55 protein-coding genes (2 of these 55 cut by a window edge) are annotated in these 55786 nt (G+C 72.1%); 31 read left to right on the forward strand and 24 right to left on the reverse strand.

All coding sequences use genetic code 11. From position 1 onward, the window contains the following. The 5 genes from ACWCSU_RS21405 to ACWCSU_RS21425 form a co-directional block, all read left to right on the forward strand. On the forward strand, positions 1 to 681 hold the end of the coding sequence (locus tag ACWCSU_RS21405) for an XRE family transcriptional regulator (RefSeq protein ID WP_364092276.1). It extends 870 nt beyond the left edge of the window; only the last 681 of its 1551 coding nucleotides appear in the window; its start codon lies off the left edge, out of view; it ends in the stop codon at positions 679 to 681. Next, the gene (locus ACWCSU_RS21410; RefSeq protein ID WP_357705141.1) at positions 678 to 1166 is read left to right on the forward strand and encodes a GNAT family N-acetyltransferase; all 489 of its coding nucleotides are present in this window, start codon (positions 678 to 680) and stop codon (positions 1164 to 1166) included. Before ACWCSU_RS21405 ends, ACWCSU_RS21410 begins: the two co-directional genes overlap by 4 nt. Positions 1167 to 1610: 444 nt before the next feature. Continuing rightward, positions 1611 to 2831, forward strand: a complete 1221-nt coding sequence (locus ACWCSU_RS21415) for a DMT family transporter (RefSeq protein WP_449936945.1) — start codon at positions 1611 to 1613, stop codon at positions 2829 to 2831. 196 nt (positions 2832 to 3027) lie between these two features. Beyond that, positions 3028 to 4728 carry a tetratricopeptide repeat protein gene (locus ACWCSU_RS21420; protein ID WP_449936947.1) on the forward strand — a complete coding sequence of 567 codons (1701 nt, stop codon included), beginning with the start codon at positions 3028 to 3030 and terminating at the stop codon, positions 4726 to 4728. A 155-nt stretch (positions 4729 to 4883) separates the two neighbouring features. Next, positions 4884 to 5336: a hypothetical protein gene (locus ACWCSU_RS21425; protein ID WP_449936949.1), complete on the forward strand. Its 453-nt coding sequence runs from the start codon at positions 4884 to 4886 to the stop codon at positions 5334 to 5336. Between the two features lie 13 nt (positions 5337 to 5349). Here the strand turns inward: ACWCSU_RS21425 and ACWCSU_RS21430 are convergent, their stop codons facing one another. Genes ACWCSU_RS21430 through ACWCSU_RS21445 form a run of 4 tightly spaced genes read right to left on the reverse strand, consistent with a single transcriptional unit; the run spans position 5350 to position 9171 of the window. Beyond that, entirely contained in the window at positions 5350 to 6369 is a 1020-nt protein-coding gene (locus ACWCSU_RS21430) for an ABC transporter ATP-binding protein (RefSeq protein WP_449936951.1), read from the reverse strand. After that, positions 6366 to 7190 (reverse strand): ABC transporter permease, encoded by an 825-nt coding sequence (locus tag ACWCSU_RS21435; protein WP_357705151.1) that lies wholly within the window; start codon positions 7188 to 7190, stop codon positions 6366 to 6368. Before ACWCSU_RS21435 ends, ACWCSU_RS21430 begins: the two co-directional genes overlap by 4 nt. After that, positions 7187 to 8089, reverse strand: coding sequence for an ABC transporter permease (locus tag ACWCSU_RS21440; RefSeq protein WP_449936953.1), 903 nt, complete (start codon positions 8087 to 8089; stop codon positions 7187 to 7189). The genes ACWCSU_RS21435 and ACWCSU_RS21440 overlap by 4 nt, the downstream gene beginning before the upstream one ends. Next, positions 8086 to 9171 (reverse strand): extracellular solute-binding protein, encoded by a 1086-nt coding sequence (locus ACWCSU_RS21445; RefSeq protein WP_449936956.1) that lies wholly within the window; start codon positions 9169 to 9171, stop codon positions 8086 to 8088. Before ACWCSU_RS21445 ends, ACWCSU_RS21440 begins: the two co-directional genes overlap by 4 nt. Positions 9172 to 9400: 229 nt before the next feature. Here ACWCSU_RS21445 and ACWCSU_RS21450 point away from each other — a divergent pair, with 229 nt between their 5' ends. The 5 genes from ACWCSU_RS21450 to ACWCSU_RS21470 all read left to right on the forward strand — a co-directional run bounded on the left by ACWCSU_RS21450 (position 9401) and on the right by ACWCSU_RS21470 (position 14629). Further along, positions 9401 to 10858 (forward strand): aldehyde dehydrogenase family protein, encoded by a 1458-nt coding sequence (locus ACWCSU_RS21450; RefSeq protein WP_449936958.1) that lies wholly within the window; start codon positions 9401 to 9403, stop codon positions 10856 to 10858. Next, entirely contained in the window at positions 10843 to 11739 is an 897-nt protein-coding gene (locus tag ACWCSU_RS21455; RefSeq protein ID WP_449936961.1) for a CoA transferase subunit A, read from the forward strand. The genes ACWCSU_RS21450 and ACWCSU_RS21455 overlap by 16 nt, the downstream gene beginning before the upstream one ends. Beyond that, positions 11736 to 12521 (forward strand): CoA-transferase subunit beta, encoded by a 786-nt coding sequence (locus ACWCSU_RS21460; protein ID WP_364092299.1) that lies wholly within the window; start codon positions 11736 to 11738, stop codon positions 12519 to 12521. Before ACWCSU_RS21455 ends, ACWCSU_RS21460 begins: the two co-directional genes overlap by 4 nt. Next, positions 12518 to 13336: a citrate/2-methylcitrate synthase gene (locus tag ACWCSU_RS21465; RefSeq protein WP_449936963.1), complete on the forward strand. Its 819-nt coding sequence runs from the start codon at positions 12518 to 12520 to the stop codon at positions 13334 to 13336. Before ACWCSU_RS21460 ends, ACWCSU_RS21465 begins: the two co-directional genes overlap by 4 nt. A gap of 141 nt (positions 13337 to 13477) precedes the next feature. Beyond that, positions 13478 to 14629, forward strand: a complete 1152-nt coding sequence (locus ACWCSU_RS21470) for a pyridoxal phosphate-dependent aminotransferase (RefSeq protein ID WP_449936966.1) — start codon at positions 13478 to 13480, stop codon at positions 14627 to 14629. A 16-nt stretch (positions 14630 to 14645) separates the two neighbouring features. Here ACWCSU_RS21470 and ACWCSU_RS21475 read toward each other — a convergent pair whose 3' ends face one another. Further along, positions 14646 to 16391, reverse strand: a complete 1746-nt coding sequence (locus tag ACWCSU_RS21475; RefSeq protein ID WP_449936968.1) for an NmrA family NAD(P)-binding protein — start codon at positions 16389 to 16391, stop codon at positions 14646 to 14648. An 82-nt stretch (positions 16392 to 16473) separates the two neighbouring features. On the opposite strand from ACWCSU_RS21475, the gene ACWCSU_RS21480 reads away from it, so the two are divergent. Genes ACWCSU_RS21480 through ACWCSU_RS21490 form a run of 3 tightly spaced genes read left to right on the forward strand, consistent with a single transcriptional unit; the run spans position 16474 to position 18647 of the window. Continuing rightward, a complete protein-coding gene (locus ACWCSU_RS21480) occupies positions 16474 to 17100 on the forward strand; it encodes a TetR/AcrR family transcriptional regulator (protein ID WP_364092305.1) in 627 nt (208 codons plus the stop codon). A gap of 15 nt (positions 17101 to 17115) precedes the next feature. Then, positions 17116 to 17895, forward strand: coding sequence for a hypothetical protein (locus ACWCSU_RS21485; protein ID WP_449936971.1), 780 nt, complete (start codon positions 17116 to 17118; stop codon positions 17893 to 17895). A gap of 11 nt (positions 17896 to 17906) precedes the next feature. Next, on the forward strand, positions 17907 to 18647 hold the full coding sequence (locus ACWCSU_RS21490; protein ID WP_357705174.1) for an MBL fold metallo-hydrolase: 741 nt from the start codon (positions 17907 to 17909) through the stop codon (positions 18645 to 18647). A gap of 10 nt (positions 18648 to 18657) precedes the next feature. On the opposite strand, the gene ACWCSU_RS21495 is transcribed toward ACWCSU_RS21490, so the two are convergent. Next, on the reverse strand, positions 18658 to 19101 hold the full coding sequence (locus tag ACWCSU_RS21495) for an NUDIX hydrolase (protein WP_449936974.1): 444 nt from the start codon (positions 19099 to 19101) through the stop codon (positions 18658 to 18660). A gap of 113 nt (positions 19102 to 19214) precedes the next feature. On the opposite strand from ACWCSU_RS21495, the gene ACWCSU_RS21500 reads away from it, so the two are divergent. After that, positions 19215 to 20780: an alkaline phosphatase family protein gene (locus tag ACWCSU_RS21500; protein WP_449936975.1), complete on the forward strand. Its 1566-nt coding sequence runs from the start codon at positions 19215 to 19217 to the stop codon at positions 20778 to 20780. A gap of 60 nt (positions 20781 to 20840) precedes the next feature. Here ACWCSU_RS21500 and ACWCSU_RS21505 read toward each other — a convergent pair whose 3' ends face one another. Then, on the reverse strand, positions 20841 to 21311 hold the full coding sequence (locus tag ACWCSU_RS21505; protein WP_357705180.1) for a TspO/MBR family protein: 471 nt from the start codon (positions 21309 to 21311) through the stop codon (positions 20841 to 20843). A 35-nt stretch (positions 21312 to 21346) separates the two neighbouring features. Then, entirely contained in the window at positions 21347 to 21703 is a 357-nt protein-coding gene (locus ACWCSU_RS21510) for an ArsR/SmtB family transcription factor (protein ID WP_397041103.1), read from the reverse strand. Between the two features lie 32 nt (positions 21704 to 21735). On the opposite strand from ACWCSU_RS21510, the gene ACWCSU_RS21515 reads away from it, so the two are divergent. Together ACWCSU_RS21515 and ACWCSU_RS21520 are read left to right on the forward strand one after the other, a co-directional pair. After that, a complete protein-coding gene (locus ACWCSU_RS21515; protein WP_449936977.1) occupies positions 21736 to 22617 on the forward strand; it encodes a TIGR03620 family F420-dependent LLM class oxidoreductase in 882 nt (293 codons plus the stop codon). A gap of 65 nt (positions 22618 to 22682) precedes the next feature. Next, complete coding sequence (locus ACWCSU_RS21520; RefSeq protein WP_449936980.1) at positions 22683 to 23642, forward strand: SDR family NAD(P)-dependent oxidoreductase; 960 nt, start codon at positions 22683 to 22685, stop codon at positions 23640 to 23642. Positions 23643 to 23694: 52 nt separating this feature from the next. Here ACWCSU_RS21520 and ACWCSU_RS21525 read toward each other — a convergent pair whose 3' ends face one another. Beyond that, the gene (locus ACWCSU_RS21525; protein WP_357705188.1) at positions 23695 to 24327 is read right to left on the reverse strand and encodes a DUF47 domain-containing protein; all 633 of its coding nucleotides are present in this window, start codon (positions 24325 to 24327) and stop codon (positions 23695 to 23697) included. Continuing rightward, a complete protein-coding gene (locus ACWCSU_RS21530) occupies positions 24324 to 25268 on the reverse strand; it encodes an inorganic phosphate transporter (RefSeq protein WP_449936982.1) in 945 nt (314 codons plus the stop codon). The genes ACWCSU_RS21525 and ACWCSU_RS21530 overlap by 4 nt, the downstream gene beginning before the upstream one ends. 149 nt (positions 25269 to 25417) lie before the next feature. On the opposite strand from ACWCSU_RS21530, the gene ACWCSU_RS21535 reads away from it, so the two are divergent. From ACWCSU_RS21535 to purU, 4 genes are read left to right on the forward strand one after another with little or no spacing between them, the layout of a single operon-like run. Continuing rightward, complete coding sequence (locus ACWCSU_RS21535) at positions 25418 to 26515, forward strand: pyridoxal-phosphate-dependent aminotransferase family protein (RefSeq protein WP_357705192.1); 1098 nt, start codon at positions 25418 to 25420, stop codon at positions 26513 to 26515. Positions 26516 to 26522: 7 nt separating this feature from the next. After that, complete coding sequence (locus tag ACWCSU_RS21540; protein ID WP_449936983.1) at positions 26523 to 27446, forward strand: LysR family transcriptional regulator; 924 nt, start codon at positions 26523 to 26525, stop codon at positions 27444 to 27446. Then, positions 27443 to 29827: a GcvT family protein gene (locus ACWCSU_RS21545; protein ID WP_449936984.1), complete on the forward strand. Its 2385-nt coding sequence runs from the start codon at positions 27443 to 27445 to the stop codon at positions 29825 to 29827. The genes ACWCSU_RS21540 and ACWCSU_RS21545 overlap by 4 nt, the downstream gene beginning before the upstream one ends. Beyond that, positions 29824 to 30678 (forward strand): formyltetrahydrofolate deformylase, encoded by an 855-nt coding sequence (gene purU, locus ACWCSU_RS21550; protein WP_357705197.1) that lies wholly within the window; start codon positions 29824 to 29826, stop codon positions 30676 to 30678. The genes ACWCSU_RS21545 and purU overlap by 4 nt, the downstream gene beginning before the upstream one ends. A 14-nt stretch (positions 30679 to 30692) precedes the next feature. Here purU and ACWCSU_RS21555 read toward each other — a convergent pair whose 3' ends face one another. The 3 genes from ACWCSU_RS21555 to ACWCSU_RS21565 are packed head-to-tail and all read right to left on the reverse strand — an operon-like array spanning position 30693 to position 33908. After that, positions 30693 to 31043 (reverse strand): VOC family protein, encoded by a 351-nt coding sequence (locus tag ACWCSU_RS21555; RefSeq protein WP_357705199.1) that lies wholly within the window; start codon positions 31041 to 31043, stop codon positions 30693 to 30695. Next, positions 31040 to 31840 (reverse strand): helix-turn-helix domain-containing protein, encoded by an 801-nt coding sequence (locus ACWCSU_RS21560; RefSeq protein ID WP_364092326.1) that lies wholly within the window; start codon positions 31838 to 31840, stop codon positions 31040 to 31042. The genes ACWCSU_RS21555 and ACWCSU_RS21560 overlap by 4 nt, the downstream gene beginning before the upstream one ends. 10 nt (positions 31841 to 31850) lie before the next feature. Continuing rightward, positions 31851 to 33908, reverse strand: coding sequence for a prolyl oligopeptidase family serine peptidase (locus tag ACWCSU_RS21565; protein WP_357705203.1), 2058 nt, complete (start codon positions 33906 to 33908; stop codon positions 31851 to 31853). Positions 33909 to 34188: 280 nt separating this feature from the next. Between ACWCSU_RS21565 and ACWCSU_RS21570 the strand changes: the two genes are divergently transcribed. The 3 genes from ACWCSU_RS21570 to ACWCSU_RS21580 are packed head-to-tail and all read left to right on the forward strand — an operon-like array spanning position 34189 to position 35803. Next, positions 34189 to 34698 (forward strand): HNH endonuclease, encoded by a 510-nt coding sequence (locus ACWCSU_RS21570; RefSeq protein ID WP_352322827.1) that lies wholly within the window; start codon positions 34189 to 34191, stop codon positions 34696 to 34698. A 37-nt stretch (positions 34699 to 34735) separates the two neighbouring features. Next, the gene (locus ACWCSU_RS21575) at positions 34736 to 35584 is read left to right on the forward strand and encodes a GNAT family N-acetyltransferase (RefSeq protein WP_449936989.1); all 849 of its coding nucleotides are present in this window, start codon (positions 34736 to 34738) and stop codon (positions 35582 to 35584) included. Positions 35585 to 35593: 9 nt separating this feature from the next. Beyond that, positions 35594 to 35803, forward strand: coding sequence for a zinc ribbon domain-containing protein (locus ACWCSU_RS21580; protein ID WP_397041116.1), 210 nt, complete (start codon positions 35594 to 35596; stop codon positions 35801 to 35803). Between the two features lie 983 nt (positions 35804 to 36786). On the opposite strand, the gene ACWCSU_RS21585 is transcribed toward ACWCSU_RS21580, so the two are convergent. The 3 genes from ACWCSU_RS21585 to ACWCSU_RS21595 form a co-directional block, all read right to left on the reverse strand. Further along, entirely contained in the window at positions 36787 to 37284 is a 498-nt protein-coding gene (locus ACWCSU_RS21585; protein ID WP_357705209.1) for a helix-turn-helix transcriptional regulator, read from the reverse strand. 74 nt (positions 37285 to 37358) lie between these two features. Continuing rightward, positions 37359 to 39197 carry a dihydroxy-acid dehydratase gene (ilvD, locus tag ACWCSU_RS21590; protein WP_449936992.1) on the reverse strand — a complete coding sequence of 613 codons (1839 nt, stop codon included), beginning with the start codon at positions 39195 to 39197 and terminating at the stop codon, positions 37359 to 37361. 85 nt (positions 39198 to 39282) lie between these two features. Beyond that, positions 39283 to 40092 (reverse strand): thioesterase family protein, encoded by an 810-nt coding sequence (locus ACWCSU_RS21595; RefSeq protein ID WP_449936994.1) that lies wholly within the window; start codon positions 40090 to 40092, stop codon positions 39283 to 39285. Between the two features lie 69 nt (positions 40093 to 40161). Between ACWCSU_RS21595 and ACWCSU_RS21600 the strand changes: the two genes are divergently transcribed. Then, positions 40162 to 40890 (forward strand): TetR/AcrR family transcriptional regulator, encoded by a 729-nt coding sequence (locus ACWCSU_RS21600; protein WP_357705215.1) that lies wholly within the window; start codon positions 40162 to 40164, stop codon positions 40888 to 40890. 6 nt (positions 40891 to 40896) lie between these two features. On the opposite strand, the gene ACWCSU_RS21605 is transcribed toward ACWCSU_RS21600, so the two are convergent. Continuing rightward, the gene (locus ACWCSU_RS21605; RefSeq protein ID WP_449936996.1) at positions 40897 to 41724 is read right to left on the reverse strand and encodes a nuclease-related domain-containing protein; all 828 of its coding nucleotides are present in this window, start codon (positions 41722 to 41724) and stop codon (positions 40897 to 40899) included. A gap of 139 nt (positions 41725 to 41863) precedes the next feature. Between ACWCSU_RS21605 and ACWCSU_RS21610 the strand changes: the two genes are divergently transcribed. From ACWCSU_RS21610 to ACWCSU_RS21620, 3 genes are read left to right on the forward strand one after another with little or no spacing between them, the layout of a single operon-like run. Further along, positions 41864 to 43270, forward strand: coding sequence for an amidase (locus ACWCSU_RS21610; RefSeq protein ID WP_364092340.1), 1407 nt, complete (start codon positions 41864 to 41866; stop codon positions 43268 to 43270). Between the two features lie 53 nt (positions 43271 to 43323). Continuing rightward, positions 43324 to 43614: a hypothetical protein gene (locus ACWCSU_RS21615; protein ID WP_357705221.1), complete on the forward strand. Its 291-nt coding sequence runs from the start codon at positions 43324 to 43326 to the stop codon at positions 43612 to 43614. A 7-nt stretch (positions 43615 to 43621) separates the two neighbouring features. Next, complete coding sequence (locus ACWCSU_RS21620) at positions 43622 to 43984, forward strand: DUF5130 family protein (protein ID WP_449936998.1); 363 nt, start codon at positions 43622 to 43624, stop codon at positions 43982 to 43984. An 18-nt stretch (positions 43985 to 44002) separates the two neighbouring features. Here the strand turns inward: ACWCSU_RS21620 and ACWCSU_RS21625 are convergent, their stop codons facing one another. The 3 genes from ACWCSU_RS21625 to pepN all read right to left on the reverse strand — a co-directional run bounded on the left by ACWCSU_RS21625 (position 44003) and on the right by pepN (position 49073). Continuing rightward, positions 44003 to 44953: a hypothetical protein gene (locus ACWCSU_RS21625; RefSeq protein WP_357705225.1), complete on the reverse strand. Its 951-nt coding sequence runs from the start codon at positions 44951 to 44953 to the stop codon at positions 44003 to 44005. A 29-nt stretch (positions 44954 to 44982) separates the two neighbouring features. After that, a complete protein-coding gene (locus tag ACWCSU_RS21630; RefSeq protein WP_449937001.1) occupies positions 44983 to 46413 on the reverse strand; it encodes a protein kinase domain-containing protein in 1431 nt (476 codons plus the stop codon). 95 nt (positions 46414 to 46508) lie between these two features. Further along, on the reverse strand, positions 46509 to 49073 hold the full coding sequence (gene pepN, locus ACWCSU_RS21635; protein ID WP_449937002.1) for an aminopeptidase N: 2565 nt from the start codon (positions 49071 to 49073) through the stop codon (positions 46509 to 46511). Positions 49074 to 49163: 90 nt separating this feature from the next. On the opposite strand from pepN, the gene ACWCSU_RS21640 reads away from it, so the two are divergent. Both ACWCSU_RS21640 and ACWCSU_RS21645 read left to right on the forward strand, forming a co-directional pair. Beyond that, positions 49164 to 49784 (forward strand): DsbA family protein, encoded by a 621-nt coding sequence (locus ACWCSU_RS21640; RefSeq protein WP_357705230.1) that lies wholly within the window; start codon positions 49164 to 49166, stop codon positions 49782 to 49784. Between the two features lie 129 nt (positions 49785 to 49913). Further along, positions 49914 to 51317, forward strand: a complete 1404-nt coding sequence (locus ACWCSU_RS21645) for an aldehyde dehydrogenase family protein (protein WP_364092353.1) — start codon at positions 49914 to 49916, stop codon at positions 51315 to 51317. 8 nt (positions 51318 to 51325) lie between these two features. On the opposite strand, the gene def is transcribed toward ACWCSU_RS21645, so the two are convergent. Beyond that, positions 51326 to 51811, reverse strand: a complete 486-nt coding sequence (gene def, locus ACWCSU_RS21650) for a peptide deformylase (RefSeq protein WP_357705234.1) — start codon at positions 51809 to 51811, stop codon at positions 51326 to 51328. Between the two features lie 90 nt (positions 51812 to 51901). On the opposite strand from def, the gene ACWCSU_RS21655 reads away from it, so the two are divergent. Continuing rightward, positions 51902 to 52369: a ribose-5-phosphate isomerase gene (locus tag ACWCSU_RS21655; RefSeq protein ID WP_352360446.1), complete on the forward strand. Its 468-nt coding sequence runs from the start codon at positions 51902 to 51904 to the stop codon at positions 52367 to 52369. Here the strand turns inward: ACWCSU_RS21655 and ACWCSU_RS21660 are convergent. Further along, positions 52366 to 52521, reverse strand: a complete 156-nt coding sequence (locus ACWCSU_RS21660) for a hypothetical protein (protein ID WP_357705236.1) — start codon at positions 52519 to 52521, stop codon at positions 52366 to 52368. The two genes, ACWCSU_RS21655 and ACWCSU_RS21660, sit on opposite strands and share 4 nt — an antisense overlap. Before the next feature lie 71 nt (positions 52522 to 52592). After that, the gene (locus ACWCSU_RS21665) at positions 52593 to 53825 is read right to left on the reverse strand and encodes a GNAT family N-acetyltransferase (protein WP_357705238.1); all 1233 of its coding nucleotides are present in this window, start codon (positions 53823 to 53825) and stop codon (positions 52593 to 52595) included. 118 nt (positions 53826 to 53943) lie between these two features. Here ACWCSU_RS21665 and ACWCSU_RS21670 point away from each other — a divergent pair, with 118 nt between their 5' ends. Beyond that, on the forward strand, positions 53944 to 55059 hold the full coding sequence (locus ACWCSU_RS21670) for a PP2C family protein-serine/threonine phosphatase (RefSeq protein WP_357705240.1): 1116 nt from the start codon (positions 53944 to 53946) through the stop codon (positions 55057 to 55059). A gap of 141 nt (positions 55060 to 55200) precedes the next feature. Here the strand turns inward: ACWCSU_RS21670 and ACWCSU_RS21675 are convergent, their stop codons facing one another. Next, on the reverse strand, positions 55201 to 55786 hold the 3' portion of the coding sequence (locus ACWCSU_RS21675) for a response regulator transcription factor (protein WP_357705242.1). 11 nt of this gene lie beyond the right edge of the window; 586 of the gene's 597 nt are visible here — the last part of the coding sequence; its start codon lies off the right edge, out of view; it ends in the stop codon at positions 55201 to 55203.

Below are 55786 nucleotides of genomic sequence, written 5' to 3' on the forward strand. Positions count from 1 at the left end.
GGCCGCATCGCCGCCGACGAGACCGGCGACCGTGCGCTGCGGGCGTGGATCACGGCCAGGGAGTCGCTCGTACCCCTCTACTACGGCGACGCCCGCGAAGCCCTCAACCTCGCCAAGAAGAGCCGTGACCTGGCGGGCACCGTTCCGTGCGTGGCCCAGGCGATGGCGCCGGTCGTCGAGGCGCGGGCCCTGGCCATGCTCTCGGGCACCGACAGCAAGAAAGAGGTGGTCGACCAGGCCAAACGGGCGCTGGCCAGGGCCAGGAGCGCTTTCGCGCACATGAAGAGCGAGGAGCAGGAGGACATGGCCTTCGGCTACACCGAGAAACAGCTCTACTTCTACCAGGGCGACGTGCTCACCAAGCTCGGCCAGACCATCGAGGCCGAGGTGGTGCTCGACCAGGCGCTCGGCAAGTACGAGGACCACATCCTTGACCAGACCCTGATCAGGCTCGACCAGGCCCAGTGCCGCCTCCTGGAGGGCGACGTCGACGAAGCCCTTCAAATCGGTACGAAAGCCTTGCGTGCTTTGGGGGATGAATACCTTACGGACCTCATCATCCGCCCGGCGCTCGCTCTGGAGCAGGCGATCATGAAAAAGGTCGACAAACATCACATGCTGGCCGAATTCAGCGCCGAGTTGCGTCGAAGGTCGGCCCAGAAGGAAGGGAGCGGTGGATGACGTTGAAGATCCGGCGGTACCGCTGGTCCGATCTCGACACCATCCTCGCGCTACACCGGATCTGCCTCGCCGAGGTGGGCCTCCACCCCGGCGACGGCGTCTACTACGACGACGACTTCCCCCGCATCCAGGAGATCTACCTGGCCTGCGGAGGTGACTTCATCGTCGGCGAGACCGGCTCACGGGTGGTCGCCATGGGCGGCCTGAAACCCGTCGACCGGGAGACCGCCGAGGTGTGCAGGCTCAGGGTGCATCCCGAGTTCCAGCGGCGCGGCTACGGCGGCGCCATGCTCTCGGCCCTCGAAGACCGCGCCTTGGAGCTCGGCTTCAGCAGCCTGCGCGGCGACACCACGCTCAACCAGGGGGCGGCCCTCGCGCTCTACGCCCGTCAGGGCTGGCGTGAGCTCTCCCGCTGCCAGGTGGGCGACCTCGTCGTCATCTACGGCGAGAAACGGCTGGCGCGCGCGCCGGCCATGGAGCTCTAGCTCCCACACGTCGAGGGTCCGACGCTTCCGGACCCCGCGGCACGCCCCATCCCCTCCTGGGGCCCTGGCTTGCCCTGGCTCGTTCTCCCTTTCCGTCCCCGCAGGGCTCCTGCGAGCTTTTACGCTCAGGCGTGTCCATCCCGCCTCGCGGCGCTCGCGGAGAGTGACGGCCCCGGGGTGCGGCATCGGTTCGCCCGCACGGTCCGCGTACGCGCCGGCACATCGTGCGAATGGTGAGAACCTCGCCTTACTAGGCAGTAACCGCAGGAAAGAACAGTTTTCGCCGACGCCGGTATGGATGTTTCGGGCCTGCGAGTGAGGCTCTTAACTCCGAGTGGAACAGGAGCCTCACCGGCTTCGTCACGTGCCCTGGCGAATGCTCTTAGTAGTGGCATGCTCTGCTCCATGGCAGTCGTGCCCGCTCCCCGACCCCTCTTGGGAGCCGTGCTTCTGTTGTTCGTCAGCGCCGCTTGGGGGTCGGCGTTCCCGCTGATGAAGGACCTCATTCTCCGGTTACCTGTCGAGGACCTGCTGGCCGAGCGGTACCTCATCGCGGCGGTGACGCTGCTGCTCATCCGGCCTGGCTGCCTTCGGGGGCTGTCGCGCAGGACGTGGGTCAACGGGCTCGTGCTGGGGCTGCTGTTCGGTGTCGGACAGACCGCTCAGGCGCTCGCGCTGCACAGCCTGCCCTCCGCGGTGTCAGGGTTCGCCGTGGGGTGCAGCGTGGTGATCACGCCCGTCCTGGCCCTGGTGATGTTCAGGAGCCGGGCGCCGCGGCGGGTGTGGGCGGGCGTGGTGCTCGCCATGGCCGGGATGACCGTGTTCACGCTGCTGCGCGGGGTCGAGGACCACGAGGTCTCGCTGCTCGCGCTCGGCGTCACGCTCTCGGCCGCGGCGCTCTACTCGGCCCACACGCTCATGCTCGCCGAGCTGTCCAAGAAGGGCGAGCGCTTCCAGGCGTACGCGCTGACCACGATCCAGCTCTTCACCATCGGGCTGCTCACCGGGGGCTTCGCGTTGCGCGGCGGGATCACGCTGCCGTCCAGCCTGCCCGACTGGGCGGTCCTCGCCCATCTGGCCGTGGTGTCGTGCGCCCTGGGCTTCCTGGCCCGCTCGTACGGGCAGAAGCACGTGCCGGCGGTGCCCAGCGCGATCATGATGTCCTCGCAGCCCCTCTGGGTGGCCGCCATCGCGGTCATCTGGTTCCACGAGCAGGTGGGCTGGAGCATGGTGATGGGCGGCGGGCTCATGGCCGCGGCCATGCTGCTGGCCCTGCCCGAGAGGGCCGCCAAGGGAAAAGTGGACCAGCCGGGCAGGCGCGACCTGCTGGCGGTCTCCCGCCGTGCCGCACTGGTGCTGGCCGACCTGCGGGTCAAGCGTGAGGAACGGCTGCCTTTGGAGCCGGGGCCGGCGCCGTTCATCGCCAAGAGCGCGTGCGGGGACGTCGAGTCGTGCCCGTGGAACGCGCACGCGCTGAAGGGCGGCGGCGAGCCGAGCCTGGAGCGGCTGATCGAGCGGGCGACCGCGATCGTCCGCGCCAAGAAGTTGCCGGGGCCCGGCTGCTGCCAGTCCGTCACGCTGGTCGGGCGGTGCCTGTGCACGTTGATGGAGGAATCGGAACAGACGCGGGTCGCGGCGGTCGAACATTGGTTTCGGTCTCAATAGGCTGCGGGACGCGCACAAAAGCCAGGTGCTACTTATTCGTTAAACCACCACCTATTCCCTATAAATCTTGATATCCGGTTGAGTGTCCGAATAATGGGAAATCACACCCATCGGAGAGGCACGTCATGAAGCGCATCGTCGTCCGTAAGCCAGGCACCGCGAGGCTCGCAGGGACCGCAGGCGTCATCCACAAGGGGTGACCGGGGACAGGTCCCACCTCAGCGTCCAGGGCGGGCCACCTGCCCGATGGGGGGCCGTACGGCTGCTGATGCCGGTGATGGACGCGCATCGCCGGCCGCGCGGCCCCTACACCGTGGGCGCCGCCCTGCTGCGCCGTCTGGTGCCGGGCGCGCCGCCCGAGCTGGTCGCGGCGTACGACATCGAGATCCGGGCGGCCGCACCCGAGCTGGCCGCTCAGGTGCCCGCCCGGCGCATGACCATCGACGCGGGGCTGCCCGACGAGGAGCGCATCCTGGTGCCGGCGCCCCGCCGGACGCTGAGGCTGGCCAACGGGATCGCCGAGTTCGTCCGGGCCGCCGTGCCGCCGGGCTCGACGCTCGCGGTGTGCAACGGCGCGCACGCCGACCCGACCGACACCGAACTCCTGGACGTCCTGACCCGGCGCGTCCCGGCCGGCACGCTCACCGTCCTGGTGTACGCCGACGGGCCCGAGCCGCCCCCCGACGAGCGTGCCGCCGACGAGCTGTGGCCCCTGGTGGACCGTTGCATGCGCGAGGGCTTCCTGCACGCCGCGGCCGAGCTGGGCGAGCGGGGCCTGGATCGTACGGAGCCGGGGGAGGCCCGGTGGTGGCGCTTCGCCCAGCGCACCGCCACCGCGCTCGGCGGCCTCGGCCGCGTCCAGGAGGCGCGGGCGCTGTGGGACCACGTACGCGCGGCCAGCCAGGACCCGGTCGTGCACGCCGCCGCCGCGTACGGGACGGCCATGCTCGACGCCCGCCACCCCGACCCCGCGCGGCGCGACCTGGGCCGGGCCCGGCGCTGGATCAACGAGGCCATCGCCATCGCGGGGCTGCTGCCCGACCCCCTGGAACGGGCCTTCAAACTCGGCTTCGACCGCAACGGCCTGGCGCTGATCGAGCTGCGGAACGGACGGCCGCGAGCCGCGCTGTCGCTGGTGGAGTCGGCCATCGAGCTGGCCGCCGAGCTGGGCGACCGGCACCCCGTGCACCGGATGGTGCTGCTGGCCAACCGGGCCCAGCTCCTCGCCGCGCTCGGCCACCCCAAGGAGGCCCTGGAGGACTACACCGCCGCCATCGCCATCGACCCGGCCTTCCCCGACACCTATCTGGAGCGCGGGAACCTGCTGTTCGGGCTGGGGCTGACCGAGGAGGCGCTGGCCGACTACGAACGGGCCATGCGGGCCGGGCCGCCGCTGCCGGAGGCGTACTACAACCGGGCGGAGCTGCGTACCGTGCGGGGTGACGTGGCGGGGGCGCTGGCGGACCTGGGCACGGTGATCGAGCTGGACCCCGCCTACCTGGACGCCTACGTCAACCGCGCCGGGCTGCTGGCGGCGGCGGACCGGGACGAGGAGGCCAGGGCCGACGTCACGGCCGGGCTCGCCCGCGCGCCGGAGAACCCGCACCTGCTCACCGTGCTCGGCCAGTTGGAGACGGCGGCGGGCCGCTTCGAGGAGGCCGCGGCGGCCCTCGACCTGGCCCTGGAACGCGCTCCCGAGCTGGCCGCCGCCTGGGGGAACCGGGGCGTGCTGCGTTACGCCGCGGGCGACGCCGAGGGCGCGGTCGCGGATCTGAGCAGAGCCGTCGAGCTGGACCGGCAGCCCGACCTGTACGCCAACCGCGCCGTCGCCCTGCGCGCCCTGGGCAGAACCGCCGAGGCCGAAGCCGACGAGCTCCGCGCGACCCGCTCCTCCTGACCACGGCCGCTTCGCCTGGCAGCGGCGCGTTCCTCCTGACCACGGCCGCTCGCCTGGCAGTGACGCGTTCCTCCTGAGGGCGGCCGGTTCACCTGGCAAGCGGCCCGTTTCACCTGGCAGCGGTCTGTTCCTTCTGGCGGTGGGACGATTGATGGATGACGGGGCGTATTGGGCGAGCTGCGGGGGTGTGCGGGGCGCTGGGGGTGTTGTGGTGGGCCACCGCCCGGCTGACGTGGGCGGGCGTCGGCTGCGCTGACTGGGACTGCCTGGCCCCGGCCCTCGGCCTCCTCCTGGCGATCAGCCTGGTCATGCTGGCCGGGGCCGCGTACGTGCTGGACCGCGTGGACGTGCGGCCCGCGCCGCGGGCGGCCCTGGTGGCCGCCGGGGCGGCGGTGGCGTTCTGGGCCACCGGGAAGCTGCTGCCGTCGTGGCCGTCCACCGCCGCGCACGCCGTGGGCGCCGCGGTCGTCTTCGCCGGGGCGGGAGCCGTCGCGGCGTTCGTGACCGGGCCGGGGCTCGCGCCGCGCTGGCGGGTGCTGATCGCGCTGACCCTGGCCGCCCTGCCGTGCGGCGTGTTCGCCGTGCTCTGGTTCGGCCTCGGCGGCTGACGACTGGGAGCGGTCAGGCGGGGAACACCTGGACGTGGTCGGCGGCGACCCGCAGGCGCACCTCGTCGCCGGGGGACAGGCCGGCGGCGGCCCTGGACGGCAGGTCGGCGAAGATCACCGAAGGGCCCGCCTGGGCGTACACGCGGGTGGTCGCGCCCAGGAACACCGTCACGTCCACGACCGCCCGAGCCCCCGGGCCGTCCTTGGCCAGCTCGACGTCCTCGGGGCGGAACATGCACAGGACGCGGGGGGCGGGCGCCTCGACGTCGAACGCGCCGCCCGCGGTGACCCGGCCCTCCACCGCGTCGAGTTCGAGGGTGTTGCGGTTGCCGACGAAGCCAGCGGCGAAACGGGTGGAGGGGGCGGTGTAGATCTCGGCGGGCGGCCCGCACTGCTCGATGTCGCCGGCGTTCATCACCGCGACCCGGTCGGAGATCGCCAGCGCCTCGGCCTGGTCGTGGGTGACGAAGACGGTGGTGATGCCGACCTGGTGCTGGATGCGGCGGACCTCGTCGCGCAGGCGGTGGCGTACCTGGGCGTCCAGGGCGGACAGGGGCTCGTCCAGCAGCAGCACCTCGGGGCGGGGGGACAGCGCGCGGGCCAGGGCGACGCGCTGCTGCTGGCCGCCGGAGAGCTGGTTCGGCAGGCGGTCGCCGAGATGGTCGAGCCCGACGAGGTCGAGCATCTCGTCCACGCGGGCCCTGACCTCCTCCTTCGGCCGCTTCCTGACGGTCAGGGGGAAGGCGACGTTGCCGCGTACGGTGAGGTTGGGGAACAGCGCGTACGACTGGAAGACCATGCCGATGGGCCGCTTGCGCACCGGCACGCCCGCCATGTCGGCGCCGCCGATCGTCAGCCGCCCGCCGTCGAACCCGGTCAGGCCCGCGATGCAGCGCAGCAGCGTGGTCTTGCCGCAGCCGGACGGCCCGAGCAGGGCCAGCATCTCACCCTGCTCGACGCTGACGCTCACGCCGTTGAGCGCGGTGTGGCCGGCGTAGCGCTTGGTGATGCGGTCGAGTACGACGTGGCTCATGGAGTGGTGCCCTTCTGGACCGGAGCGGTGGCCATGGACGCGCTCACCCGGCCGCGGCCGAGCCAGACGACCAGCGCGGACAGCGCGAACAGCAGGCCGAAGGTGAAGATGGTGACGACGGCCAGCGCGTTGGGGTCGCCGAGCGTCCGGGAGACGAACTGCCTGGCCGACCAGAGCGGCAGCGTCTCGTAGCTGACGCCGGTGAGGATCTTGGCGAGCGCGAACTCGTTCATGGCGGTCGCGATGACCAGCAGCGCGCCGGAGACCACGCCACCGCGGATCGCCGGGAGGATCACCCTGATCAGGGTGGCGGCGGGCCCGGCGCCGCACGTGGCGGCTGCCTCGCTGAGCCGCACGGCCCCCGCCGCGAGCAGCGAGCTCTCCACCGCCCGGTACATGAACGGGAACGCGATCGCCGCGGTCGCGGCGGCCAGCAGCCAGAAGGTGCCGAACAGCTCGGGCGCGACCGACTTGGTGACGAGCTGGAGGCCCGCGCCGACGACCACCCACGGGATGGCGAACGGGATCACCGAGATCGTCTGGACGATCGACCCGATGCGCGGGTTGTGCACGACCGACCAGTACGCGGCCGGCACGACGAGCACGATCTCGATCACCACGACGACCGCCGAGAGCACGAGCGAGCGGCCGAGCGCGGCCATGACGTCCGGCTTGGCGAACACGCCGGTCCAGTGGGCCAGGGTGTAGCCGTCGGGCAGCGGCGTGTCGGTCCAGCGGGTGGCCACGGAGTACAGCAGGGCGGCCAGCAGCGGCAGCCCGAAGTAGACGGCGAGCAGGCCGAGGAAGACGCGGCGTCTCACAGCCACCTCGCAGCGCGCCTCAGCGAAAGCCGGTAGAGCAGGGTCGCCCCGATGGCCAGGATCATCAGCAGCACCGACAGCACGGCGGCGCGGCCGAGGCCGAACACCGAGGACTCCAGCGTGGTGCCGATCTGCAGGGTGATGAGCTTGGTCGCGCTGGGGGAGGAGCCGATGGCGTACGCGACGGCGTAGACGCCGATCGTCCAGGTGAAGACGAGCAGCCAGCCCGCGATCACGAACGGGGAGAGTACGGGCAGGCCGACGTACCGCCAGAACTGCCATCTGGTGGCGTGGCAGACCGCGGCGGCCTCCTGCCAGTCGTCCTTGAGCACGCTCAGCGCGGGCAGGGTGAGCAGCACGAACATCGGGATGTTGAAGTACAGGTAGACGACGTTCATGCCGTTGAAGGAGCCGAGCGAGGGGAACGGGTTGTCCTCGATCCCGAACAGGCCCTTGAGCACGAGCGTCAGCATGCCGGTCGAGCCGATCAGCGCGACGAAGCCGAAGGCCAGGCCGATGCCGGCGAAGTTCGAGGCGACGTTCATCAGCGACAGCCAGAAGGCCCGGCCGCCGAGGCGCATCCGGGTGATGAGCCAGGCGGCGGGCGCGCCGAGCGCGGTGGCCAGCGTGGCCTGGGTCAGGCCGAGCGCGAGCGAGCCGCCGATGGCCTGGCGGTCCACCGGGTTCCCGGCCACCTTGACGATGTGGTCGAAGCCGTAGCTCCCGTCGGGCAGGGCGAAGGTGTCGTGCAGCAGCCGCAGCGCCGGCAGGACCAGGGTGGCCAGGGTGAACAGCAGCAGCGGCAGGGCCGGGCCCCAGGCGGTGAACAGCTTGCCCGGGGTCCTGCGGCGCGCGGCGGCCGGTGGAGCCGCCACGGACTCCGTGATGTGGGACGTCACGCGAGGACCTTCGCCTCCCAGTCGGCGACGATCTGCTCCGGATTGACCTTCGTGATCTCGATCTCCTTGACCGGCGCGTACGACTCCTCGGGCAGCCAGTTGGCCTTGGCGTCGGCGGGGAGCTGGAGGTCGCCGTTGAGCGCGCGGATCGGCCGGGCGCCGAACTTGGCGAACAGCGTCTGGGCCTCGTCGGAGAGCACGTAGTCGAGCAGGCCCTTGAGGAAGTCGCCCTTGGCGGTGTTGTACTTGTTGATCATCATCCCGGACGGCGACCAGACCGAGCCGTCGGAGGGGATGACCACGTCCACGTTGACGTTCTTGGCCTTCAGGGCGGACTTCTGGGCCAGGCCGTTGAAGTCGTAGTTGATCTGGATGGGGGCCTCGCCCTTCTCCAGGGTCTCCTCGCTCATCTTGACGTCGCTGAGGTTGCCGGCGTCCTTGAGCTTCTTGAAGTAGGTGTAGGCGGGGGTCAGGTCGTCCACCGAGCCGCCGTTGGCGACCGCGGCGGCGACGACCATGGCCTGGCCGGTGCCCGACGAGGCCGGGTTCTTGATGGCGATCTGGCCCTTGTACTCGGGCTTGAGCAGGTCCTGCCAGCTCTTGGGCGGGTTGCTCACCTTGTCGGTGTTGACGACGAACGCGGGCGCGCCCACGAACGTGGCGACCCAGCCGCCCTTGCCCTTCTGCCAGTCCTTGAGCTTGCCCGCCGACGGCGGCAGGTACGCCGGCACCACGCCCTTGGCCTCGGCCACCGGCCCCCACATCAGGCCGATGTCGCTGGCCGTGCCGATCGGGTTGTCCTTCTCGGCGTCGAACTTGACGATCTCCTCCGAGGAGGACATGTCGGTGTCCTTGTGGGCGCAGGCGCCCTGGTACTTGGCGCAGAACGTCTTGACGACCTCGCCGTAGTTGGCCCAGTCGGGGGCCAGGCCGTAGGTCGGCAGGTCCTTGCCCTGGGCGGCGATCTTGCCGGTGTCCGGGGCGGCGGACCAGTCGTATTCACCGGCGCCGGCCGAACTGCCGCACGCGGTGAGGGCGAAAAGGGATGAGGCGGCAATTACCGCCCATGTGCGATGCTTCATATGGACCCTCGGTTAATTCCCGGTAAATTCGACAAGTGCCGTGAGCAGGTCTTTTCCCGGCATGTCTAGTGCAGCGGAACGGTCCGGCCAACGTGTGATTTGCCTATCGCCGCTATAGGCAGACTCATATAACGGCTGCCTATCGGGGGCATCGGTCTAATCCCCCTTGTCCGGAACATCCCTGGCCATGAGGCTTTGCCCTACTAGAAGTTGACCGGAAAGGAACCCGATGGCGACGATCCCGAGTCGCTACCTGCTCAACCACATCGGCGGCGAATGGCGTGCCCCCGAGAGCGGGCAGACCCGGCCGAACATCAACCCCGGCGACCTCTCCGACCACATCGGGGACTTCGCCGAGTCCGGTGGCGCGGACGTCGAGCTGGCCGTGGAGGCCGCCGCCGCGGCGATGCCGGAGTGGAAGGGGCTCGGGCCGATCAAGCGCGCCGAGTTCCTGCGCGCCGCCGAGCGCCTGATCGAGGAGCGGGCCGAGGACTTCGCCCAGGCGATCACCCGCGAGCAGGGCAAGCTCATCAAGGAGGCCCGCGGCGAGGTCAGGCGGGCCCTGGCCATCCTCGACTTCACCGCGGGCGAGGGGCGCAGGCTGAAGGGCGAGACGCTGCCCGCCGAGGAGCCGCGCACGTTCTCCTACACCTTCCGAGCGCCGATCGGCGTGGTCGGCCTGGTGACGCCGTGGAACTTCCCCCTCGCCATCCCCATGTGGAAGGTCGCGCCCGCGCTGCTGGCCGGGTGCGCGGCGGTGCTCAAGCCGTCGCCGTTCACGCCGCTGACCTCCGCGCTGCTGGTGGAGGCGTTCGTGGACGCGGGCGTGCCCGCTGGGGTGCTCAACCTCGTGCAGGGCGACATCGCGGCGGGCGAGGCGCTGGTGACGCACCCGCGCGTGGCCGGGATCAGCTTCACCGGCTCGCTGCCCGTGGGCCTGGCCATCCACCAGGCCGGAGCGCCCCGGCTGCTGCGCACCCAGCTCGAACTGGGCGGCAAGAACGCGGTCCTGGTGCTCGCGGACGCGGACCTGGACAAGGCGGTCAAGGCCACCGTGTTCGGCGCGTTCGGGCAGTCGGGACAGCGGTGCAGCGCCACGTCCAGGGTGATCGTCGACCGTTCCGTCAAGGAGGAGTTCCTGTCGCGGCTGGTCGCCGAGGTGGCCGGGCTCAAGGTGGGCCCCGGCCTGTCGGACGAGGCCACGATCGGCCCGGTCGTGAACGAGGCCCGCATGCGCGCCTGCCTGGACGCGGTCAAGGCCGCGCAGGAGTCCGGCGCCAAGGTCGCCATCGGCGGCGAGCGGCACACCGAGGGCGTGCCCGAGGGCTGCTACGTGCAGCCGACCGTGCTGCGCGACGTGCCCTGGGACAGCGAGATCGCCCAGGAGGAGATCTTCGGCCCGGTGTTGTCCGTGGTGGACTGCGACGGCTTCGACGACGCCATGTGCATCTCCAACTCGGTCCGGTACGGCATGAGCGGCACGATCTTCACCCAGGACCCGGCGACCATCTTCGAGGCCCTGGACCGCTTCGAGGCGGGCATGCTGCACGTCAACCGGCCGGGCGTCGGCGCGTACGCGCACCTGCCCCACATGGGCGCCAAGTTGTCGCAGTTCGGCCCGCCCGAGTGCTCGCCGCAGGTCTGGGACTTCTACACCGAGTGGCGGTCGGCGTGCATAAGTTACTGACGGCCGCCGAGGCCGTCGCCCGGCACGTCCCCGCCGGGGCCGTCGTCGGGATGGGCGGCCAGAACATCAACCGCTGCCCGATGGCGCTGGTGCACGAGGTGATCAGGCAGGGGATCGGCGGGCTGACCGTGGTCGGCTGCAACCTGTCGCTGCCGCTCGACATGCTGGTCGCGGCGGGCCTGGTGGTCCGCACCGAGCAGGGCACCGGCAACCTGGAGCGCTACGGCACGCTGTTCGCCTGGCGCCGGGCCGTCGAGCGCGGCGAGGTCGGCGTCGGCGACCATTCGCACCTGGCGATGGCCACCCGCTTCGCGGCGGGGGCCATCGGGGTGCCCTTCCTGCCGACGCGCAGCCTGCTCGGCACCGACCTGCTCGCCGACCTGGTGTCGGAGGGCGTGGCGGTGGAGTCGGCCGATCCGTGGACGGGGCAGCCGGTGGTGCTGCTGCGGGCGATGACGCCCGACGTGGCGATCATCCACGCGAACCGCGCCGACCTTTCTGGAAATGTCGTGATCGAGGGCGTTACATCCCATGAGGTGGACATGGTCCGGGCGGCCCGCGCCACGATCGTGTCGGCCGAGGAGGTGCTGCCCGCCGGGGCGTTCGCCGACCGGCCCGAGCGGGTCACGATCCCGGAGGCGTACGTGACCGCGGTCGTCCACCAGCCCTTCGGCGCCTTCCCGACCTCCGTCTACCGCGAGTACGACTTCGCCGAGCCGGAGATCAAGGAGTACCAGGTGCTGGGCCGGGCCGGGGACGCCGAGCTGCGCGAGTGGATCGGGGCCAACCTGGGCGCGTCCTTCGACGATCACCTCCAGGCCCGCGACCCGGCGGGCACGCTCCGGGACGGGCTGACCGAGCAGATGAGGAGGCTGGTGTGAGCGCGTCCGGGGAGTGGGCCGCCCTGCCGAGGGAACTGCTGGTCGTCGAGGGCGCCCGGCAGATCCGCGACGGCGACCTGGTGATCGTCGGCACCGGCCTGCCGCTGCTGGCCGCCACGCTCGCCCAGCGCACCCACGCGCCGGAGGCCAAGCTCGTCATCGAGTCGGGGGTGATGTTCCCGAAGGTCGTGCCGACGCCGGTGTCCGTGGTCGATCCGCGGCTGATGCACGGCGCCGCGCGGCACGGGTCGTTGTTCGAGGCGCTGGGCGGGCTGGTCCAGCGCGGGCTGGTCCGTACGGGCTTCCTCGGCGGGGCCCAGGTGGACGAGTACGCCAACATCAACTCCACCTGGGTCCCGAGACCGGACGGCTCACGGGTGCGCCTGCCCGGCAGCGGCGGGGCCAACGACATCGCCAGCCACTGCCGGCAGGTGGTGATCCTGACCGACCACGAGAGGCGGCGCTTCCCCGCCCGCTGCGACTACGTCACCAGCCCGGGGTTCCTGGGCGGGCCGGGGGAGCGGGCCAAGGCCGGGCTCGGGCCGTTGCGTGTCAAGGTCGTCACCGACCTGTGCGTGATGGAGGCCGAGGACTCGGCGCTGACCGTGACGGCCCTCATGCCGGGGGCGAGTGTTGCGGACGTACTAGAAAACACCGGCTTTACCCCGAAATTTCGGGATTCGTTGGAAATTGTGGTGCCGCCGGACCCCGAGGACCTCCGCCTGCTGCGCGAGGAGATCGACCCGGCGTGCGTGTACTTCCCTGAAAGGAAAGCCCGTTGACCGACAAGAAGCCGTTCGCCTGGGAGACGGCGATCGCCTGGAAGAACAAGGACCGGATCGTCGTGCGCGGGTACGACGTGAACGAGCTGACCGGCAACATCTCCTTCGCCGAGCACTTCCACCTGGTGCTGCGCGGCGAGCTGCCGACCCCCGAGGTGGGCCGGATGACCGAGGCGATCCTGGTGAACATGGCCGAGCACGCCATGTCGCCGTCCTCGGCCACCGTGCGCTTCGCCACCTCCGGCGGCGCCGAGCTGAACGCGGCCGTCGCGGCGGGCGTCGCCGGCATCGGCCGCCTGCACGGCACCGCCGACCGGCCCGCCGAGCTGTTCCTCGCGGTCGGGCAGCGGGCCGAGCGCGACGGGCTGAGCGACCAGGAGGCCGCCGCCAAGGTCGTGGCCGAGATGCGCGAACGCCGCGAGCGCATGCCCGGGTTCCACCACGCCCAGCACATCCGCGACCCGCGTACCGCCCGCCTGCTGGAGCTGTCGGACGAACTGGGCGTCACCGGCCGGTACGTCCGCATCGCCCGCGCGATGGAGGACGCCACCGAGGACGTCTTCGGCCGCCGGATCTGGATCAACGGCCCCGGCTCGATGGGCTGCGTCGGCCTCGACATGGGGTACGAGCCGTTGCAGCTCAAGGCCATGTTCATCGTGTGCAGGTCGTTGTCGTTGTGCGCGCACTCGATCGAGGAGATGACCAGGGAGAAGGGCTGGCGGGCCTCCACCAACTCCGACATGGTCCAGCCGCTGGACCTGTCGATGCAGGGCCCGGACCACTACGACGGCCCGGCCGACCGCGCCCTGACCTGACCCCGGGCCTGACCCCGGGCCTGACCACCGGCCGGATCGCTGGCCGGACCGCCGCCGGCACCTCCGCGCCGACCCTTGACACCCGCGTTCTCCAGGATCAGGGTGGTGTTCCGTATACGGAACAAGCGTGGAGGTGCAGTCATGCGGCCCAACTCCCGGTTCGCGCAGGTGCAGCCGTTCGACATCGACAAGGTGGCGTCCGCCGCCGGGGCCGACCCCGACGTCCTGCGCCTGGAGAACCTGGACACCGACGTCCCGCCGCCGCCGGTCGCGGTGGCCGCGACCAGGCGCTCCCTGGAGGAGGGGACGGGCAACAGCTGGCTGCCGTTCACCGGCCTGCCGGTGTTGTGCCAGGCGGTCGCCGCCGAGCTGCGGGCGCGTACCGGGGTCGACTACGACCCGTTGCGGCAGGTGTGCATCACCTCGGGCGGCACGTCGGCGGTGATGCCGGTGCTGCTGGCCACGACCGAGCCGGGCGAGCCCGTGGTGCTCACCGACCCCACCTATGCCGGGCTGCTCCAGCGGGTGCGGCTGTCGGGCGCGCGTCCGCACCTGGTGCCGCTGCGGGTGGACGGCGGCCGCTGGCGGCTGGACCGCGAGGCGCTCGGCCAGGTGCCCGCGGCGGCGGCGCTGCTGCTGATGAGCCCGTCGATGCCGTCGGGCGTGGTGTTCGACCGGGAGGACTGGGAGGCGGTCGCGCGGGTCTGCGAGCGTACGGGCGCGTACCTGATCTACGACGCCGCCATGGAGCGCATCGTCTTCGACGGCCACCCGCGCGTCAACCCGTGCCAGGTGGACGGCCTGGCCGAGCGCACGATCACCATCGGGTCCATGTCGAAGGAGTACCGGATGATCGGCTGGCGGATCGGCTGGGTCGCCGGCCCGGCCGACATCATGTCCCGGATCATGGTCGCGACCATCTACAACACCACCGTGGCCAGCGGCTACCACCAGTACGGCGCCGCCGCCGCGCTCACCGACCCGGCCGGCGCGGGGGTGGCGGAGGCGGCGGCCGAGTACCAGGCCCGCCACGACACCGTGGTCGCGCAGCTCGACGGGCTGCCGGTGGTCCGGGCGGGCGGCGGCTGGTCCGTCCTGGTGGACGCCGAGGCCATGGGGCTGACCGCCGCCGACCTGTCGGCCCGCCTGCTGGAACGCGGGCGCGTCGCGGCCACCCCCATGACGGCCTGGGGCGAGAGCGTCGCCCCCCGGTACGTCCGCCTCGTCTACAGCGCCGAGCCGGTCGGGCGCCTGTCGGACCTGCGGGCCCGCTTCGAGGCGGCGCTCGGCTGACGGGACTGACCGGGGCTCAGCGGGCCAGGCGGTCGCGCAGGAAGCCCTCGAACGTGCGCAGGCCGGGGTGGCGGGCGCGGAGGGCGGCGACGTCGGCCTCGTAGCCGCCTTCCAGGAACCACTCGTACATGCGCTCCCCGCCGGTCGGGGTCTGCTCGAACCGGGTGGGGGTGCCGGTGACGCGCTGGTAGATCTCGGCGAGCTCCGGGCCGGTGCGTTCGTCGCCCGCCAGCTCCAGCGCCCGGCCGGCGTGATCGTCGGGATGCTCGAACGCCTCCGCCGCGAAGTGGCCGATGTCCTCGGGCGCGACGAGCTGCATGCGCCGGAACGGCAGCGCGATGACCCGCTCCTCCCCGGCGGGCTCGGCGTAGTACAGGAGGTTCGTCATGAAGAACACCGGCCGCAGGACGGTGACCCGCAGGCCCAGCTCCGCGAGGTGCCGCTCGATCGCCCACTTGCTCGCGAAGTGCTCGATGCCGGTGTCGCGCTCGGCGCCGCCGACCGAGCTGTAGACCAGGTGGGCCAGGCCCAGCCCGGCGGCCAGGTCGGCGACGGCGACGCCCTGGCGCACCTCGCGGGCCAGCTCCTCCTCGGTCAGGGCGAGGGCCTGCACGCTGAACACGCCGTGCACGCCCGTCATGGCGGCCCGCAGGGAGGCGGGGTCGTCCAGGTCGCCCTTCGCCAGGGTGGCGCCGAGCGCGGACAGGGCGCGGGCGGCGGGCGAGGCCGGGTCCCTGACCAGGGCGCGGACCGTCCAGCCGCGGTCCAGGAGCGTCCGGGCCACCGCGCCGCCCTGGTTGCCGGTGGCGCCGGTGACCAGGATCGTCCTGGCGCGGGCGGGCAGCAGCAGCGACTTCCCGGTGACCTTGCGGGCCTCGACGGCGGCGTGCGCCTCGGCCGCCGACTCCAGGGGCAGCACGTTGCCGACCGTGGGACGCAGGCGGCCGGCGGCGGCCAGCTCCAGGGCCTCGCGGGCCAGCTCACGCGGGTCGGCCGAGGGCCAGGCCACTGCGGTCACGCGGGGGTCGGGGGTGGTCATCGGGCCGCCGGCCATGCCGTACGCGCTGAGCCGCCCGCCGTCCTTCAACAGCGCCTGCGCCTGGGCGCCGACCTCGCCGCCCACGCCGTCGAAGACGACGTCCAGGCCGCCGGTCGCGGCGCGTACCTCGTCGGCCCAGCCCGGGACGGTGTAGTCGACCGTCAGCTCGGCCCCGAGGCGCGCGGCCAGGTCGCGCTTGGCGGCACTGCTCGCCGCGCCCACCACGCGTGCCCCCGCGGCGCGCGCGAGCTGCACCAGCAGGCTGCCCACCCCGCCTCCGGCGGCCTCCACCAGCACCCATTCGCCGGGCCGCGGCGCGGCGGCGCGGGTCAGCCCCACGGCGGTGCGCCCGTCGGCCAGCAGCGCCACGGCGTCCAGCGCCGACAGGCCCGGGGGCAGCGGGATCAGGTCGTCGGCGGCGGCCACCGCCAGCTCGGCGTAGCCGCCCCGGCCGCCGAGCGTGGTGACCACCCGCGTTCCCACCAGCGCCGCGTCCACGCCTTCGCCCACCGCCAGGACGGTGCCCGCCACCCCGTTCCCCAGGATCGCGGGCAGCTCGGCCCGTCGCGGTCCCCGATCGGCGCGCACCTGCGTCTCCACGAACGTGATGCCCGCGACCGCCACCTCGACCAGCACCTGCCCCGGCCCCGCGACGGGATCGGGCACCTCCTCGACGACCAGCGACCCGGGACCACCGAACCGCCGCAGCACCACCGCACGCATGACAATCCTCCTTAGTCGGAGCGCTCCGCTCCGACTGAGTACGGTATATCGGAGCGCTCCGCTCCGCAATATCCTGTACGGCATGGCAGGACGCGGCAGACAGGCCGAGGCGGCGCGGAACGATCTGCGCCTGCTCCAGGCGGCCCACGAGGTGTTCACGACACAGGGGTTCGACGCGCCCGTGTCGGCCATCGCCAAGCAGGCGGGCGTGGGCATGGGCAGCCTCTACCGCCGCTACCGCACGAAGGAGGAGCTGCTCCAGCGGTTGTGCCTGATCGCCATGGAACGCGTGGTCGACGCCCTGGAGTCGGCCCTGGCCGAACCCGACCCGTGGACCGGGCTGGAGGCGTACGTGCGGGCCTGCGTGGAGGGCCGCTCCGGCGCGCTGGCCCCGGTGGCGGGCACGATCGAGGTCACCGACGAGATGTGGCGCACCTCCCGGCGGGCCACCGAGCTGGCCGACGAGCTCGTCACGAAGGCCCGCGAGGCCGGCGCGCTCAGACCCGACGTCACCACGCTCGACGTCTCGCTGCTCATCGAGCAGTTCAGCAGGCCGGCCCCCGGCCCGCCCAGCGAGGAGCACCAGCGGGTCAAACAGCGCCTGCTGGCCGTCACGCTCGACGGCCTGCGCGCCCCCGGCACGACCCCGCTGCCCGGTGATCCGCCGAGCACGGAGTGGTACGAAGGGCGCTGGCGGACCGCCCCGTAGGTCTACGGTGGGACGGTGGCCTTCAATGACCTGCTGAAAGACCTCGACCACAGCGCCGGAGCGCAGGCCGCGGGCATCAGACGCGGCTACGGCGGCCCGCCCGCCCGGACGATGAGCGTGCGCTCGGGCCCGGCCCGGCTGCGCTGCGCCTCGCTGCTCAAGCCCCTCTACGCCTGGGTGGCCGCCGACCACATCGACGACGCCGAGCGCTGGCGCCGCCACGCCGAGCCCGCCGTGGTCCTCTCCTCCAACGCCGACACGCTGAGCCTGTGGTTGTCCATCGGGCCGCGCGTCCTGCTGGAGGACCTCTACCGGCGCACCGGCGTGCGGTGGGCCCAGCCGGGCGGCGACCCGTCGCGCTTCGGCTCGGTGGAGGTGTCGGCCGACGAGGTCGCCGCCGCCTACACCGTGTTCGCGCAGGCCGCGGCGGCGGGCGACCCGGTGGCGGCCACCGTCCTGGAGTGGATGCGGCAGGTGGCGGGGGAGCAGACGTTCGGCGCCCGCGAGGCGCTCGGCTCGCCCGAAGCCGGGATCAAGTGCGGCTGGTACGGCGCCCCCGACGAGACCTGCCTGCGCACCCACGCCGTCGCCGTCCTGCCGCGCGGCGGCACCCGGGCGACCGTGGTCGTGGCGATGACCGCGCTGCCCTACACCGGTGAGCGCGACCGCGAGGCGTACCACGCCCGCATCGCCCAGGGGTTTCCGGTCGAGTCCGTGCACGAGGGCCTGGCCGGGTCGCTGCTGCGCGGTCTCATGTCCACCACGCTGGCCGAGCTGGGCCACCGGCCCCGCTAGAGTCGGGGATCATGCGGATCACGGTGCTCGGCGGATGCGGGGCCTGGCCGGCGGCGGGCCAGGCGTGCAGCGGCTACCTCGTCGAGCACGACGGGTTCCGCGTGCTCGTCGACCCCGGCTACGCCACGCTGCCGCGGCTGCTCGAAAGCACGCCGGCCGAGCGGGTCGACGCCGTCCTGGTCAGCCACGGCCATCCCGACCACTGCTCCGACCTCAACCCGCTGCTGCGCGCCCGCGCCCTGGGCGATGCGCCGCCGGCCGCGCTGCCCGTGCACGCGCCGCCCGGCGCGCTCGACGCCGTGCTCGCGCTCGACCGGCGCGGCATGCTGGCCGGCAGCTTCGAGCTGCACGACCTGGAGCCGGGCACGCCGCGCGAGATCGGCCCGTTCCGGCTCGACGCCTTCTCGCTGCCGCACCACGTGCCCAATGCCGGGCTGCGGCTGAGCGCGGGCGGCCGGGCGATCGCCTACACGGGCGACACCGGGCCGTCCGCGGACCTCGTCACGCTGGCCGCCGACGCCGACCTGCTGGTGGCCGAGGCCACCTACCCCGAGCGGGTGCCCGACGAGGACGCGCCCTACCTGTCCAGCGCCCTCGACGCGGGCCGCACCGCCGCCGCGGCCGGGGCCGCCCGGCTGCTGCTCACCCACCTGTGGCCGGGCACCCGGCCCGAGCCGGCGCTCGACGCGGCGGCCAGGTCCTACGCGGGCGACCTCGCGGTGGCCACGGCGGGCCTCACGATCGAGGTGTGACGCACCGGGCTCAGCGTGGCGGGGGCGTGCGCAGGGCGGTCACCACGGCGGCGAGCTTCGGTGGCTCGACGCCGTACGGCATCTCCTCGGCCCACGTGTGACCGCGGTAGACGCCGAGCTCCTCCTCGGTGAGCGCGGCGGGGGTCACCCGCGGGCGCGCCTCGTCGAAGGTGGCCAGGAAGAACGGCTCGGTCTTCACGTAGCGCACGCCCAGCCAGGTGAAGTCGCGCTCGACGTCCACCGAGTGATCGCGCACCGCCGACCCGGGCAGCCCGGTCTCCTCGGCCAGTTCGCGCCTGGCGGCCTCCAGCGGCGTCTCGCCCGGGTCGAGGCCGCCGCCCGGCGGCTCCCAGACGTCCCTGCCGCTGATCGGGTCGTACCAGTGCATGAGCAGGACGCGTCCGTCGCGGTCGAGGCAGACGACGCGGGCGGCAGGACGTTGGCTACTGCCCATTTGGGCCCCCTTTTTCCTCTATGGCGACCATCGGAAAGACGCTATTCACGCACCCGCCTGACGCTGGAGATCCTTCAGCCGGATCATCCCAGCACTCAGCGAGGAGTACGTCCATGCAACGATGGCGCATCCTGCCCGCTCTCGTGGCCGCGGCCGTGTCGGTCCCCGCCCCCGCCGCCCTGGCCGATCCCGCGCCTGCTCCAGAGGGCAAGGTCCTCAACGGCGCGACCACCCTGGCCGCGCCCGTGCCCGTCCCCGACGTCCCGAACGGCATCAGCGCCGACAAGGTCCTGGTCATCGGCCTGGACGGGTTACGCCACGACCGCATCGCCCCCGCCGACGCCCCGAACCTCGACGCCCTGATCAGCGGCGGCACGTTCGGCACCAGCCTGCTCTACACCAGCCCGATGGCCGCCACCTCCAGCGGCCCCGGCTGGTCCACGATCGCCACCGGCGTCTGGCCCGACCTGCACGGCGTGAAGGACAACACCTTCGCCGGCAAGCACTACGACCAGTACCCCGACTTCCTGACCAGGCTGGAGAACACGAACGCCGCCTACTCCACCTACGCCGCGCTCGACTGGAAGCCGCTCGCCGACCAGGGCACGTTCGGCCCCCGGATCGACGCCAGAGTGGCCCTGGACGGCGACGCCGACGGCTACCCGGCCGAGGACGAACGCGTCACCCAGGTCAGCGAGACTGTCCTGCGCACCAGGAATCCGGACGCCTCCTTCGTCTACCTGGGCGCGATCGACATCGCCGGGCACGGCAGCGGCGCCGGCTCGGCCGCCTACCTGACCGCGATCCACGACGCCGACGCCCGGATCGGCCGGCTGCTGGCCGCGGTCAGGGCCAGGCCGTCGTACGCGAGCGAGCGCTGGACCGTGGTCGTGGCCACCGACCACGGTCACACCGACGCGGGCGGGCACGGCGGGTCCTCGATCGAGGAGCGCCGCACGTTCGTCCTGGCCTCCGGGCCCGGCCTCGCCGCCGGGGCGCGGCCGGCCGACACGCGCCTGGTGGACGTGACGGCCGCGGTCTTCACCGGGCTGCGGCTGGCCGTGCCGGGCGGGATCGACGGCAGGCGCGTCGACACCAGGACCGGCGACCCGTTCGAGGGCGTGACGCTGTCCGGCAGGACCGACGAGACCGGCATCCCGGCCGGCGTGCTCGGCTACTCGCACACGCCGCCCTCGGGCTGGTCGGCGGACGCGTCCAGGATGCCGTCCGGGGGCGTCCAGGAGTGGCGCGGCTGGGCGTTCACCACGGACGAGTTCTGGTCGCGGGCGGCCCGTGACCAGCAGCGGGAGCTGAACGTCCGGTCCAGGGGCGTCTTCGCGGTGGCCGACTCCGACGAATGGGACGACAAGTCCCACGGGACCGGGACGTTCGACTCGACGCTCGTCTCGCCCGCCTACACCGTGACCGGCCGCGCGTCCGTCACCCTTGCCTACGCCACCCACTACCGGGTGGACGGCGCCCAGAAGGCGCAGGTGCTCGTCTCGTTCGACGGCGGCGCGGACACGCTGGTGAAGAACTACACGGCCGACGCGATCGCCAGGAACGAGTCGCTCAGGGTGGCCGTGCCGGCCGGGGTTACGTCGATGAGGGTCAAGTTCCACTACTTCGACGCGACCAACAACTGGTACTGGGCGGTGGACGACCTGCGCGTCTCCTGACCGTGCGGCCGGGTGCGGCCGGGTGCGGCCGGGAGCCTCGTCCTGGGACGGGGCTCCCGGTCAGGGGTTGCGGGCGGCGATGGAGGCGTTGAGCGCTGTCGCGAAGGCCGTCCAGCCGACGTAGGGCAGCAGGGCCAGCCCGGCGCGGCGGTCGGCGCGCAGGAAGCGGCGCAGGAGCACCAGGTTGGCCGCGTCGAGCGCCACGATGTCGGCCAGGGCCAGGCGGGGGGAGCGGGCGCCGAAGAACAGCGGCGTCCAGGCGGCGTTGAGCGCGAGGTTGGCGCCCAGCGCGCGGGTCAGGCCCGCCCGGTCGTCGCCCGAGGTCAGCGCGCGGGCGCCGGCGTAGGCGATCAGGCCGTAGATCGGGGTCCAGACCAGGCCGAACGCCCGCGTGGGCGGCTGCCAGCGCGGCTTGCGCAGCCGGCGGTACCAGGCCGAGCCGGAGGAGGTGGCCAGGCTGCCGAGCGTGGCCGTGACGGTGACCGCGGCCGTGGTGGCGAGGAGGTTACGGGCGAACGGGCGCATCTGCATGGGCCTGCCCCTACCCGCCAGTGCCGCCGCATGCCCTAGGCGCCCTCGGGTTCCTCGACCACGAGGGTGAGCAGGCCGGGGAAACGTTCGTCGAACTCCTCGCGGCGCAGCCGGTTGAGCCGGCGGGTGCCCTCGTCGCGCTGCTCCAGCAGGCCGACCTGGCGCAGCACCCCGAAGTGGTGGCTGAGCGTGGACTTGGCCACCCGCAGGTGGGCGAACGTGCCGCAGGCGCGGGCCCAGTCGGGCTCACCGGCCAGCTCGCGGACGATGCGGCGGCGGACCGGGTCGCCGAGCGCGTCGAGGGCGGCCTGCAACGACACCTCGGCGGGAGAGGCGTGGGTCAGGCCGCGCGTCCTGTTCGATGCCGGTCGAACATTGGTGTAGTGTTCCATCTCGATCGAACATCCTAGTCGAGGGAGCGGTCATGGAGACCGGGCACTTCGGAGTGTGGCACCCGCTGATCGGCAAGGCCCCCGCCGAGCAGGCGCGGCGGGCGGCGGCCGAGATCGAGCGGCTGGGCTACGGCTCCGTGTGGATCAACGAGGGCCGGCAGAGCAAGGAGCCGCTCACCACGGCGGCCGTCCTGCTGGCCGCCACCACCCGCGTCGCGGTCGCGACCGGCATCGCCAGCATCTGGGGCCGCGACGCGACGGGCATGACGGCGGGCACGAAGACGCTGGCCGACGCCTTCCCGGGCCGCTTCCTGCTGGGCATCGGGGTCAGCCACGGCCCGCTGGTCGGCAGCCGCGGCCACGCCTACGACAAGCCGCTGGGCGCGATGCGCGCCTACCTCGACGGCATGGACGCCGCCGAGGAGGGCCTGCCCGAGGCGCGCGCCCCCCGGCTGCTGGCGGCGCTGCGTCCCCGGATGCTGGAGCTGTCCCGAGACCGGGCCGACGGCGCCCACACCTACTTCGTGCCGCCCGAGCACACCGAGCAGGCCCGCCGCGTCCTCGGCGCCGACAGGCTGCTGGTGCCCGAGCAGGCCGTGGTGCTGGAGGCCGACTCGGTCAGGGCCCGCGAGATCGCCCGCGCCCACCTGGCCTACTACCTGACCCTGCCCAACTACCTGGGCAACCTGCGCGCCCTCGGCTTCACCGACGACGACTTCGCGGGCGGCGGCAGCGACCGGCTGGCCGACGCCATCGTGGCCTGGGGCGACGAGGAGCGGGTCGCCGCGCGGCTGCGGGCCCACCTCGACGCGGGGGCCGACCACGTGGCCGTCCAGCCGCTCTCGCCGGGCGCCCCCGACCTCGACGACGCCCTGAAGCAGCTCCAGCGCCTGGCGCCGGCCCTCGGCCTCTGATCGAGGGGCGGGCCCCGGCGGGTCGGTTTGACTTAGAGCGCACTTCAATTCGTAACGTCGGTCCCATGACAACGCCTCAGCACAAGATCGGTTCGGGTTTCGGCGCCAGAAGCACGGCGGACGAGGTGCTCCAGGGCATCGACCTCACCGGCAGGATCGCGCTGGTCACCGGCGGCTACTCCGGCCTGGGCCTGCAGACCACGCGCGCGCTCAGCAGGGCCGGGGCCCATGTCATCGTCCCGGCCCGGCGTCCCGGTGCGGCCGAGGAGGCCCTGGCCGGCATCGACCGCGTCGAGGTGGGCGAGCTCGACCTCGGCGACCTCGACAGCGTGCGCCGCTTCGCCGACGGGTTCCTGGCGACCGGCCGCGACCTGCACCTTGTGATCAACAACGCGGGCATCATGGCCTGCCCCGAGACGCGGGTCGGCCCCGGCTGGGAGGCCCAGTTCGCCACCAACCACCTCGGCCACTACGCCCTGGTCAACCGCCTGTGGCCGGCCGTCGAGCGCGGCGGCGGCCGGGTCGTGGCCGTCTCCTCCGCCGGCCACCGGCGCTCCGGCATGCGCTGGGACGACGTGATGTTCGAGCACGGCTACGACAAGTGGCAGGCGTACGGCCAGGCGAAGACGGCCAACGTGCTGTTCGCCGTGCACCTCGACGCCCTGGCCAAGGGGGCGGGGGTGCGCGCGTTCGCGGTGCATCCCGGCGGCATCCTCACCCCGCTCCAACGCCACCTGACCAGGCGGGAGATGGTCGAGGCCGGCTGGATCGACGAGCAGGGCAACCAGCTCAACACCAGCTTCAAGACGCCGGAGCAGGGCGCGGCCACCCAGGTGTGGGCGGCCACCTCGCCGCAGCTCGACGACATGGGCGGCGTCTACTGCGAAGACTGCGAGATCGCCGAGCAGGCCGGCGCCGCGGGGGGCGGCGTCCACTCCTACGCGACCGACCCCGAGCAGGCCGCGCGCCTGTGGCGGCTGTCGGCCGAGCTGACCGGCGTCGACGCCTTCGCCGCGCGGTCCTGAGGGGCGGCGGCGTCGCGCGGTACTGAGAGGCGGGGTCTCACCGGGCTGACGGTCAGCGTTTCATGGCGCCGTCGGCGATGGCGTCCGCGGCGTCGCCGATGGCCATGCCCACGATCTCCAGGCGGCGTACCAGTTCGCGCTGCTTGAGGGCGTCCGAGGTGACCTCGGCCGAGAAGATCCGGGAGATCTCGTACTGGTACATGCGCCGGATCGCGCCGCCGGCCTTCTTGGCCTCCAGGGCGTCCTGCACCACCGCCGAGGGCCGCGAGGCCAGGCCGCGTACGGCGCTCTCCAGGGCGTCGATGCCCACGATGACCTGGTCGAGCAGCGGCGTGAAACGGATCTGGTCGGGCACCCGGTACAGGTGCGACTCGCGCACGAAGTCCCGCAGCGAGTCCAGCACGTCGTCGATCGAGCGTGACAGGCGGAACAGGTCCTCGGGGTCGATGGGCGTGACCAGCGCCGTCTTGAGCTCCTCGACCAGGCGGGCGCGCTCCTCGTCGCCGAGGTGCTCGATGGCGCGCATCTGCTCGTGCGCGCCGGTCCTGCCGACCTCGCCGCCGATCATGGCCATCGCCAGCCAGGCGCCCTGCTTGGTGGCCTTGAGCTGGCCGAGCAGGGCCCCGCTGAGCGCGCCGTCCATGCGGCCGGTCATGAGGTCCCGGATCCGGCGCCATCGCTTCACCACGTCCCCCTCAGCCCCTTCAGGACGAACGCCGCGGTCGCGGCCAAGAGCCCGCTCAGCGGGAGCGTCAGCAGCCAGGCCACGACGATCTTGACGGCGGCGTACCAGCGGACCCGGCCGCCGCCCTGCGCGACCCCCGCGCCGACCAGCCCGCCGGCCACGGCCTGGGTCATGCTCACGGGCATACCCACGGCGGCGCAGGCGATCACCGCGGTGCCCGCGGCCAGTTCGGCGGCGACGCCGTGCGCGGGACGGGAGACGATGATCTCGCGGCTCAGCGTGCGGCCCGCCCTGGGCAGCCCGTACAGCGCGCCGAGCCCGAACAACATCGCCACCAGCGAGGTGCAGGCCAGGGGCGCGCCCTGGAAACCGAGTGCGATCATGAAGACGGCCAGCATCTTCTGCCCGTCGTTGGCCGCGTAGGCGAGCGTCTGGAGCAGGAACCCGGCCCAGTGCCAGCGGGCCAGGCCGGGCGCGCCGGTCACCCGTACGAGCAGCCGGATGAGCAGCCACGACAGCAGCGCCCCCGCGAACGGCGCGGCCAGCCCGAAGGCCAGCACGAGCGCCACCGAGCCGCCCGACACCGGCAGCCCCCACCCCAGCCCCGCCCCGGTGAGCCCGCCCACCACGGCCAGCGTGAGGCTGGTCGGCCGCCCCTTGGCGCTGAGCGTGAACACCACGGCCAGCGAGCAGAGCACGGCGACGGTCATCGCGGCCTGACCGCCGGGGGCGTGGAAGGCCGCCAGCCGGTTCACGAACGTCAGCGCCACCCGGTGCGTGATCAACGGGATCACCGTGACGAGCAGCACCAGCGTCAGGATGCCGACGGCCGGCCGGATCACCGGCAGCTTGAGCCCGGTCGCCAGCAGCGCCCCGCCGTCGTTGATCCCGGACACGACGGCGAACAGCCCCGCGACCCCGATCAGTACGACGGTCTCCAACGGCACGTGCTCCATCCCAGTCGGCGCTGTTCGGCACGGACAAGCCCGTTTCCCTTATGGCCCCCATAGGGGAAAGGCGGCTGTCCCATGCGGCGCCACCCCGGATAGCGTCCGTAATGCCCGATAACTACCCAAGATCGAGTGGATTGATGGACGAAGAACTCATTCTGTTGAATCCCGGGCCCGCATGTACGTCGAAGCGGGTCAAGGACGCCCTGCTTCGCGGCGACCTCTGCCACCGCGAGCCCGAGTTCACGGAGTTGCTGTTCAGGATCCGTGAGGCCCTGCCCCGGTGCCTGAACCTCGGCGGCACGCACGAGGCGCTGCTGGTCACCGGGTCGGGAACCGCGGCCATGGAGATGGCGGTCATCAGCTCCGTCCGCGCGGGACGTGGCGTGCTCGTCGTGAACAACGGCGTCTACGGCGACCGGATGATCAAGATCGCGAAGGCGCACGGCATCCCGTTCCACGAGGTCAGGAGCGACTGGACGGTCCCGGCCGACCCCGAGGCCGTCCGGGCGGCGCTGGCCGGGCGCGACGACGTGGACGCCGTGGTCTGCGTGCACCACGAGACCACGACCGGCCTGATCAACCCGATCAAGGAGATCGGCGAGGTCGTGGCCGAGCACGGCGCCCTGTTCGTGATCGACGCGATCAGCGGCACCGCGATCGAGGACCAGGACCTGGCCGAGGTCAAGGCCGACGTCGTCTGCGGCACCGCCAACAAGGGCCTGCACGGGCTGCCCGGCATGTCGTTCATCCTGTGCAGCGAGGCGGCGATCGAGCGGATCCAGGAGGCGCCCGCGCGCAGCCTGTACCTCAACGCCGCCAGCTACCTGGCCGGCCAGCGCAAGGGCGACGTGCCGTTCACCCCGGCCGTGCAGGTCTGCTACTCCCTCGACGAGGCGATCAAGGAGTACGAGGAGGCGGGCGGGTTCGCGGCGCGCACCCGGCTGTACCGCGAGCGGGCCGACCTGGTCCGCGGCCAGTTCACCCGTCTGGGCCTGAAAATCCTCGTTGATGAACAATTCAGGTCAAACACCGTAACAATGCTTCATCTCCCCGAAAACGTAACTTATGCGGCGCTTCATGATGAGCTCAAAAAGCGCGGTTACGTTATCTACGCCGGTCAGGGGCAACTTTCGGCGGACTTCTTCAGGATCTGCACGATGGGCGAGATCCCCTGGCACCGGCTGGAACAGCTCGAGGACGCGCTCCGAGAGTCGATCGAGGCAGCTAGGGGTTAACGACGACATGCAGCTCAACCTGCACCGGCTCTGGATCTTCATGACGGTCGTGGAGTGCGGCGGCTTCTCGGCCGCGGCGCAGAAGCTCTACCTCAGCCAACCGTCCGTGTCACACCAGGTCAGGCAGCTTGAGCAGTCGCTGCGCGCCACGCTGATCGACCGCAGCGGCGCCCGCATCAGGCTCACCCCCGAGGGCGAGGTGATGCTGGAGTACGCCAGGCGCGTGTTCCTGCTGGCCGACGAGGCCGTGGCCGCGATCCGGCAGGTCTCCGGGCTGCAGACCGGCAAGCTGGTCGCGGGAGGCACCACCACCGTCGGCACGTACCTCCTGCCGCCGTTGCTGGCGGCCTTCCGCGACCGTCACCCGGGCATCGAGATCGGCATCCAGGTCGGCAACGGCCAGCGGGTCGAACGCGGGCTCGTGGACGGCGAGATCGGCGTCGCGGTGCTGGCCGGCGAGCCCGGCGCGGCGCAGCTCGCCAGCGAGCCCATCCTGGAGGACCGGCTCGTCGTCATCACCCAGCCGGGCCACCGGCTGGCCAGCAGGGGCCGCGCCGAGCCCGCCGACCTGACCGGCGAGTTCTTCCTCATCCGCGAGCCCGGCTCCTCCACCCGCGAGCTGCAGGAACAGGCGCTGGAGACGTGGGGGCTCGAAGAGGCCGGCCGCAGCGAGATCTGGGGCCCCGAGACGATCAAACAGGCGGTCGCCGCCGGGCTCGGCGTCTCGCTGGTGTCCGAGCACTGCGTCGAGCAGGAGCTCGCCGACGGACGGCTGGCGGCCCTCGAAGTGCTGCCCGCGCCCAAGCCCCGCCCCATCGTGCTGGCCCACCGCCGCGACCGGCTGCTGGGGCCCGCCGAACAGGCGTTCATCGCCATGTTGCGCAACGTCCGCAGCTGGCCGGGGATCAACCGCTTGAGGAGCATCTCGTGACATCCCTGCCCTCCCGGGCACAGGTCGTGATCATCGGTGGCGGCATCGCCGGTTGCAGCGTGGCCTACCACCTGGCCGAGCTGGGCTGGACCGACGTCGTGCTGCTCGAACAGGGACAACTCTCCTGCGGCACCACCTGGCACGCCGCCGGGCTCGTCGGCCAGCTGCGCAGCACCGAGAGCATGACCAGGCTGATCAAGTACAGCACCGACCTGTACGCCCGCCTGGAGGCCGAGACCGGCTTCGGCACCGGCTGGAAGCAGTGCGGGAGCGTCAGCGTGGCCCGCACCCCCGAGCGCATGACCCAGCTCAGGCGCACCGCGTCCGCCGCCCGCAACTACGGCATCCAGGCCGAGGTCATCACCCCGCGCGAGGCCGGCGAGCTGTGGCCGGTCATGCGCACCGACGACCTGGTGGGCGGCGTCTGGCTGCCCGGCGACGGCAAGGCCAACCCCTCCGACCTCACCCAGGCGCTCGCCAGGGGCGCCCAGCGGCGCGGCGTGCTGGTGATGGAACGCGTCCGCGTCACCGGCGTCACCGTACGGGACGGCGTCGTGCGCGGCGTGGACACCACCGAGGGCCACATCGAGACCGAGGTGCTGGTCAACTGCGCCGGCCAGTGGGCCAAGGAACTCGGCCGGATGGCCGGCGCCACCGTCCCGCTGCACTCGGCCGAGCACTACTACGTGGTGACCGAGCCGATCCCCGGCGTACGCCCCGACCTGCCCGTGCTGCGCGACCCCGACGGGTACGCCTACCTCAAGGAGGAGGTCGGCGGCCTGGTCGTGGGCGGCTTCGAGCCGGACGCCAAACCGTGGGGCATGGACGGCATCCCCCACCCCTTCGAGTTCCAGCTCCTGGAGGAGGACTGGGACCAGTTCGCGATCATCATGGAGAACGCGATCCAGCGTGTCCCGGCGTTGGAGAGCACCGGGATCAGGATGTTCTACAACGGGCCGGAGAGCTTCACGCCCGACAACATGTTCCTGCTGGGCGAGACGCCCGAGGTGCGCGGCCTGTTCGTCGGCGCCGGGTTCAACTCGGCCGGCATCGCCTCGGCGGGCGGCGCCGGCCGCGCGCTGGCCGAGTGGATCGTGAACGGCGAGCCGACCGGCGACCTGTGGCCCGCCGACATCCGGCGCTTCGCCCGCTGGGCCGGCAACGACACCTGGCTGCGCGACCGGGTCACCGAGACGCTGGGGCTGCACTACGCGATGTCCTGGCCGGACAAGGAGCTGGAGACGGCCCGGCCGCTGCGCCGCTCGCCGGTCCACCACCTGCTGGCCGAGGCCGGGGCGCGCTTCGGGTCGAAGATGGGCTGGGAGCGGGTCAACTACTTCGGGCCCGCCACGCCGTCCACGTTCGGGCGGCCGGGATGGCAGCCGTACGTGGACGCCGAGGTGGCGGCGTGCCGGAACGCGGCGGCGCTGTTCGACCAGACGTCCTTCTCCAAGTTCGTCCTCAAGGGCGCCGAGGCCATGGAGGCGCTGCAGTGGCTCTGCACCGCCGACGTGGACGTCGAGCTCGGCCGGGTCGTCTACACCGGCCTGCTCAACGACCGGGGCGGCTACGAGTCGGACCTGACGGTGACCCGCGTGGCCCGCGACGAGTACCTGGTCGTGACCGGCTCGGCCCAGACCACGAGGGACTTCGACCACATCTCCAAGGGCCTCGGCGACCGGCGGGCGGTCCTGGTGGACGTCACCGGCGCGTACGCCGTCTTCGGCGTGATGGGCCCGTCGTCCAGGAGGATCCTGCAGTCGGTGTCGAAGTCGGACTTCTCGGCCTTCGACTTCGGCACGTCCCGGCTGGTCGACCTCGGTCACGCCACCGTGCGCGCCACCCGCGTCACGTACGTGGGCGAGCTGGGCTGGGAGCTGTACGTGCCCGCCGAGTTCGCCGTCACCGTCCACGAGACGCTCATGGGCACCGGCGAGCTGACCCAGGCCGGTTACTACGCCATCGAGGCCATGCGCATTGAGAAGGGCTACCGCGCCTGGGGCCGCGAGCTGGGCCCGGAGATCACCCCCGCCGCCGCCGGACTGCGTTTCACCTGCAAGAAGAGCGGCTACCGGGGAGCGCGGCACGCCCTGGGGTCGCCGTCGCGCAGGGTAGTCTCGATCGTGCTGGACGACCCCGCCGCACACCTGTGGGGCGGCGAGTCCCTGCTGTCCGACGGCGTCCCGGTGGGCTACGTCACCTCGGCGGCCCACAGCCCCACGCTCGGCAGGTCCGTGGCGCTGGGCTTCGTCACCGAGGTCTCGCCGGAAGGCGGCGTCACGCTGGAGAAGGTGGAGGTCGAGGTGGCCGGCGACCTGTACTCTGCCCAGATCAGCCTCAAGGCGCCCTACGATCCCACGTCCGCGAGAGTGAAGTCATGAGCAGCCACGCCGAGTACATCCTGACCCTGTCCTGCCCCGACCGCCCCGGCGTGGTGGCCGCCGTCTCCGGCCTCCTGGCCGGGCACGGGTGCAACATCATCGAGAGCCAGCAGTTCGGCGACCGGGTCGCCCAGCGCTTCTTCATGCGCGTGCAGTTCTCCGCCCCCCTCGGCGAGGACGAGCTGGGCGCTGCCTTCGCCGCCCTCGCCCCCGACTTCGCCATGGAGTTCAAGCTGCGCGACGTGGCCAGGAAGCCGCGCGTGCTGATCATGGTCAGCCGGTTCGACCACTGCCTCAACGACCTGCTCTACCGGGTCAGGTCGAAGACGCTGGACATCGAGATCGTCGCGGTCGCCTCCAACCACCCCGACCTGCGCCCGCTCACCCAGTCGTACGGCATCGACTACCACCACCTGCCGATCACCCCCGAGACCAAGCCCAGGCAGGAGGCCGAGGTGCTGGCGCTGGTCGAGCACTACCAGGTCGACCTGGTGGTGCTGGCCCGCTACATGCAGGTGCTGTCGGAGGACCTGTGCGAGAAGCTGGCCGGGCGGGCGATCAACATCCACCACTCGTTCCTGCCGTCGTTCAAGGGCGCCAAGCCCTACCACCAGGCCCACAACCGCGGCGTCAAGCTCATCGGCGCGACGGCCCACTACGTGACCTCCGACCTCGACGAGGGGCCGATCATCGAGCAGGAGGTCGCCCGGGTCAACCACAGCCACTCGCCCGAAGACCTCGTGCGCATCGGCCGCGACGTGGAGTGCGTGGCGCTGGCCCGCGCGGTCCGGTGGCACGCCGAGCAGCGCGTCCTGCTCGACGGCCACAAGACCGTCGTCTTCCCCCGCTGACCTCTTCCGATGGGTTACGGGCGGTAGGTCCCGAAGAACCAGGAGTTGCCCTCGGGGTCCTTGCAGGCGTACTCGCGCGAGCCGTACGGCTGGTCGACGAGTTCCATGGTGATCACGGCCCCCGCGGCCCTGGCGTGATCGTGGTGGGCGTCGACGTCGTCGACCGCGATGTAGACGCCGGGCCCGCCCGGCTTCCCCCGGCCGATCATGATCAGGTCGTCCTCGACGAACAGCTCGGCGTGCTCGACGGCTCCGGACGCGTCCTTCGACGACTCGTGCACCCGGAACCCGAACGCCCCGGTCAGGAAGTCGAGCGCCGCCTGCGGGTCCTCGTAGCGGGCCAGTGCGTAGACAGTGCGTTTCATGGCTCCAGTGTCCACGGCGGGCCGCCGGCGGGTCTTGGACGAATCTGACCGGGCGTGGTGCCGCCGAGCGCCCGGAACTCCCGGTTGAGATGGGCCTGGTCGTAGAAGCCGCACTCGGCCGCGACCGCGGCGATCGGCTCGCCGGAGCGCAGCAACCGCGCGGCCCGGCCGAACCTGATCACCCGGGCCGCCGCCTTCGGGGCCAGCCCGACCTGGTCGTGGAAGCGGGCCACCAGATGACGGTGACTCCAGCCCAGCGACGCCGCCAGCGACGACACCCCGAGCCGCCCGCCCGACTCCAGCAGCCGCGCCCACGCCCACGGCAGCTCGGGGCCCACCTCGGGCCCGGCGAGGATGCGTTCGGTCAGCAGCCGGTCGGTCAGGGCCAGCCGCTCCCGCCACGACGGCGTCGCGGCCAGCCGGTCGAGCAGCTCCCCGGCCCACCGCCCGAGCACGGCCTCCACCGGGACCACCCGATTGGTCAGGTGCCGCATCGGCAGCCCGTGCAGCCGCCGCGCCCCGAACGGCGTGAGCACCACCTGCACGCCCTCGCACGGCCCGGTGACCCGGGTGAGCGCGAACCGGTCGGCGAGCCCGCCCGCGAACGCCCTGACCCGCTCCCCGTACGCCTCCATCGGCGCGCCGACGCCCAGGATGAGCACCGCCCCCGGCATGGCGGCCTCGGCCCGCGTCAGCGGCGCGGGGTAGTGCTCGCTGTAGGCGCACAACCGGGTGACGTACGGCCGCAGCGCAGCGCCGGGGGCGGCCTCGACGATGGCCGGCCCCGGCGTGCTCATGCCGCCGACACTACAGACCGGTGTGCTCGGCGAGGAAGGTCAGCGTGTCGGCCGACAGATCGACCGTACGGCTCACCGAGCGGGCGCCGTGGCCCACCTCGGTCTCGTTGCGCAGCAGCACCGGCCGCCCGGCGGTCGAGGCGTGCTGCAACGCCGCGCACATCTTCCAGGCGTGCAGCGGGTGCACCCGCGTGTCGGACTGGAAGACGGTGAACAGCGTCGCCGGGTAGGCCACCGACTCCTCGACCCGGTGGTAGGGCGAATAGCCCCGCAACCAGCCGAACTGCTCGGGGTCGTCGGCGCTGCCGTACTCGACGTTCCAGGTCGCGCCGAGGCCGAACTTCTCGTACCTGATCATGTCGAGCAGCGGCGCCGAGCAGACGACGGCCGCGTACAGGTCGGGGCGCTGCGTCAGCGCGGCGCCGACCAGCAGGCCGCCGTTGGAGCCGCCGGAGATGCCGAGCTGCTCGCGGGTGGTGACGCCGGTCTCGATGAGGTGCTCGGCCGCCGCGTGGAAGTCGTCGAAGACGTTCTGCTTGTTGGCCAGCATGCCCGCGCGGTGCCAGTCCTCGCCCTCCTCGCCGCCGCCGCGCAGATTGGCGATGGCGTAGACGCCGCCCGCCTCGACCCAGGCCAGGATCGAGGCCGAGTAGCCGGGGGTCATGGACAGGCCGAAGCCGCCGTAGCCGTACAGGATCGTCGGGCGGGGGCCGGGACGCTCGTCGGCCGGGGAGATGATCAACATCCGGACCTCGGTGCCGTCCTTGGACCGGTACACCTCCTGCGACGTGCGCACCGGCGGCACCTCGACCGCGCCCGGCGAGGCGGCCCACAGCGTGGTCTCGCCCGTGCGGGCGTCGTAGCGCTGGATCGTCGGCGGCGTGGTGTTGTCGGTGTAGCCGAACCACGCCTCGAAGCCGCCCTCGGGACGCTCGGAGATGCCGCCGATCGTGCCCAGGCCCGGCGTCGGCACCGAGCCCACGCGCTCGCCGGTGGCCAGGTCGTGGACGGTGATCTCGCTGATCGCGTGGCGGGTCCAGCCCACCAGCATGACCGGGCGCTCCAGGTCGTCGAGGATGGCGAAGTCGGACAGCACCGCCTCGGGGTCCTCGGGGATCAGGTCGCGCCAGGTCTCGTAGCCCGGGTCGGCCGGGTCGGTCACGCACACCCGGCCGCGGGAGGCGTCCCGGTCGGTGTGCACGTAGAGCCTGCCGTCGCGGCCGAACACCAGGGCGGTCTGCGCGTCGACGCCCTCCTGCACGACCTTCAGGTCGGGGGAGTCGGCGGGCGAGGCGGTCAGGTCGGCCACCCACAGGTCGTTGCGCGGCGCGGTGCCCTCGTGCGCCGAGACCTGGAGCCAGTGGCCGTCACGCGAGACCGAGACGCCGTAGTAGTTGGTCATCTTCAGCCCCTGGCCGAAGATCAGCGCGTCGTCCTCGGTCGAGGTGCCGACGCGGTGGAGGTAGACGCGGCGGTGGAACTGCGCCTCGTTCTCCGGCACCTCGGTGCGCGGCAGCCTGCGCACGTAGTAGAACGCCTCGCCGCCCGGCAGCCAGGCGATGGGGGAGTAGCGGCAGCGGTCGATCGGGCCCTCGACGCGCATCCCGGTCGCGACGTCCATGATGTAGAGGATCGACTCCTCGTCGCCGCCCACCGAGATCTGGTACGCCAGCAGCCGCCCTTCCTTGTCGGGCTGCACGGCGTCGAGCGTGGTGAGACCGGACGGGTCGATCTCCATCGGGTCGATCAGCGCCCGCTCGGTGCCGTCGGCCTCGACGACGTAGTAGACCGCGTGCTCCTGGTCGGGCGTGCGGCGGGAGAAGAACCGGCGCTCCCCGCGCCAGGCCGGCGGGCCCACCGAGCCGGACCGCAGCAGCTCGGCGATGCGGTCCTTGAACCGCTGCTCGCCACGCGTGGCGTTGAACAGCTCGGCCTGCGCGAGCAGCCATTCCTTGGTGTCCGGGCTGTCAGGGTCCTCCAGCCACCGGTACGGGTCGGGGACGGGCGTTTCGTGCAGGATGTCGACGACGTCTTCGCGGCGTGCCGTCGGATAAGGCTCTCGCGTCATGCCAGGAACCCTACTGCCAAGGTGGGGGCGTAAAGCGCTGGTGAAGCGGGCATAAAACGTAACGTGTGTCCCTCTGGTCATTCCGGCTTGAAGATTATGGGGTGGCGGGGACGCTACGGCTAACGCCAGACTTGGTGACAGGACGGTGCCGTGGTGACCATCCGCTGGACCGTCCGGCGGAGGTCCATGTGACGGAAGCACCAGTGCCCCAGGAGGGGCCGACAGGCGGGACATGCCACGGCATGTCCCCTTTGATACGCGCGCGGCAGGGAGAGGCCCGATGACGCGCCAGGTCCTGCTGCTCAACGCCACCTATGAGCCGCTCACCACGCTCTCGCTCCACCGGGCCATCGTCCTGGTGCTGCGGGAGAAGGCCGACGTCGTGCACCGCGACGGGCGGGGCGCCCAGCTCCGCTCGGCGAGTTGCACCCTCGATGTGCCTTCGGTGATCAGGCTCCGCAGATACGTCCGCATCCCCTACCGGTCCCGAATCCCGCTGACCAGGGCGGCCCTCATGAGGCGCGACGACTACCGCTGCGCCTACTGCGGGCAGCGGGCCGAGACCATCGACCACGTCATCCCGAGGTCGCGCGGCGGCACCCACACGTGGGAGAACTGCGTCGCCTCGTGCACGACCTGCAACCACCGCAAGGCCGACAAGTACCTGGAGGAGCTGGGATGGACGCTGCGCGTCCTCCCGGCGGTGCCGAGGGGCGCCCACTGGCGGCTCATCGGCGCCTCGCTCGTCGGCGATCCCCAATGGGCGCCCTACCTGGAGGCGGCGGCCTAGACACACTTTTTGAACCCGGAGGCCGCAGCCTGTCACCATGACGGGTATGTGGACCTTCACCGCTGATCCAGAGGAGTTCGCCGCGGTCGCCGAGCCGTTCCTGCTCGGCGACCCGGTCGGCAACACGGTTCCGCTGACCGTTCTCGCCGAACTGCGTGCCGGCCGGCCCGCCGAGGGCGCCTTCTTCGCCTGGTGGACCGCCAGTGGCCAGGTTCGCGCCGCCGCCTTCCGCACGCCGCCCGCCCCCTTGAGCCTCACGCGCATGCCCGCCGAGGCCGTCGCGTCGCTCGTCGAGGCGCTCGTCGGTGACCTGTCCATGGTGACAGGGCCGGTCGTGGGGCCGGTCGAGGTGACATCCGAGGTCGTCCGGCTGCTCGGCGAGCCCGACCGGACGGTGTCCGAACGGCTCTACCGCCTCGGCGTGCCCGCCGTCCCCTCCGTGCCCGGCCGCGGCCGGCTCGCCGGGGCGGGCGACTTCCCGCTGATGGTGAGCTGGTACCAGGCGTTCGGGGAGGAGGTCGGGCTCGGCGAGGCGCACGACGTCGCCGAGCGGGTGGCCCGGCGGGTGGCCGGGCGCGAGCTGTTCGTCTGGGAGGCCGGGGGCGCGCCGGTCTCGATGGCGGGGCTCGGCCGGGCGGCCGGCGGCGTGTGCCGCGTCGGCCCGGTCTACACGCCGCCGTCGTGCCGCAGGAAGGGCTACGGGGCCGCGGTCACCGCGTACGCCGGCCAGGTGGCGCTGGCCGAGCGGTGCGAGCAGGTCGTGCTCTTCACCGACCTGGACAACCCGACGAGCAACGCGATCTACCGGTCGATCGGCTACGAGCCCGTCTCCGACCATGCGCACCTGACCTACACCGGCTCCCGCTCACCCGCCGCAGCGGGTTAGGCTTACGGCATGCCGCGTTACGACTTCCGCTGCCGCGCCTGCGGCTCCACGTTCGAGGTCTCCCGTCCCATGTCGGCCTCAGACGAGCCGGCGACCTGCCCGGAGGGTCACGGCGACACGGTCAAGCTGCTGTCCACGGTCTCCATGACCGGCGGCGCGGCCGCTCCCCGTCCAGCCGGCGGCGGCGGTGGCTGCTGCGGCGGTGGCTGCTGCTCGTGACCGGCGGGCCCGGCTGAGCACCTCCACCACGACCCGGGCCGCCCGTTCCACCGTCTCCACGCCCGTCTCCAGGTCGGGGCTGCGTTCCGACAGCACGGCTACGAGCAGCTCGTGGCCGTTCAGCACGATCCGGCCCGCGCTGTTGACCGTCCACCGGCCGCCGTGCGCGCCGACGGGCAGCCAGCCGTTCTTGAGCGCGACCTCGCCGCCGGCGGCGCTGACGCCCCACGCCTGCGTCCTGTCCACCGACGACATGAGCCCGAGCGCCCAGCGGCGGCTCGCGGCCGACACCGGCCCGGCGGGGTCGGTGAGCTTCTCCAGCACCCTCACCTGGTCCGACGGGCCGCTGAGAGTCATTCCCCACGACAGACCGGCGCCCGGCACGGTGTCGTGCACCTCCAGCGCACGCAGGATGCGGGTGAGCCCGACCTGGCCGCCGACGGTCATGTACAGCTCGTGGGCGCTCTCGTCGTCGCTCTCGCGGATCATCCGGGAGGCCAGCCCGCGTTCGTACGCGCTGAGCCGCCGGTGCTCGCTCTGCCTGAGCAGCAGCAGGGCGAGCAGGATGTCCACCTTGGCCACGCTGGCCAGCACGAACGGCCTGCCCTCGGCGTAGGAGTACCGCACGCCCGTCGCGCGGTCGTACACCGACAGCGCCGCCCGCCCCGGACGCCCCCGCAGCTGACGATCCAGCGCCCGGTCGAGCGCCCGCCGCGTGGAGGGCGGCAGCAGGCGCCCCATGGACACCGCCTTGCGGTGCGCCACGATCGGGAGCGGGTCCGGCGGCCGGCCCGCCGAGCAGGCGGACACGACGACGGGCAGCAGGGCGGGCAGCAGGGCGGCGATGAGCGAGATCCCCCGGACGCGCATGTGCGCGAGCCTGTCACGCCCCGCACCAACGCCCGGGGGCCCGAGGGTCAAGCTTGCGGCAGGTTACGCCGCGTGGTCCGCTTGCGGCTCACGCCGCGTGGTCCGCTTGCGGCTCACGCCGCCTTGGTCCGCCGGCGGCGGCGCTGGAACGGGAGGAACCGGTCGGCCAGGTGCGGCCGCGACGGGGTCAGCGTGGGTTCGACCGCGATGATCCGGTCGAACCTGAACGCCCTGATGGCCTGGCGCATCCTGCACACGCCGACCAGGTACCAGTACTCGCGGTGGACCAGGCAGGTCACCGGCTCGACGTCGCGGGAGGTGACGGCCCCCGAGGCGTCGCGGTAGTGGAGACGGATCATGAGACGGCTGGTGATGGCGTCGGCGACGAGCCTGGCCCGGGAGGCGACCTCCACGGGCAGCGGCTCGGTCAGGGTCGCGAGCGTGGTCGCGATGACGTCGTCGTCGAGCTCCAGGTGTTCGAGCGCGTGCTGCAGGCCGCGCCGTGCGGCGACGGCCTGCGGGCCCGCTCCGAGGTGAGCGAGGGAGAGGGCGATGGCGGCGATCTCGGCGGTCGTCAGCGGGCGAGTCTCGTCCTTCACGACTGTCGTCATACCCCAAGAATAGGGACGACCACCGACAATTTTCGAAAATCTGTGCGGTGGACCGGGGGTCCACCGCACACTAACTATCGGGACAGCTGCGACAGATCACGCGAGGCGCCGGTCGAGGCGGACGTGGTCATCGCCGCGTACGCCTGCAACGCCACGCTCACCGGCCGGTTGCGGTCGCGCGGCCGGTAGCCGCCCAGGTCGGCCAGCAGCCGCTCGCGCCGGGCGGCCAGCTCGGCCTCGGGCACCCGCAGCTCCATCGACCGGCCGGGGATGTCGATGTCGATGATGTCGCCGTCCTCGACCAGCGCGATCGTGCCGCCCTCGGCCGCCTCGGGCGAGGCGTGCCCGATCGATAGCCCGGACGTGCCGCCGGAGAAACGGCCGTCGGTGACCAGCGCGCACGCCTTGCCCAGGCCCTTGCCCTTGAGGAACGAGGTCGGGTAGAGCATCTCCTGCATGCCGGGGCCGCCCTTGGGGCCCTCGTAGCGGATGACCACCACGTCGCCCTCCTTGACCTGCCCGCCGAGGATGCCCTCCACGGCCTGCTCCTGCGACTCGAACACCACCGCGGGCCCGCTGAATTTCCAGATCGACTCGTCGACCCCGGCCGTCTTCACCACCGCGCCGTCGCGCGAGATGTTGCCGTAGAGCACGGCCAGGCCGCCGTCGGCGCTGTAGGCGTGCTCGCGGTCGCGGATGCAGCCCTCGGCCCGGTCGAGGTCGAGGGAGTCCCAGCGGTTGTCCTGCGAGTACGCCTTCACCGTGCGCACGTTGCCCGGCGCCGCGTGCCACAGGTCGGTGGCCTCCGGCAGCGCGGAGGGCGACTTGACGTCCCAGGCGGCCAGCGTGTCGGCCAGCGTGCCCCCGTTGACGGTGGGCACGTCGCGGTGCAGCAGCCCGGCCCGGTCGAGCTCGCCCAGGATGGCCGGGATGCCGCCGGCGCGGTGGACGTCCTCGACGTGGTACTTGCTCGTGGCCGGGGCGACCTTGCACAGGCACGGCACCCGCAGCGAGATCTCGTTGATCTCCTTGAGGCCGAAGTCGACCTCGGCCTCGCGGGCCGCGGCCAGGATGTGCAGGATCGTGTTGGTCGAGCCGCCCATCGCCACGTCGAGCGCCATGGCGTTCTCGAACGCCTCGCGGGTGGCGATCGAGCGCGGCAGCACCGACTCGTCGCCGTCCTCGTAGTAGCGGCGGGTGATCTCGACGAGCTGGCGGCCGGCGTCCTCGAAGAGCTGCTTGCGCTTCTTGTGGGTGGCCAGGATCGTGCCGTTGCCGGGCAGGGCCAGGCCCATGGCCTCGGTCAGGCAGTTCATGGAGTTGGCGGTGAACATGCCCGAGCAGGAGCCGCAGGTCGGGCAGGCGTTCTCCTCCATCTCCAGCAGCTCGGCGTCGGACACCGAGTCGTCGGCCGCGGCGATCATCGGGTCGACGAGGTCGAGCTTGCGGCCGGGCGTCTTGCCGGCCTCCATGGGCCCGCCGGAGACGAAGATCGTGGGGATGTTCAGCCGGAGGGCGGCCAGCAGCATGCCCGGGGTGATCTTGTCGCAGTTGGAGACGCAGATCAGCGCGTCGGCGCAGTGGGCGTTGACCATGTACTCGACGGCGTCGGCGATCAGCTCGCGGGACGGCAGCGAGTAGAGCATGCCGCCGTGGCCCATCGCGATGCCGTCGTCGACGGCGATCGTGTTGAACTCGCGCGGGATCGCCCCGGCCTCGCGGATCGAGGCCGACACCACGTCGCCGACCTCACGCAGGTGCACGTGGCCCGGGACGAACTGGGTGAAGCTGTTGGCCACCGCGATGATGGGTTTGCCGAAGTCGCTCCCGGCTACGCCGGTCGCCCGGAGGAGGGCCCGGGCGCCGACCATGTTCCTGCCGTGGGTGACCGTACGTGACCTGAGGGCCGGCATTGTGCTTCTCCCATCATGAGGCGAGTCTTCACATGTTACGGCCACCCGCCCGGCGGCTGAGACACGTGTCCATCAACCGGACACCTCAGTCCGGCAACCGTACGGCCGCCAGCTGCGTCGCCTGGGCCACCAGCCGCCCCTTGGAGTCCCACACGTGGGCCACCTCGTCCATGCGGTCGCCCCCGACGTCCGTGGCCGACAGGCGGACCCTGATCGGGCCGGGCGCGGGCAGCCGGCGGACGTAGGCCGAGAGCTGGATCGTCGGCACCCAGCCGGACAGCCCCAGCTCGAACGAGACCGGCGGCACCGGGTCCAGCGCCACGAGCAGGCTCAGCGGGTCCCAGTCGGTGCCGTCGGCCAGGCGCTGCCAGGTCGCGATCACGCCCTTCCTGGCCGGCGTACCGAACACGAACGCCAGATGGGCCGGATCGACGCGCTCCTCCACCACGGCCATCAGCGGCACGGCGAAGCCCGCGCCGGGCGCCTCGACGGGCACGAGGAAGCAGTCCTCCTCGGGCGGCAGCTCGACCGGCGGGAGCGCGGACCACCAGGGGTCGCCGTCGTCCAGCACGCCCAGCGTGATGTGCGACTCGACGCGCACCCTGCCCTCCTGGGCCAGCGAGACCCGGACCTGGGCCACGCTGCGGCCGATCCGCAGCGGTTCCACGCGCACGTCCGCCGGGCCCGGCACGGGCGGCTCGAGGAAGGCGCCGCTCACGGCGGTCACGTGCGGGTGCCGTTCGCCGGCGGTGCTCTGGCAGGCGGCGCGGGCCAGCACGGCCAGCAGGTAACCGCCGTGCAGCTTGGTGCCCACGCTCCACTGGGCGTCCAGCGTGGCGCCGAACGCGTCCGCGCCGCAGGCGACCAGCGCGGTCGCCTCCCCGAATGTCCCCATTTTTCGCGATATCCCTTCCGAAGAAGGTCAGCTTGACACCGTCAACCTGACGGCGTCAATGTGAGGTCCATGACCGCTGCGAAACGTGTGCGCGCCCGGCGCGGAGAAGGCGGCCTGCTGCGGGAGGAGATCCTGCGCGCGGCCGAGGACCTGCTGACCGAGTCCGGCACCGAGGACGCCCTCACCCTGCGCGCCGTCGCCCAGCGCGCCGGGGTGTCCACCCCCTCGGTCTACCTGCACTTCGCCGACCGGGAAGCGCTGCTGGAAGCGGTCTGCCTGCGCGTGTGGGACGAGCTCGGCCGCCTGTTCCGCGAGAACCTGACGGGCGACCCGTTCCTCGCGCTGGGCCGCTGCGGACGGGCCTACGCCCGCTTCGCCCTGGACCATCCCGTGCAGTACCGGGTGCTGATGATGCGGCCCTCGACCGCGCAGGGCGTGCCGCCGGCCGCCGCCGAGTGCTTCCGCCACATGGTGGCGGCCGTCGCCGCCTGCGTGGCCGTCCGCGTGCTCGAAGGCGACCCCGAGAAGCTGGCGCTCGGTCTGTGGTCGTCCATGCACGGCTGCGTCTCGCTGCTCATCGCCCAGCCGTCGTTCCCGTGGCCCGAGGACCGGGAGGCGCTGATCGACCACATCGTGCGCATCGCCGGGATGGGCACGGCGCTGGCGTCCCGCCTGCCCGGCGCGCTGCCGCCCAGCGACGTGCTGGCCGCCGAACTGGACGACTTCGGCGCCCGGCTGTCGGCGGACGTGAAAGAACCCCGCGGAGCGGAACTCCGCGAGGTCCGTCGGCCGTCCTAGGCCGTCCTAGCCTTCGCCGTACCTGGCGGGCAGGACCTGGGCGGCGATGTCGTAGAGCCGGTCGATCTCGGCCGGGGTCAGCGCCCGTTCCCGCTTGGTGATCCACTTGCGGGCCCGGTCGCCCTGGTAGACGTCCACGCCGCGGATGGTCATGATCTTCCACGGCACGGGCGGCCCGTAGATGGCCAGCGAGGGCACGACGACGACCTCGCGGCCGAACGCCTTGCTGATCAGCTCGCTTGCCTGGGACGCCTCCCACTTGGCCTCGGTGAGCCTCGGCTTCATGTCGAAGGGACCGTGGAACAGCTTCTTGCCCGACTGGACGCGGACGGGAAGCCGTTTGTCCCACTTCTCGGAGTCGACCGCGTAGACGCCGGTCGGCCCCACCACGAGGTGGTCGATCTGCGCCTCGCTGCCCGGGATCGCCCTGGCGTGCAGGGTGCGGTAACCGCTGCGCTCCAGCCTGCGGAGCTGCCCCTCGGTACGCCGTTCGGCCACGGACGCGCGCCGCCACGCCGGCACCGTGGAATGGGAACGCGCGCGGTAGACCGTTTCGAGGATGGCCGCGACCACCCCCGCGGTCACTCCCATGCGCCAGTCGCGCAACAGGAAGCCCACCACGACCGCCACGCCGACCGCCACGAGCGCGCGGTTGCGCAGGCGGCGGAACCGTGGCTGCTGGAGCAGGTCACGCATGGACGCGCGTTCCACGGGCGCGTAGGTGGTCGTGGGCGCCGATGGCGTCGCGGCGGCGGTCTGCTCGCCCTCTGGCCGGTCGCTCACCCAGATGGGTGACGCGTTGTGACCGTCTTCTCGCTGGTTGTCGGAGTCCACGTAACTCACCGTAGCCCGGAGATCGGAACGATTCCTAGTGTTGACCTGTCCATAGTTTTATGGCCCAGCTCATCGTGTTCCACTCATGTTTTCGGGGTATGTCTTACGTTCTTCTCTAGAGATGCCTAGTGTGCCGATCGTGCGAGAACTTCATGAGCTTTCCGCGCTTGAGCAGGCCCGGGCCGTCCGCGACCGTGACGTCTCACCGGTCGAGCTGACCCGGCACTATCTCGACCGGATCGAGCGGATCGATCCGCAGGTCGGCGCGTATGTCACCGTGACCGGCGAACAGGCCCTCGACCAGGCCCGACGCCTGGAGAAGGACCTGCCGGACGGGCCGCTGGCCGGGGTGCCGATCCCCGTCAAGGACCTCAATCTGGTCAAGGACGTGCCGATCACGTTCGGGTCGGCGGTGTACCGGGGGTTCGTCGCGCCGGTGGACGACACCGTCGTGACGCGGCTGCGCGAGGCCGGCACGGTCATCCTGGGCAAGACCGCCACCCCCGAGTTCGGGCTGCCCTGCTACACCGAGACCGACGTCTCGCCGCCCGCCCGCTCGGCCTGGGACCTCGGCACCTCGGCCGGCGGGTCCAGCGGGGGAGCGGCCGCCGCCGTGGCCGCCGGGCTGGCCCCGGCCGCCCAGGGCAGCGACGGCGCGGGCTCGATCCGCATCCCGGCCTCGGCGTGCGGCCTGTACGGCATCAAGCCCACCCGTGGCCGGATCAGCTTCGCCCCGATCATCCCCGACCTGGCGGGCATGTCCACGAACGGCCCGATCGCCCGTACCGTGGCCGACGCGGCGGCCCTGCTCGACGTGATGGCGCACAACGAGCCCGGCGACCTCTACCTGGCGCCCCGCCACGAGGGCACGTTCCTCGACTGCGCCGGCCGCGACCCCGGACGGCTGCGCATCGCCCGCTACGCCGACCCCGTCGTGCCGGGGACCGAGATCGACCCCGAGGTGCTGGCCGCGTACGAGGACGCCGCCGAGACCCTGGCCGGCCTCGGGCACGAGGTCGTCGAGATCCCCAGGCCGTTCGGCGTGGACCTCGTGCCGCAGTTCGTCACCCTCTGGTACACCTTCGCCTGCATGCACCCGGTCGCCGACGACCAGCGGCACCTGCTCCGGCCGCTCACCCGATGGCTGCGCGAGCGCGGCCTGGCCACCCCCGCACCCGCGTTCCTCCAGGCCCAGGCGGCCCTCCAGCTCGCCACCCGGGGCGCGCTCGCGATCACGAACGCCTACGACGCGGTGCTCACCCCGACCCTCACCCAGCCGCCCAGGCCGATCGGCTGGTTCGAGGACGTGGACGACGTCGAGGAGACGTTCGAGCGCATGAAGCGCTTCGCCGCCTTCCCCGCGATCTACAACGTCAGCGGCCAGCCCGCGGTGAACCTGCCACTGCACTGGAGCGGCGACGGCCTGCCGATCGGCGTCATGCTGGCCGGGCGGATCGGTGGCGAGGGCACTCTGATCTCGCTGTCGGCCCAGGTCGAGGCGGCCAGGGGCGGATTCTGGGGGGAGCGGCGGCCGGTCGTCTGGTAGGCGGTCGCGGCCTGGGGCTGGCCGGGCCCCCGGCTGAGGATTACGTTCGTCGTGTGAACAGCGCAGCGGAAAGTCTGCTCTTTCTCCTCGGGGTGTCCTCAGGGCTGTTCGTCCTGATCAGCCTGCTGGTCATGGTGCCGGGGCGTGGTTCGTCCAGGGTGGCGGAGGCGGGGCCGGTGTGGGTGGGCGGGCCGTCCGGGAGCGAGCACGGCGTGAGCACGTCGGGGCTGGTGCTGGCCGACGGCGTCGCGCCCTGGGCGCGGGCGTCCGAGCACGACTGGCCGGCCTCGGCGGCCACCGCCGAGCCCGACGGGCGCCTCGGCGGCGCTTCGGCGGGATGGTGACCCGGCGATGCGCACACTGACGACGGCCCAGGCCGACGACCTCCGGAAGGCCGTCCAGGGCGCTGAGCGGCGCAGCGGGCTGCGTTTCGGCGTGTTCCTGGGCGAGCCGGTCGGCGCCCGGCGGCACTTCGCCGAGCGCCTGCACGCCGCCCTGGGCGCCGAGGCCGCCGATGCCGTGCTGGTGTTCGTCGATCCGGCCGGACGCGCCCTGGAGATCGTGACGGGCCCGAACGCCAGGCGGCGGCTGAGCGACGGCGCCTGCCGGCTCACCGCCCTGTCGATGGCCACCGCCTTCAGCGCCGGCGACCTGGTCGGCGGCCTCCTGTACGGCATCGCCACCCTCGGCGAACAGGCCACGACCCGCCACTGACCTGCGCCGCAGCGGTCGTCAGGCGCGTTGCAGCAGGGTGACGACGTGGTCGCTGACGCCTGCGAGCAGCCCGGACGGCTCGATCGGCGCCCCCGCCACGGCCGAGAACAGCGCGGGCAGCCCGGGCAGCGGGAAGTCGTCGTCCGCGGTGGCCGCCGCGCCCACGGCGTTCTTGTCCAGCGCCGCCCGGCTGCGCTCCCAGGCGTCGAGCACCTCCTCCGGGGACGGCACCCCGAACCCGTGCCCGACGGGCGCGGCGTGCCGCAGCCGGACGAGCGGCGTCTCGGCGAAGGTCAGCGCCGTACGGGCGCGCACCTGGAGGTCGGCGCGCGGTTCGGGCTCGATCCAGTCCATGGCCGTGCACGGGTTGCGGCAGGTCGCGACGCACACCGCCAGCGCGCCCGCGAGCTGGCTGTGCTGCCGGTCGAAGTAGGCCCGCCAGCCCTCGCCGGGCTCGACCGACACCCGCAGCGTGCGGTTGGTGGCCGACTGCTCGGACTTGGTGTGGTCGCACTCCCGGTCGCCGATCACGCCGAACCTGCTCCCGGGCGCGCTCAGCCCCGCGGGCCAGCGGGCCGGGTCGCCGGCGTGGCCGAGCTGCGGCTCGAAGGCCAGCAGCGGCAGGTACTCGCTGGCGATGTGCACGGCCGCGATCATGGGGCTCAGCTCGCGCCGGTGCCAGCGGACGGCGATCACCTCAAGGAGCAGGCCGTAGGCGGGCTTGAGCGACTCCAGGGCCCCGCGCGGCTGCTCCCGCGGCGTCTGCGGCATGTGACAGGCGCGGGCGAGCCGGCGCAGGTCGGCCGGCACGGACCTGGCCTCGGCCGCGAAGTCCTCGGCGTCGAGCGAGAGCAGCCGCTGCCCGAACTCGCACACGTCGGAGATCTCGGCCGTGGGGGCGAGCGCGCCCAGGTCGGCGAAGGCGTACCGGCGGGCGAGGGCGATCAGCAGCTCACGAGTCGAATCCACGCGATGACTTTCTCACGATCTTGGAACGGTCACGGACACGGGGCGCGCACGCACTGGACGTCTTCCGGCGGGCTGGTGACCGTGGGCTCGTCCGTGGGCTCCTCCGGGCCGGGCTGGCTCGGCTCCTGCGACGGCTCGGGCTCGGCGGTGGTCGCGGTGGGCGTGGGCTTCGGCGAGATGGAGGGCGTGGCGCTCGGGGTGGTGGGGGCCACGGTCGGGCCGGGCGTCGCGCTGGCGGTGCCGCTCGGCTTGGCGCTCGGCGCGGCCTTGGTCGGCGGCACGGGCTGCCTGGTGGTGTGCTCCGGGCTGCTCGGGGTGTGGGCCTGCGTGGTCTCCTCGGCGGGCGGCAGCACCTCGCCCGTGCTCGCCGGCTCGGCCGGACGCAGCCACACCGACCCCGCCACCGCGGCCGAGACCATGACGGCGGCGGCCATGGTGACCAGGGCCGTCAGCGTGCGCCGCCGGCGGGACGTGCGGCCGGCCGGGGCCGACGGCATGGTGAACGGCGATCCGGCGTCGGCCGCGGGCATGACGCCCGTCGGCTGGAGGCCCGGGTGGGGACCGCTCGTCGTGGACGCAGGTACCGAGGACGTGGTGACGGGAGACGTGTTGACCGGCAGGTCGACCGGCAGGGCCGCGCCGCTCACCGAGGCGCGGGCCGCCCGCGCCATGTCGGAGGCCGACGGCCAGCGCTGCGCCGGGTCCTTCTGCAGCGCCCGCGACACCACCTGGCGCACGGCCGCGGGCAGCTCGGCGGGCAGCTCGGGCACGGGCGCGTTGAGGTGTTTGAAGATGATCTGGACAGGGGTCTCCCCCTGGTACGGCAGCCGCCCGGTCAGGCACTCGTAGGCCACCACGCCCAGCGCGTAGACGTCGACCGCGGGCGTGACCTCGTTGCCGGCGGCCATCTCCGGCGCGCAGTAGGCGGCCGAGCCGAGCATGGTGCCGGTGGCCGTGAGGTGACCGGCCGAGGCGGAGTGGGCGACCCCGAAGTCGGTCAGCGCGACCTGCCCGTCGGGCCTGACCATGAGATTGGCCGGCTTGACGTCGCGGTGGACGATGCCCTGCGCGTGGGCCGCGGCCAGCGCGTCGGCCACCTCGGCGATCAGGCGCATGGCCTCCTGGGGGCCGAGCGGGCCCCGGCGCAGGACGCGGTCGAGCGACTCGCCCCGCACGTACTCCATGACCAGGTAGCTGACCCGGCGCCCGTCGGCCTCGTGGACGCCGTAGTCGTAGACCCCGACCACGCCGCGGTGCCTGAGCGTGGCCATGGCCCTGGCCTCGTTCTGGAAGCGCTGGGTGAAGGTGGGGTTCTCCGACAGGGCGGGCATCATCACCTTGACCGCGACGGCCCGGCCCAGGACCAGGTCGTCGGCACGCCAGACCTCGCCCATGCCGCCGCCGCCGAGGCGGTCGGCCAGCACGTAGCGGTCGTTGAGCGTGGTACCGGCGCCTAGCACGTACTTGAGGCTAACACCCACTCTCCGTGCTCAGGCCGTATTCGGCGCAGCGCGAAGCCGGGTCCCCGCCGGGCGTGGCGGGGACCCCGGGTGGATCAGGCCGACGCGGCGTCGGTCTCGCGGTTGCGCAGGGCGCGGCTGACGCCGTCGGCGCCCTCCAGGATCAGCCTGCGCAGGGCCTGCGGCGGCTGCTCGGCGGCCAGGAAGTCCTGGGCGGCCTGGACCGTGGCGGGCTCGATGAGCAGCGTGGGGAAGCAGCCCACGGCGAACGTCGAGGCCTTCTCGAACGTCCACTCCTGGTAGACGCGCCCGACCTCGGCGAAGTACTTCTCCCGGTACGGCTCCAGCAGCCCGGTGTGATGCGGGTCCTGGAAGCCGGCGATGGTGCTGCGGGCGATGTGGTTGGCCAGCTCGCCGCCCACGATCCGGTCCCAGGCCGCCGCCTTGGCCTCGGCCGTCGGGATCGCGGCCCGGCACAGCGCCGCCGACCGCTCACCCGTCGCCGTAGGGTCGCGCCGCAGCTCGGCCTCGATGTCGGCCTCGTCCAGCCGGCCGCCGGAGACCAGCGCGGCCACCAGCGTCCAGCGCAGGTCGGCGTCGACGGTCAGCCCCTCGGGCACGCCGGTGCCGTCGAGGATGGCCTGCACCAGGTCGAGGTCGGCGGCGGAGACCGCCACCGGGGCGAACGCCTGGAGGAAGGCGAGCTGGTGGTCGGAGCCGGGCGCCGCGGAGCCGAGCAGCGAGCGCAGCTCGGCGGCCAGCAGCGCCTGGCCCTCGGCCTGCCAGGCCGGGTCGGCGTACTGCTGGACGGACTGCCGCGCCTGGCGCAGCACCGCCTGCAGGACCGTGATGTCGGAGACCGTGCCGGCGCCGGAGATGACCAGCCTGACGTAGTCGCGCGTGGACATCTCGCCGTCGCGGGTCATGTCCCAGGCCGCAGACCAGCACAGAGCGCGCGGAAGCGAGTCGGTGAAGGCCGCGATGCCGCCCTCGACGAGCGTGCGCAGGGAACGCTCGTCGAGCCTGATCTTGGCGTAGGTGAGGTCGTCGTCGTTGAGCAGCACCAGGTCGGGCTGCTCGGCGCCGACCAGCTCGGCCACGCTCGTACGGGCCCCCACCACGTCGAGCTCGACCCGCTTGGTCCGGGTGAGCACGCCGTCGACCAGCGAGTACAGGCCGATCGCGATGCGGTGCGAGCGCAGCGTCGGGTAGTCGGCCGGGGCCTCCTGCAGCACCTCGAAGGAGGTGAAGCGGCCGTCGGACACCTCGAAGGAGGGACGCAGCGTGTTGACCCACGCGGTCTCCAGCCACTCCTTCGACCACGACGACAGGTCGCGGCCCGAGGTGCGCTCAAGGGCGGCGAGCAGGTCCTTCAGCTCGGTGTTGCCCCAGGCGTGCTCGGCGAAGTAGTCGCGCACCCCGGCCAGGAAGTTGTCCAGGCCGACGTAGGCGACGAGCTGCTTGAGCACCGAGGCGCCCTTGGCGTACGTGATGCCGTCGAAGTTGACCTCGACCGCCTGCATGTCGGGGATGTCGGCGGCGATCGGGTGGGTGGAGGGAAGCTGGTCCTGGCGGTAGGCCCAGGACTTCTCCACGTTCGCGAACGTGGTCCACGCGCCGTTGCCCCACCGGGTGGCCTCGGCCTGGGCCAGCACGGACACGTACGTGGCGAAGGACTCGTTCAGCCACAGGTCGTCCCACCAGCGCATGGTGACCAGGTCGCCGAACCACATGTGGGCCATCTCGTGCAGGATCGTCTCGGCGCGCCGCTCGACGACCGCGTCGGTGACGCGGGACCGGAAGACGTAGTCCTCCAGGAACGTCACGCAACCCGCGTTCTCCATCGCGCCGGCGTTGAACTCGGGCACGAAGAGCTGGTCGTACTTGGTGAACGGGTAGCGGACGCCGAACACCCGGTGGAAGAAGTCGAAGCCCTGCCGGGTGACCTCGAAGAGGTTGTCGGCGTCGAGGTGCTCGCCGAGCGAGGCGCGGCAGTAGAGGCCGAGCGGGATGCCGTCGTGCTCCGAGGTGACCTTGTAGTACGGCCCGGCCACCAGCGCGGTGATGTACGTGGAGATCACCGGCGTGGCCTCGAACTCCCACCGCCTGGCCGCCTCGACGCCGCCGTGGCGGCCGGAGTGCCCGTCGAGGTCCTCCACCTTGGCCGCGGCGCCGTTGGAGACGACCTCCCAGTCGGCCGGGGCCAGCACGGTGAGCTGGAAGACGGCCTTGAGGTCGGGCTGGTCGAAGCAGGCGTACATGCGGTGGGCGTCGGCCGTCTCGAACTGGCTGTGCAGGTAGACCTTCTGGTCGACCGGGTCCACGAAGCGGTGGAGGCCCTCGCCCGTGCGCATGTAGCTGCAGTCGGCGTCGACCAGCAGCTCGTTGGACTCGGCCAGCGAGGGGAGCGGGAAGCGGCCCTTCTCGGCGTCGTAGGCGGAGACGTCGAGGTCGACGCCGTTGAGGGTGACCTTGCGCACGTTGGCGCCGTGGAGGTCGATGAAGGTGGAGGCGCCCGGGCTGGTGCTGGTGAAGCGCACCGTCGTGACGCTCTCGAAGCGCTCGTCCCCCTCCGTCAGGTCGAGTGCGACGTCGTACGACTCGACCGTCAACAGCCGGGCGCGCTCGCGAGCCTCGTCCCGGGTCAGGTTCCCTGCCAAGTTGCGCTCCTTTTCACCACTTCGTTGTAGTTTGTCGGTATCCTGCCACGCCGGGAATAGGACCTCGACACCCTCAGGTTATGGCCCCACGTGACTGAGAAGATTCCCGTGGACCTGTGGTTCGATCCTTTCTGCCCATTTGCCTGGGCGACGTCACGATGGCTTCTCGAAGTGGAGAAGGTTCGCGCCATCGAGCCGCGCTGGCACGTGATGAGCCTCAACGTCCTCAACGAGGGCAATGACGTGCCCGACTCCTACCGTGAGGCCATCGCCAGGGCCATCGAACCCGTCCGCGTCGTGGCCGCGGCACGGGCCGCGCACGGCGACAAGGTCGTCGGCCCGCTCTACACCGAGCTCGGCACCCGCCTGCACAACCAGGGCGGGAGCAAGGACCTCAGCCGCCTCGGCGAGCTCATCGAGGACTCCCTGGAGGCGATCGGCCTCAGCCGCGACCTCGCCGCCGCCGCCCACTCCACCGAGTGGGACGACGACGTACGCGCCTCCCACCAGGAGGGCATCACCCTGGTCGGCCAGGACGTCGGCACCCCGGTCATCCGCGTCGGCGCCAACGCCTTCTTCGGTCCCGTGATCACGTCCATCCCGAAGGGCGAGGACGCGGGCAGGCTGTGGGACGGCGTTCTTCTCGTCACCGAGTTCGATGACTTCTTCGAGCTGAAGCGGACTCGTACCAGACAGCCCACCTTCGACTAGATATGTCTTCCGCCGCCGGGGTAAGACTCCTACCCTGGCGGTAGGTCTCGGGCGCGCCGAGGATAAGGAATCCCCCTCTGCCCGGTCCATGCTGTCGCCAGTCCACGACGTGCACGCGAGGATGGCCCCATGCGCCAGCTGTACATCGGCGGTTCCTGGAACGCCTCTACGTCAGACGAGTCCATCGAGGTCGCCAACCCGGCCACGGAGGAGATCATCGATCGGGTGCCCGCGGGCACCCCCGACGACGTCGAGGCGGCGGTGTCGGCGGCGCGCGAGGCGTTCCCCGTCTGGTCCGACACGTCGGCGACGCAGCGCGGGAAGCTGCTCGGCGCCGCGGCCGAGCTGCTCAAGCAGCGCGCCGAGAGCGTCGCGCGGACGATCGCGACCGACATGGGCGCGCCGCTCGGCTTCGCGCTCAAGGTGCAGACGCTGATGCCCGCGGCCGTGCTGTCCTCCTACGCGCAGATGGCCGAGAGCTACCCGCGCGAGTCCCGCATCGGCAACTCCCTGCTGGTCAAGGAGCCGATCGGGGTCGTCGCGGCGATCACGCCCTGGAACTACCCGCTCCACCAGATCATCTGCAAGGTCGGCCCCGCGCTGGCCGCCGGATGCACGGTCGTGCTCAAGCCGAGCGAGGTGGCGCCGCTCGCGGCGTACGCGCTGGCGGAGATCTTCGACGAGGTCGGCCTGCCGCCCGGGGTGTTCAACCTGGTCAGCGGACGCGGCCCGGTCGTCGGCGAGGCCATGGCCGCCCATCCCGACGTGGACATGGTCTCCTTCACCGGCTCCACCGCGGCCGGCCGCCGGGTCGCCGCGCTCGCCGCCGAGACCGTCAAGCGGGTGGCGCTGGAGCTCGGCGGCAAGTCGGCCAACATCGTCCTGCCCGACGCCGATCTCGCCACGGCCGTCAAGGTCGGGGTGGCCAACTGCTTCATCAACGCGGGCCAGACCTGCTCGGCCTGGAGCCGGATGATCGTCCACCGCGACCAGTACGACGACGCCGTCCGCCTGGCCGTCGAGGCGACCCGCAAGTACACCGTCGGCGACCCCTTCGACGAGGCCACCAGGGTCGGGCCCCTGGTGTCGGCGGCCCAGCGCGAGCGGGTGGTCCGCTACATCAACCGGGGTCAGGAGGAGGGCGCCAGGCTCGTCGCCGGCGGCACCGAGCGCCCCCGCGAACGCGGCTTCTACGTCGAGCCCACGGTCTTCGCCGCGGTCGAGCCGGGCATGACGATCGAGCAGGAGGAGATCTTCGGGCCCGTGCTGGCGCTGATCCCGTACACGAGCGAGGGCCAGGCCGTGGAGATCGCCAACGACACCAGGTACGGCCTGGCCGGGGCGGTCTGGTCGGGCAGCCAGGAGCGCGCGGTCGCCGTCGCGCGCAGGCTGCGCACCGGTCAGGTCGTCGTCAACGGCGGCCAGTTCAACCCGCTGGCCCCCTTCGGCGGCTACAAGCAGTCGGGAGTGGGCCGCGAGCTGGGCGAGTTCGGCCTGGAGGAGTACCTGGAGATCAAGTCGCTGCAGCTGTAGGCCCCGGCCTACGCGCGGAGCATGATCTTGCGGGCCTCGTCCTTCGGCAGGCGGTCCACGTACAGCTTGCCGTCGAGGTGCTGGGTCTCGTGCTGGAAGCAGCGCGCCAGCGAGCCGCGGGCCTTCAGGCGCACCGGCCGCTGCAACCGGTCGAGCCCCTCGACGGTGACGCCCGCCGCCCGCGCGACGGCGGCGTAGATCGGCGTGCCGGTGCGGCGGTCGGGCACCGACAGGCAGCCCTCCTCGTCGGAGACCTCCTCGGCGTCGTCGACGGTGAGCACGGGGTTGACGACGTGGCCCTTGCGGCCGGCGATGTCGTAGACGAACAGCCGCCGCGACACGCCGATCTGCGGGCCGGCCAGGCCGACGCCGTTGACCGCGTACATCGCCTGGAACATCTCCTCGATCAGGCGGCGCAGCTCGCGGTCGAAGTCGGTGACGGGCTCGGCGGGCGTGCGCAGCACCGGATCGCCGATGACGCGGATCTCACGCATGCGTCTCCACTTTCGTAAGGACTGGGGAACGGTTGGGGTCCTTACTCTAGCCAGCGAGTGGGATCGGCGGGGCTGTGGAAGACTGGACGGGTGCGTGTCTACATCGGTGCCGACCATGCCGGCTATGAGCTCAAGAACCACCTCGTGTCCTGGCTCAAGGACCACGGCCACGAGGTGACCGACTGCGGTCCCTTCGTCTACGACGCCGAGGACGACTATCCCGCGTTCGTCCTGCGCGCCGCCGAGGGCGTCGCCGGCGACCCCGGCAGCCTCGGGGTGGTGATCGGCGGCTCGGGCAACGGCGAGCAGATCGCGGCCAACAAGGTGCGCGGCATCCGCGCGGCCCTGGCCTGGAGCGAGGAGACCGCCTCCCTGGCCCGCGAGCACAACAACGCCAACGTCGTCAGCATCGGCGCCCGCATGCACACGACCGAGGAGGCGACCAGGTTCGTGGAGGTCTTCCTGACCACCTCCTTCTCCGGCAGCGAGCGCCACAGCAGGCGCATCGCGCAGCTGACCACCTACGAGACGATCGGCCAGCTGCCCTCGCTGCCCTAGGCGGGCTCGCTCTTGCGCCTGGCCTCGCGCCGTGGCGTCTCGTCGCGCAGGGGCCGCCGGTCGGCGGCCTCCTGCTGCTCCTTCGACGGCCTGGACACGTCGCGGGCCCGCATGGCGATGGTCGCGGTGATCTGCAGACTTTGCAGGGCCATGCTCCGAGCCTACGCTCCGGGTCTCGTTCTGTGCCTTGTCCTGTGCCTTGTCTCCGGTCTTGTTCCGGGGATCAGAACACCAGCCCGGCCAGTGGCTTGGGGGTCCAGGCCATGGCCGCGGCCAGCGCCCGCACCGCGCCCGGCGTGCGCTCGCGCAGCAGGCCCGCGTCGAGCTGGGCGCCGAGCAGGCCGTCCCCCATGTACGCCGAGCCGAGCGCGGACACCGGCACCGTCAGGTCCGGCTCGTCGTCCACCTGCTTGCACTGCGCGCCGTCGGTGCCCGCGGTGAGCCGGCGGCGGCCGGCGTTCCACGGGCACACGTCGTCCTCGATCTCGATCACCAGGTCCACGGGGGCCGCGTAGGCGCGGGCGGTCAGGGCCTCGTCGACGTCGACCAGGCGTACCCACAGCTCGTCGGACCAGGTCGCGCGCAGTTGCCGGGAGTCGGCGAGCAGCGCGGTCAGGGCGTCGTCCACCGGCCGGGCGTACGCCTCCAGCCTGGTGATCAGGTCCCGGTCCAGCACGTTGCGCCACAGCAGGGCGTAGGCCGCCGGGTCGGCCGCCTCCAGTTCGATGAGCCGCAGCTCGCCGTTGGCCACGCCGTTGGGGTCCCAGGCGGACTTCGTGCGGAACAGCGCGTAGCCGCGCACGTTGCCGTCGTCCTCGGCGAGCACCGCGCGCAGCGAGCCCCAGCCGTCCCTGTCGTGCTCCTCGTCGGCGAGCATCCCGTCCCAGATGTGCCGGTTGCGCGCGTACCGTCCCGGACGCCGGGTCACGACCTCGGAGAACAGCTTCTCGAAGTCGCTCCTGGCCTCGGCGGGGGAGACCACCCTGATCCTGAGCGCGGGGTCCGTGGGGGCGTCCCGCACGAAGGCCGAGCGGTGCTTGTCGATGCGGTACGACAGCTCGCTGGCCGCCCTGCCGTAGCCGAACCTGCCGTAGATCAGCGACTCGGAGGCGTAGAGGGCGGCCACCGACTCGCCCCGGTCGCGGATGTCGGACAGCTGCCGGCGCATGAGCGCGGACAGCACGCCGCGGCGGCGGTGCGAGGGAAGCACACCGACCGCGGTCACGCCGCCCACGGGGATCTGGCGTCCGCCGGGGACCGTCATCGTGAGGCTGAAGACGGACGTGACGCCCGCCATGGTGGTGCCGTCGAAGGCGACCAGCGTGCGGTCGAACTCCGTGGCCGCCTTGAACCGCTCGTCCTGGGTGGGATGCGGCGTCCAGCCGAACCCCTCTGCGAGCACGCCGGCGAAGCCCGGCCACTCGGATTCGTCAATGGGACGGATCGGATAGGTCATCCGTCCACGGTAGGAGCGGGCAAAGGGGGACGGCCACCCAATATCCGTGCTTAATGATCAAGGCCTTGGTCAAGTGGGCTGCCCAAACAGGGGTCAGACCGATACAGTCACACGCATCATGAGTTCCCGTCCGGCGCCGCTGATTCCGCCACGGGTCCGCGCGGTCCTGGTGCGGGTGCCGTTCCTGGTGTCTGCCGTCCGGTTCCTCCGGAGAGGGCCGCTGGCCCGCGACCGCAACCTGCTCATCACCCTGACCGTGCTCTCGCTCGTCATCGGGCTGCTGGCGGCGAAGGTGTCCACCGAGTGGTTCTCGCCGTCGCTGCTCATCCTGGTCACCTTGATCGGCGGGTTGCAGCTGCGGCTGCGCAGCCTGGTCAAGCTGCTGGTGGCGGTGGGCGTCGCGCTGGCCTACATCGCGGCCACGCTCGGGGTGGCGCGGGTGGGGCTAGGGCTCACGGTGACGATCGTGTTCACCACCGTGCTGGCCGTGCTGATGGCCCGTACCAGGGGCAAGCTCGGCGTGCAGGGGCTGCGCGGCGACGCGATGCTGCTGGAGCTGCGCGACCGGCTCAAGAGCCAGGGCGAGCTGCCCCCGCTGCCCAAGGACTGGGGCGCCAAGGTGGTGCTCAAGCAGGCCGGCGGCTCGTCGTTCGGCGGCGACTTCCTGGTCTCCATGCGCGACGGCGACTCCGTGGAGATCGCCCTCGTCGACGTCTCGGGCAAGGGCGTCGACGCCGGCACCCGCGCGCTGCTGCTGTCGGGCACGTTCGGCGGGCTGCTGGGCTCGGTCGACGACTTCCTGCCCGCGTGCAACGCCTACCTCCACCGGCAGCGCGGCGACGAGGGCTTCGTGACGGCCGTGCACCTACGCCTCGACCTGGCCACCGGCGACTACACGATCACCTCGGCCGGCCACCCGCCGGTCGTCAAGCTCGACTCCGGCACCGGCAACTGGCAGGTCGCCTCGGCCAAGGGCGTGGTGCTCGGCGTGGTGCCCGACCTCCACTGCGAGCCCGACAGCGGCACCCTGCGCAAGGGTGACGCGCTGCTGCTCTACACCGACGGGCTGATCGAGCAGCCGGGGCGCGACATCGACGCCGGGCTCGACCGGCTGCTCGGCGAGGCCGAACGGCTCCTGCCCTCCGGCTTCCGCGACGGCGCGAGGGCGCTGGTCAACGCGATGTCCTCGGGCCACAACGACGACTGCGCGCTGGTGTTGATCTGGCGTCCGTAGTGACGTTTCACACGGGTCAGGTCGTGATGGCGGTCACTGGCAGCGGGTTCGGCAGGCTGAGATCATTCGACTGTTCGGGTCCCGGCGGAGCGGCGCGGCTCCACCGGGCCCGTCTCCTCGTCGGGCTCCCGTGGGCCGCTCTCACAGCCAGCCGCTGTCGCTGGCGATGCGTACGGCGTCGAGCCGGTTGCGGGCGCCCGTCTTGCACATGATCCGCGACAGATGATTGCGTACGGTGCCGACCGACAGGAACAACTGGTCGGCGATCTCCGTCGATCTCGCCCCGCCGGCCGCGATGCGCAGCACGTCGAGCTCCCGCCGGGTGAGCGGGTTGGCGGCCGACTGCAGGGCGGCCACCGCCAGCTCCGACTCCACCGCCCGGCCGCCCGCAGCGACCTGGCGCACCCCCTCGGCCAGCCGCTCGGGCGCCACCCGCAGGCTCATGAACCCCAGCACGCTGCCGTTGAACGCCCTGCGCACCTCGCCGGGGCTCGGCCGCGCGGAAAGGATCAGCACCGAGCAGCGGGGGATCTGCTGGGTCAGATGGGTGGCGACCGGCAGGCCCGGCAGGTCGAGGTCGACGATCGCGACGTCGGGCGCGCTGGACCGCGCCGCCGGCAGCACGCCGTCGGGGCAGCCTGTCTCGGCGACCACCCGCAGGTCGGGCTCGGCTTCGAGCGTGGCCTGCAGACCGCGTCGCACCAAGGGCAGGTGTTCGGCGATGAGT

This window comes from Nonomuraea sp. NPDC001699 (genome assembly GCF_053596455.1).

Bases quoted from the DNA above. Each gene is read 5' to 3' on its own strand.
- ACWCSU_RS21410 (WP_357705141.1), top strand. From the start codon at position 678: ATGACGTTGAAGATCCGGCGGTACCGCTGGTCCGATCTCGACACCATC.
- ACWCSU_RS21425 (WP_449936949.1), top strand. From the start codon at position 4,884: ATGACGGGGCGTATTGGGCGAGCTGCGGGGGTGTGCGGGGCGCTGGGG.
- ACWCSU_RS21430 (WP_449936951.1), bottom strand. From the start codon at position 6,369: ATGAGCCACGTCGTACTCGACCGCATCACCAAGCGCTACGCCGGCCAC.
- ACWCSU_RS21445 (WP_449936956.1), bottom strand. From the start codon at position 9,171: ATGAAGCATCGCACATGGGCGGTAATTGCCGCCTCATCCCTTTTCGCC.
- ACWCSU_RS21450 (WP_449936958.1), top strand. From the start codon at position 9,401: ATGGCGACGATCCCGAGTCGCTACCTGCTCAACCACATCGGCGGCGAA.
- ACWCSU_RS21470 (WP_449936966.1), top strand. From the start codon at position 13,478: ATGCGGCCCAACTCCCGGTTCGCGCAGGTGCAGCCGTTCGACATCGAC.
- ACWCSU_RS21475 (WP_449936968.1), bottom strand. From the start codon at position 16,391: ATGCGTGCGGTGGTGCTGCGGCGGTTCGGTGGTCCCGGGTCGCTGGTC.
- ACWCSU_RS21480 (WP_364092305.1), top strand. From the start codon at position 16,474: ATGGCAGGACGCGGCAGACAGGCCGAGGCGGCGCGGAACGATCTGCGC.
- ACWCSU_RS21490 (WP_357705174.1), top strand. From the start codon at position 17,907: ATGCGGATCACGGTGCTCGGCGGATGCGGGGCCTGGCCGGCGGCGGGC.
- ACWCSU_RS21495 (WP_449936974.1), bottom strand. From the start codon at position 19,101: ATGGGCAGTAGCCAACGTCCTGCCGCCCGCGTCGTCTGCCTCGACCGC.
- ACWCSU_RS21500 (WP_449936975.1), top strand. From the start codon at position 19,215: ATGCAACGATGGCGCATCCTGCCCGCTCTCGTGGCCGCGGCCGTGTCG.
- ACWCSU_RS21505 (WP_357705180.1), bottom strand. From the start codon at position 21,311: ATGCAGATGCGCCCGTTCGCCCGTAACCTCCTCGCCACCACGGCCGCG.
- ACWCSU_RS21510 (WP_397041103.1), bottom strand. From the start codon at position 21,703: ATGGAACACTACACCAATGTTCGACCGGCATCGAACAGGACGCGCGGC.
- ACWCSU_RS21515 (WP_449936977.1), top strand. From the start codon at position 21,736: ATGGAGACCGGGCACTTCGGAGTGTGGCACCCGCTGATCGGCAAGGCC.
- ACWCSU_RS21520 (WP_449936980.1), top strand. From the start codon at position 22,683: ATGACAACGCCTCAGCACAAGATCGGTTCGGGTTTCGGCGCCAGAAGC.
- ACWCSU_RS21535 (WP_357705192.1), top strand. From the start codon at position 25,418: ATGGACGAAGAACTCATTCTGTTGAATCCCGGGCCCGCATGTACGTCG.
- ACWCSU_RS21540 (WP_449936983.1), top strand. From the start codon at position 26,523: ATGCAGCTCAACCTGCACCGGCTCTGGATCTTCATGACGGTCGTGGAG.
- purU (WP_357705197.1), top strand. From the start codon at position 29,824: ATGAGCAGCCACGCCGAGTACATCCTGACCCTGTCCTGCCCCGACCGC.
- ACWCSU_RS21555 (WP_357705199.1), bottom strand. From the start codon at position 31,043: ATGAAACGCACTGTCTACGCACTGGCCCGCTACGAGGACCCGCAGGCG.
- ACWCSU_RS21560 (WP_364092326.1), bottom strand. From the start codon at position 31,840: ATGAGCACGCCGGGGCCGGCCATCGTCGAGGCCGCCCCCGGCGCTGCG.
- ACWCSU_RS21565 (WP_357705203.1), bottom strand. From the start codon at position 33,908: ATGACGCGAGAGCCTTATCCGACGGCACGCCGCGAAGACGTCGTCGAC.
- ACWCSU_RS21570 (WP_352322827.1), top strand. From the start codon at position 34,189: ATGACGCGCCAGGTCCTGCTGCTCAACGCCACCTATGAGCCGCTCACC.
- ACWCSU_RS21575 (WP_449936989.1), top strand. From the start codon at position 34,736: ATGACGGGTATGTGGACCTTCACCGCTGATCCAGAGGAGTTCGCCGCG.
- ACWCSU_RS21580 (WP_397041116.1), top strand. From the start codon at position 35,594: ATGCCGCGTTACGACTTCCGCTGCCGCGCCTGCGGCTCCACGTTCGAG.
- ACWCSU_RS21585 (WP_357705209.1), bottom strand. From the start codon at position 37,284: ATGACGACAGTCGTGAAGGACGAGACTCGCCCGCTGACGACCGCCGAG.
- ilvD (WP_449936992.1), bottom strand. From the start codon at position 39,197: ATGCCGGCCCTCAGGTCACGTACGGTCACCCACGGCAGGAACATGGTC.
- ACWCSU_RS21595 (WP_449936994.1), bottom strand. From the start codon at position 40,092: ATGGGGACATTCGGGGAGGCGACCGCGCTGGTCGCCTGCGGCGCGGAC.
- ACWCSU_RS21600 (WP_357705215.1), top strand. From the start codon at position 40,162: ATGACCGCTGCGAAACGTGTGCGCGCCCGGCGCGGAGAAGGCGGCCTG.
- ACWCSU_RS21620 (WP_449936998.1), top strand. From the start codon at position 43,622: ATGCGCACACTGACGACGGCCCAGGCCGACGACCTCCGGAAGGCCGTC.
- ACWCSU_RS21645 (WP_364092353.1), top strand. From the start codon at position 49,914: ATGCGCCAGCTGTACATCGGCGGTTCCTGGAACGCCTCTACGTCAGAC.
- def (WP_357705234.1), bottom strand. From the start codon at position 51,811: ATGCGTGAGATCCGCGTCATCGGCGATCCGGTGCTGCGCACGCCCGCC.
- ACWCSU_RS21660 (WP_357705236.1), bottom strand. From the start codon at position 52,521: ATGGCCCTGCAAAGTCTGCAGATCACCGCGACCATCGCCATGCGGGCC.
- ACWCSU_RS21665 (WP_357705238.1), bottom strand. From the start codon at position 53,825: ATGACCTATCCGATCCGTCCCATTGACGAATCCGAGTGGCCGGGCTTC.
- ACWCSU_RS21670 (WP_357705240.1), top strand. From the start codon at position 53,944: ATGAGTTCCCGTCCGGCGCCGCTGATTCCGCCACGGGTCCGCGCGGTC.